The 57671-nt window shown below is 62.7% G+C and carries 50 protein-coding genes (1 of these 50 running past the window's edge); 26 read left to right on the top strand and 24 right to left on the bottom strand.

Features of this window, described 5'->3' with window-relative positions; genetic code table 11:
* On the bottom strand, positions 1 to 144 hold the 5' end (the start) of the coding sequence (locus GTP55_RS26060; RefSeq protein WP_161047705.1) for a pseudouridine synthase. It extends 417 nt beyond the left edge of the window; 144 of the gene's 561 nt are visible here — the first part of the coding sequence; the start codon lies at positions 142 to 144; its stop codon lies off the left edge, out of view.
* Between the two features lie 123 nt (positions 145 to 267).
* On the opposite strand from GTP55_RS26060, the gene icd reads away from it, so the two are divergent.
* Complete coding sequence (icd, locus tag GTP55_RS26055) at positions 268 to 1524, top strand: NADP-dependent isocitrate dehydrogenase (protein ID WP_161047704.1); 1257 nt, start codon at positions 268 to 270, stop codon at positions 1522 to 1524.
* Positions 1525 to 1560: 36 nt separating this feature from the next.
* Here the strand turns inward: icd and rfbD are convergent, their stop codons facing one another.
* The 5 genes from rfbD to cspE all read right to left on the bottom strand — a co-directional run bounded on the left by rfbD (position 1561) and on the right by cspE (position 5359).
* Positions 1561 to 2418: a dTDP-4-dehydrorhamnose reductase gene (gene rfbD, locus GTP55_RS26050; RefSeq protein WP_161047703.1), complete on the bottom strand. Its 858-nt coding sequence runs from the start codon at positions 2416 to 2418 to the stop codon at positions 1561 to 1563.
* Entirely contained in the window at positions 2415 to 2963 is a 549-nt protein-coding gene (gene rfbC, locus GTP55_RS26045; RefSeq protein WP_161047702.1) for a dTDP-4-dehydrorhamnose 3,5-epimerase, read from the bottom strand. Before rfbC ends, rfbD begins: the two co-directional genes overlap by 4 nt.
* Entirely contained in the window at positions 2960 to 3862 is a 903-nt protein-coding gene (gene rfbA, locus GTP55_RS26040; protein WP_161047701.1) for a glucose-1-phosphate thymidylyltransferase RfbA, read from the bottom strand. Before rfbA ends, rfbC begins: the two co-directional genes overlap by 4 nt.
* Entirely contained in the window at positions 3859 to 4929 is a 1071-nt protein-coding gene (rfbB, locus tag GTP55_RS26035; protein WP_161047700.1) for a dTDP-glucose 4,6-dehydratase, read from the bottom strand. The genes rfbA and rfbB overlap by 4 nt, the downstream gene beginning before the upstream one ends.
* Before the next feature lie 226 nt (positions 4930 to 5155).
* Positions 5156 to 5359: a transcription antiterminator/RNA stability regulator CspE gene (gene cspE / locus GTP55_RS26030; protein ID WP_038495037.1), complete on the bottom strand. Its 204-nt coding sequence runs from the start codon at positions 5357 to 5359 to the stop codon at positions 5156 to 5158.
* Positions 5360 to 5684: 325 nt separating this feature from the next.
* Between cspE and clpS the strand changes: the two genes are divergently transcribed.
* The 7 genes from clpS to GTP55_RS25995 all read left to right on the top strand — a co-directional run bounded on the left by clpS (position 5685) and on the right by GTP55_RS25995 (position 18425).
* Positions 5685 to 5987 (top strand): ATP-dependent Clp protease adapter ClpS, encoded by a 303-nt coding sequence (gene clpS / locus GTP55_RS26025; RefSeq protein WP_017876854.1) that lies wholly within the window; start codon positions 5685 to 5687, stop codon positions 5985 to 5987.
* On the top strand, positions 5984 to 8290 hold the full coding sequence (gene clpA / locus GTP55_RS26020; protein WP_110846751.1) for an ATP-dependent Clp protease ATP-binding subunit ClpA: 2307 nt from the start codon (positions 5984 to 5986) through the stop codon (positions 8288 to 8290). The genes clpS and clpA overlap by 4 nt, the downstream gene beginning before the upstream one ends.
* 200 nt (positions 8291 to 8490) lie before the next feature.
* Positions 8491 to 10215, top strand: a complete 1725-nt coding sequence (locus GTP55_RS26015; RefSeq protein WP_161047699.1) for a hypothetical protein — start codon at positions 8491 to 8493, stop codon at positions 10213 to 10215.
* A 9-nt stretch (positions 10216 to 10224) separates the two neighbouring features.
* Positions 10225 to 11136, top strand: coding sequence for a hypothetical protein (locus GTP55_RS26010; protein WP_161047698.1), 912 nt, complete (start codon positions 10225 to 10227; stop codon positions 11134 to 11136).
* 65 nt (positions 11137 to 11201) lie between these two features.
* Positions 11202 to 14546 carry a S41 family peptidase gene (locus GTP55_RS26005; RefSeq protein WP_229258168.1) on the top strand — a complete coding sequence of 1115 codons (3345 nt, stop codon included), beginning with the start codon at positions 11202 to 11204 and terminating at the stop codon, positions 14544 to 14546.
* A 128-nt stretch (positions 14547 to 14674) separates the two neighbouring features.
* The gene (locus GTP55_RS26000; RefSeq protein ID WP_161047697.1) at positions 14675 to 17110 is read left to right on the top strand and encodes an FtsX-like permease family protein; all 2436 of its coding nucleotides are present in this window, start codon (positions 14675 to 14677) and stop codon (positions 17108 to 17110) included.
* A gap of 31 nt (positions 17111 to 17141) precedes the next feature.
* Positions 17142 to 18425: an MFS transporter gene (locus GTP55_RS25995; protein WP_161047696.1), complete on the top strand. Its 1284-nt coding sequence runs from the start codon at positions 17142 to 17144 to the stop codon at positions 18423 to 18425.
* On the opposite strand, the gene GTP55_RS25990 is transcribed toward GTP55_RS25995, so the two are convergent.
* From GTP55_RS25990 to prpR, 5 genes are all read right to left on the bottom strand, one after another.
* Complete coding sequence (locus GTP55_RS25990) at positions 18420 to 19130, bottom strand: LytR/AlgR family response regulator transcription factor (protein WP_161047695.1); 711 nt, start codon at positions 19128 to 19130, stop codon at positions 18420 to 18422. The genes GTP55_RS25995 and GTP55_RS25990 overlap by 6 nt on opposite strands.
* Entirely contained in the window at positions 19130 to 20164 is a 1035-nt protein-coding gene (locus GTP55_RS25985) for a sensor histidine kinase (protein ID WP_161047694.1), read from the bottom strand. Before GTP55_RS25985 ends, GTP55_RS25990 begins: the two co-directional genes overlap by 1 nt.
* A gap of 5 nt (positions 20165 to 20169) precedes the next feature.
* Positions 20170 to 21033: an alpha/beta fold hydrolase gene (locus GTP55_RS25980; protein ID WP_161047693.1), complete on the bottom strand. Its 864-nt coding sequence runs from the start codon at positions 21031 to 21033 to the stop codon at positions 20170 to 20172.
* Between the two features lie 114 nt (positions 21034 to 21147).
* A complete protein-coding gene (locus GTP55_RS25975) occupies positions 21148 to 21615 on the bottom strand; it encodes a DUF6328 family protein (protein ID WP_161047692.1) in 468 nt (155 codons plus the stop codon).
* Between the two features lie 41 nt (positions 21616 to 21656).
* Complete coding sequence (gene prpR, locus GTP55_RS25970; RefSeq protein WP_161047691.1) at positions 21657 to 23309, bottom strand: propionate catabolism operon regulatory protein PrpR; 1653 nt, start codon at positions 23307 to 23309, stop codon at positions 21657 to 21659.
* Positions 23310 to 23454: 145 nt separating this feature from the next.
* Between prpR and prpB the strand changes: the two genes are divergently transcribed.
* From prpB to GTP55_RS25930, 8 genes are all read left to right on the top strand, one after another.
* On the top strand, positions 23455 to 24342 hold the full coding sequence (gene prpB / locus GTP55_RS25965; protein ID WP_161047690.1) for a methylisocitrate lyase: 888 nt from the start codon (positions 23455 to 23457) through the stop codon (positions 24340 to 24342).
* A gap of 86 nt (positions 24343 to 24428) precedes the next feature.
* Positions 24429 to 25577 carry a bifunctional 2-methylcitrate synthase/citrate synthase gene (gene prpC, locus GTP55_RS25960; protein ID WP_161047689.1) on the top strand — a complete coding sequence of 383 codons (1149 nt, stop codon included), beginning with the start codon at positions 24429 to 24431 and terminating at the stop codon, positions 25575 to 25577.
* 2 nt (positions 25578 to 25579) lie between these two features.
* Entirely contained in the window at positions 25580 to 28177 is a 2598-nt protein-coding gene (gene acnD, locus GTP55_RS25955; RefSeq protein WP_161047688.1) for a Fe/S-dependent 2-methylisocitrate dehydratase AcnD, read from the top strand.
* A gap of 82 nt (positions 28178 to 28259) precedes the next feature.
* A complete protein-coding gene (gene prpF, locus GTP55_RS25950) occupies positions 28260 to 29441 on the top strand; it encodes a 2-methylaconitate cis-trans isomerase PrpF (protein WP_161047687.1) in 1182 nt (393 codons plus the stop codon).
* Positions 29442 to 29463: 22 nt separating this feature from the next.
* Positions 29464 to 31335 carry a propionate--CoA ligase gene (locus GTP55_RS25945; protein WP_161047686.1) on the top strand — a complete coding sequence of 624 codons (1872 nt, stop codon included), beginning with the start codon at positions 29464 to 29466 and terminating at the stop codon, positions 31333 to 31335.
* 72 nt (positions 31336 to 31407) lie between these two features.
* The gene (locus GTP55_RS25940; RefSeq protein WP_161047685.1) at positions 31408 to 31716 is read left to right on the top strand and encodes a DUF485 domain-containing protein; all 309 of its coding nucleotides are present in this window, start codon (positions 31408 to 31410) and stop codon (positions 31714 to 31716) included.
* Entirely contained in the window at positions 31713 to 33374 is a 1662-nt protein-coding gene (locus tag GTP55_RS25935; RefSeq protein ID WP_161047684.1) for a cation acetate symporter, read from the top strand. Before GTP55_RS25940 ends, GTP55_RS25935 begins: the two co-directional genes overlap by 4 nt.
* Before the next feature lie 120 nt (positions 33375 to 33494).
* Positions 33495 to 36092 carry an EAL domain-containing protein gene (locus GTP55_RS25930; protein ID WP_229258167.1) on the top strand — a complete coding sequence of 866 codons (2598 nt, stop codon included), beginning with the start codon at positions 33495 to 33497 and terminating at the stop codon, positions 36090 to 36092.
* 6 nt (positions 36093 to 36098) lie between these two features.
* Here GTP55_RS25930 and xth read toward each other — a convergent pair whose 3' ends face one another.
* Positions 36099 to 36863: an exodeoxyribonuclease III gene (gene xth / locus GTP55_RS25925; protein ID WP_161047683.1), complete on the bottom strand. Its 765-nt coding sequence runs from the start codon at positions 36861 to 36863 to the stop codon at positions 36099 to 36101.
* A gap of 399 nt (positions 36864 to 37262) precedes the next feature.
* Between xth and GTP55_RS25920 the strand changes: the two genes are divergently transcribed.
* Both GTP55_RS25920 and GTP55_RS25915 read left to right on the top strand, forming a co-directional pair.
* The gene (locus GTP55_RS25920) at positions 37263 to 37673 is read left to right on the top strand and encodes a phiTE_015 family protein (RefSeq protein WP_161047682.1); all 411 of its coding nucleotides are present in this window, start codon (positions 37263 to 37265) and stop codon (positions 37671 to 37673) included.
* Positions 37674 to 37788: 115 nt separating this feature from the next.
* The gene (locus GTP55_RS25915) at positions 37789 to 38229 is read left to right on the top strand and encodes a hypothetical protein (RefSeq protein WP_202423870.1); all 441 of its coding nucleotides are present in this window, start codon (positions 37789 to 37791) and stop codon (positions 38227 to 38229) included.
* Positions 38230 to 38296: 67 nt separating this feature from the next.
* On the opposite strand, the gene GTP55_RS25910 is transcribed toward GTP55_RS25915, so the two are convergent.
* Entirely contained in the window at positions 38297 to 39790 is a 1494-nt protein-coding gene (locus GTP55_RS25910) for a leucyl aminopeptidase (RefSeq protein WP_161047681.1), read from the bottom strand.
* A gap of 85 nt (positions 39791 to 39875) precedes the next feature.
* Between GTP55_RS25910 and lptF the strand changes: the two genes are divergently transcribed.
* From lptF to GTP55_RS25885, 5 genes are all read left to right on the top strand, one after another.
* Positions 39876 to 40997, top strand: coding sequence for an LPS export ABC transporter permease LptF (gene lptF / locus GTP55_RS25905; protein WP_161047680.1), 1122 nt, complete (start codon positions 39876 to 39878; stop codon positions 40995 to 40997).
* Between the two features lie 4 nt (positions 40998 to 41001).
* Entirely contained in the window at positions 41002 to 42171 is a 1170-nt protein-coding gene (lptG, locus tag GTP55_RS25900; RefSeq protein ID WP_161047679.1) for an LPS export ABC transporter permease LptG, read from the top strand.
* Positions 42171 to 42542: a sirohydrochlorin chelatase gene (locus GTP55_RS25895; RefSeq protein WP_161047678.1), complete on the top strand. Its 372-nt coding sequence runs from the start codon at positions 42171 to 42173 to the stop codon at positions 42540 to 42542. Before lptG ends, GTP55_RS25895 begins: the two co-directional genes overlap by 1 nt.
* A gap of 161 nt (positions 42543 to 42703) precedes the next feature.
* Entirely contained in the window at positions 42704 to 42973 is a 270-nt protein-coding gene (locus GTP55_RS29665) for a hypothetical protein (protein WP_202423869.1), read from the top strand.
* An 82-nt stretch (positions 42974 to 43055) separates the two neighbouring features.
* On the top strand, positions 43056 to 43529 hold the full coding sequence (locus GTP55_RS25885; protein WP_161047677.1) for a hypothetical protein: 474 nt from the start codon (positions 43056 to 43058) through the stop codon (positions 43527 to 43529).
* A gap of 10 nt (positions 43530 to 43539) precedes the next feature.
* Here GTP55_RS25885 and GTP55_RS25880 read toward each other — a convergent pair whose 3' ends face one another.
* The 8 genes from GTP55_RS25880 to GTP55_RS25845 all read right to left on the bottom strand — a co-directional run bounded on the left by GTP55_RS25880 (position 43540) and on the right by GTP55_RS25845 (position 51229).
* Positions 43540 to 44307 (bottom strand): glutaminyl-peptide cyclotransferase, encoded by a 768-nt coding sequence (locus GTP55_RS25880; RefSeq protein WP_161047676.1) that lies wholly within the window; start codon positions 44305 to 44307, stop codon positions 43540 to 43542.
* Positions 44307 to 45029 (bottom strand): hypothetical protein, encoded by a 723-nt coding sequence (locus GTP55_RS25875; RefSeq protein ID WP_161047675.1) that lies wholly within the window; start codon positions 45027 to 45029, stop codon positions 44307 to 44309. The genes GTP55_RS25880 and GTP55_RS25875 overlap by 1 nt, the downstream gene beginning before the upstream one ends.
* 49 nt (positions 45030 to 45078) lie before the next feature.
* Positions 45079 to 45840, bottom strand: coding sequence for a uroporphyrinogen-III C-methyltransferase (cobA, locus tag GTP55_RS25870; protein ID WP_161047674.1), 762 nt, complete (start codon positions 45838 to 45840; stop codon positions 45079 to 45081).
* 79 nt (positions 45841 to 45919) lie between these two features.
* A complete protein-coding gene (locus GTP55_RS25865) occupies positions 45920 to 47212 on the bottom strand; it encodes a sulfate adenylyltransferase subunit 1 (protein WP_161047673.1) in 1293 nt (430 codons plus the stop codon).
* Positions 47212 to 48141 carry a sulfate adenylyltransferase subunit CysD gene (gene cysD / locus GTP55_RS25860; RefSeq protein WP_161047672.1) on the bottom strand — a complete coding sequence of 310 codons (930 nt, stop codon included), beginning with the start codon at positions 48139 to 48141 and terminating at the stop codon, positions 47212 to 47214. Before cysD ends, GTP55_RS25865 begins: the two co-directional genes overlap by 1 nt.
* A 97-nt stretch (positions 48142 to 48238) precedes the next feature.
* A complete protein-coding gene (locus tag GTP55_RS25855; protein ID WP_161047671.1) occupies positions 48239 to 48952 on the bottom strand; it encodes a phosphoadenylyl-sulfate reductase in 714 nt (237 codons plus the stop codon).
* Between the two features lie 11 nt (positions 48953 to 48963).
* A complete protein-coding gene (locus GTP55_RS25850) occupies positions 48964 to 49548 on the bottom strand; it encodes a DUF934 domain-containing protein (protein ID WP_371868444.1) in 585 nt (194 codons plus the stop codon).
* The gene (locus GTP55_RS25845) at positions 49535 to 51229 is read right to left on the bottom strand and encodes a nitrite/sulfite reductase (protein ID WP_161047669.1); all 1695 of its coding nucleotides are present in this window, start codon (positions 51227 to 51229) and stop codon (positions 49535 to 49537) included. The genes GTP55_RS25850 and GTP55_RS25845 overlap by 14 nt, the downstream gene beginning before the upstream one ends.
* A gap of 153 nt (positions 51230 to 51382) precedes the next feature.
* On the opposite strand from GTP55_RS25845, the gene GTP55_RS25840 reads away from it, so the two are divergent.
* The 3 genes from GTP55_RS25840 to GTP55_RS25830 all read left to right on the top strand — a co-directional run bounded on the left by GTP55_RS25840 (position 51383) and on the right by GTP55_RS25830 (position 54236).
* On the top strand, positions 51383 to 52324 hold the full coding sequence (locus GTP55_RS25840) for a CysB family HTH-type transcriptional regulator (RefSeq protein ID WP_161047668.1): 942 nt from the start codon (positions 51383 to 51385) through the stop codon (positions 52322 to 52324).
* A 13-nt stretch (positions 52325 to 52337) separates the two neighbouring features.
* Positions 52338 to 52991, top strand: a complete 654-nt coding sequence (locus tag GTP55_RS25835) for a class I SAM-dependent methyltransferase (protein WP_161047667.1) — start codon at positions 52338 to 52340, stop codon at positions 52989 to 52991.
* Positions 52992 to 53147: 156 nt separating this feature from the next.
* On the top strand, positions 53148 to 54236 hold the full coding sequence (locus GTP55_RS25830; protein WP_443093225.1) for a porin: 1089 nt from the start codon (positions 53148 to 53150) through the stop codon (positions 54234 to 54236).
* Here the strand turns inward: GTP55_RS25830 and GTP55_RS25825 are convergent.
* The 3 genes from GTP55_RS25825 to GTP55_RS25815 all read right to left on the bottom strand — a co-directional run bounded on the left by GTP55_RS25825 (position 54233) and on the right by GTP55_RS25815 (position 57286).
* Positions 54233 to 55024, bottom strand: a complete 792-nt coding sequence (locus GTP55_RS25825; protein WP_308494753.1) for a sensor histidine kinase — start codon at positions 55022 to 55024, stop codon at positions 54233 to 54235. The two genes, GTP55_RS25830 and GTP55_RS25825, sit on opposite strands and share 4 nt — an antisense overlap.
* Positions 55025 to 55093: 69 nt before the next feature.
* Positions 55094 to 55876, bottom strand: coding sequence for a LytR/AlgR family response regulator transcription factor (locus GTP55_RS25820; RefSeq protein ID WP_161047666.1), 783 nt, complete (start codon positions 55874 to 55876; stop codon positions 55094 to 55096).
* Between the two features lie 57 nt (positions 55877 to 55933).
* Positions 55934 to 57286 carry a sensor histidine kinase gene (locus tag GTP55_RS25815; protein WP_161047665.1) on the bottom strand — a complete coding sequence of 451 codons (1353 nt, stop codon included), beginning with the start codon at positions 57284 to 57286 and terminating at the stop codon, positions 55934 to 55936.
* Between the last annotated feature and the right edge of the window lie 385 nt (positions 57287 to 57671).

Below are 57671 nucleotides of genomic sequence, written 5' to 3'. Positions count from 1 at the left end.
CATCAGGCCTTCGCTGTCGTAGTCGAGCCGGCCGGCGGGGTAGATGTTGGGAATGGTCAAATGGTCGGCCAGCGTGGCCTTGCCGTCCTGCGCCGAAAACTGGCACAGCACTTGAAAAGGTTTGTTAAATAGAATCAGGGGCATTATCGAAAACTGAAATTGGTGTAGGCTTTAAAACATTGGCGCCTCATTACGTACTGGGGCATAATGCAAAACAGGCGTCTTATATCTTATAGAAGACTAGTATTTCCCCTCGGAGAACCACGCATGTCCCAACATATCCAAGTACCGGCGGACGGCCAGAAAATTACCGTCAACGCGGATTTTTCCCTGAATGTACCAGATAACCCGATCATTCCCTATATCGTTGGCGACGGCACCGGCCGCGACGTCACGCCGGTGATGCTGAAGGTGGTCAACGCGGCGGTTGCCAAGTCCTACGGCGGCGCGCGCCAGATCAAGTGGATGGAGATTTTCGCCGGCGAAAAATCGACCCAGCTCTACGGCCCGGACGTCTCGCTGCCGGAAGAAACCCTGGCGGCCGTGAAGGATTATGTGGTCTCGATCAAGGGCCCGCTGACCACGCCGGTGGGCGGCGGCATCCGTTCGCTCAACGTGGCGCTGCGTCAGAAACTGGACCTGTACGTCTGCCTGCGTCCGGTGCGCTATTTTACCGGCGTGCCGTCGCCGCTGAAAGAGCCGGAAAAGACCAATATGGTGATCTTCCGCGAGAACTCGGAAGACATCTACGCCGGCATTGAATTCGAGCAGGGTTCGGAAGGCGCCAAGCGCCTGATCGATTTCCTGGTCAAGGAACTGGGCGTCAACAAGATCCGCTTCCCGGCCACTTCCGGCCTGGGTATCAAGCCGGTGTCGGTCGAGGGCACCGAGCGCCTGATGCGCAAGGCGATCCAGTACGCCATCGACCACGACAAGCCATCGGTGACGATCGTCCACAAGGGCAACATCATGAAGTACACCGAAGGCGGCTTCCGCGACTGGGCCTACGCGCTGGCGCAGAAGGAATTCGACGCCGAGCTGATCGACGGCGGCCCATGGTGCAAGGTCAAGAATCCCAAGACCGGCCGCGACATCCTGATCAAGGATTCGATCGCCGACGCCTTCCTGCAGCAGATCCTGCTGCGTCCGGCCGAGTACAGCGTAATCGCCACGCTCAACCTGAACGGCGACTACATGTCGGACGCGCTGGCGGCGCAGGTGGGTGGCATCGGCATTGCGCCGGGCGCCAATATGTCGGACTCGGTGGCGATGTTTGAAGCCACCCACGGCACCTCGCCGAAATACGCCGGCAAGGACTATGTGAATCCGGGCTCGCTGATCCTGTCGGCGGAAATGATGCTGCGCCACATGGGCTGGACCGAAGCGGCCGACCTCATCATCAAGGCCATGGGCAAGGCCATCATCTCCAAGCATGTCACCTACGACTTCGCGCGCTTGATGGAAAACGCGGTACAGGTCTCGTGTTCCGGCTTTGGCGATGTGGTGATCGAGCAGATGGAATAAAAAAAGCGGCCTCGGCCGCTTTTTCTTTTTGCGCGGTTAGCGCATGCAGAGCTGCAACGCCGTCTTCCAGTCCGGCAGATGGCAGAAGCGCGTCATCAGGCGTTCCGACGACATCACCGAGTACTGCGGCCGCTTGGCCGGAGTCGGGTAGTCGGCGGTGGTAATCGGCAGCACATTGCACGACAGGCCCGCCTCTTCGATGATGGCCTGGGTGAATGCGTGCCAGGTGGTCTGGCCCTGCGCGCTCAGGTGGTAGATGCCGCTGTTCTGGTCCCACCACGCATTGCCGCCGGCGTGCGCCTGCGACAGCACCAGCGCCGTGGTATCGGCGATGGTGCGGCTCCAGGTCGGCGCGCCGTGCTGGTCGGCCACCACGCGCAGTTCGTCGCGCTCCTTGGCCAGGCGCAGCATGGTCAGCAGGAAGTTCTTGCCGCGCATGCCGTACACCCAGCTGGTGCGGAAGATCAGGTGCGGAATGCCGGCCGCAGCAATTGCCTGCTCGCCGGCCAGCTTGCTGGCGCCGTAGACGCTCAGCGGGCCCACTGCATCGTCCTCCACCCGCGCGGACGGCTGCGAGCCGTCGAACACGTAGTCGGTCGAATAGTGCACCAGCGCCGCGCCGAGCTTCTTGGCCTCTTCCGCCATCACGCCTGGCGCTTCGGCGTTGATGCGGTACGCCAGCTCCGATTCGCTCTCGGCCTTGTCCACCGCCGTGTAGGCGGCCGGATTGACGATCAGTTGCGGCTTGACACTGCGGATCACTTCGCGCACCTGGTCCAGGTTGGACAGGTCCATGACGTTGCGGTCCACCGCCACCACGTCGCCCACGCCTTGCAGGCTGCGCGCCAGTTCGTAACCGACCTGGCCGGTGCTGCCGGTCAGCAGCACTTTCATGCGAACACCTCGGCGTTGGCCAGCAGCGCGGCCGCCTGGTCCTTGCCGGACAGCAGCGGCGCCGCTTCCAGCGCCGGCCAGTCGATGCCGATCGCCGGGTCGTTCCACAGGATGGCGCGTTCGTGTTCAGGCGCCCAGTAGTCGGTGGTCTTGTACAGGAACTCGGCGGAATCGGAAGTCACCACGAAGCCGTGCGCGAAGCCGGGCGGAATCCACACCTGGCGCTTGTTCTCGGCCGACAGTTCAATCCCGAACCACTGGCCGAAGGTCGGCGAGCTCTTGCGGATATCGACCGCGACGTCGAACACCGAACCGGCGGTGGCGCGCACCAGCTTGCCCTGGGCTTGCTGGATCTGATAGTGCAGGCCGCGCAGCACGCCTTTGGACGAGCGCGAATGGTTGTCCTGCACGAATTCACCGGTGAAGCCGGTCAGTTCGCCGAAACGCCTGGCGTTGAAACTCTCAAAGAAAAAACCACGGTCATCGCCAAATACCTTCGGCTCCAGCACCAGCAGCCCTTCCAGTGGCGTCTTAATCACATTCATCGTTGTATCACCTTATCTTCCAAAATTTGCAGCAGATACTGACCATAATTATTCTTCTTCAGCGGCTCGGCCAGCATGCGCAGCTGGTCGGCGTTGATATAGCCCTTGCGGTAAGCGATCTCTTCCGGGCACGCCACTTTCAGGCCCTGGCGTTTTTCAATCGTGGCGATGAACTGGCCCGCTTCCAGCAGCGAATCATGGGTGCCGGTGTCCAGCCAGGCCATGCCGCGGCCCATCACTTCCACATTCAACTGGCGCTTTTCCAGATACACCTTGTTGACGTCGGTAATTTCCAGCTCGCCGCGCGCCGATGGTTTGATGCTGGCGGCGATGTCGCACACCTGGCTGTCGTAGAAGTACAGGCCGGTGACGGCGTAGTTGGACTTCGGCTGCTTAGGCTTCTCTTCAATCGATACGGCGGTGCTGTTGTCATCGAACTCGACCACGCCGTAGCGCTCCGGGTCTTGGACATGGTAGGCGAATACCGTAGCGCCGTCGGTCTGCTCGGTGGCGTGGCGCAGCAGTGCATCGAGGTCGTTACCGTAGTAGATATTATCGCCCAGGATCAGCGCCGATGGCGCATCGCCGACGAACTCCTTGCCGATGATGAAGGCCTGCGCCAGGCCGTCCGGCGATGGCTGCACGGCGTAGCTGATGTTGATGCCCCATTGGCTGCCGTCGCCCAGCAAATCCTTGAAGCGCGGCGTGTCCTGCGGCGTGGAAATGATCAGCACTTCGCGGATGCCTGTCAGCATCAGCGTGGTCAGCGGATGATAAATCATCGGCTTGTCGTAGATCGGCAGCAGCTGCTTGGAAACGCTCATCGTCACCGGGTACAGCCGGGTGCCGGAACCGCCTGCCAGGATGATGCCCTTGCGATTAGATACTGGTGTGCTCATTGCTGGCCCTCGCGGTTAAAGTAATTGGTTTCCACCCACTTGGCGTAGCTGCCCGACTGCACGTCGGCCACCCACGCCTGATTATCCAGATACCACTGCACCGTCTTGGCGATGCCGCTCTGGAAGGTCTCGGCCGGTTTCCAGCCCAGTTCGCGTTCCAGCTTGCGCGCGTCAATCGCGTAGCGGCGGTCATGGCCGGGACGGTCTTTGACGAAAGTGATCTGGTCGCGGTAGCTGCCTGCCGCTTTCGGCTTCAGCTTGTCCAGCATGTCGCACAAGGTATGGACCACATCCAGATTGGCCATTTCGTTCCAGCCGCCGACGTTATACGTCTCGCCCAGGCGGCCAGCTTCCAGCACGCGGCGAATGGCGGCGGCGTGGTCCGTCACGTACAGCCAGTCACGCACTTGCTGGCCGTCGCCGTAGATCGGCAGCGGCTTGCCGGCTTGCGCGTTGGCGATAATCAGCGGGATCAGCTTTTCCGGGAAGTGGTACGGACCGTAGTTGTTGGAGCAGTTGGTGGTCAGCACCGGCAGGCCGTAGGTATGGAAGTACGAGCGCACCAGGTGGTCCGAGGCGGCTTTCGACGCCGAATATGGGCTGTTCGGCGCAAACGCGGTGGTTTCGCTGAACGGCGCATCGTCCGGGCCCAGCGTGCCATACACCTCGTCGGTGGAGACGTGCAGGAAGCGGAACGCGGTTTTTTCGTCGTCCGGCAGCGCCGACCAGTAGGCGCGCGCGGCTTCCAGCAGGCTGAAAGTGCCGTTGATGTTGGTGTTGATGAATTCACCCGGTCCGACAATGGAGCGGTCGACGTGGCTTTCGGCCGCGAAGTGCACCACCGCGCGCGGTTTGTGTTGCTGGAACAACGCCAGCACCTGCGCCTGATCACAAATGTCGCCGCGCACAAAGGTGTGGCGGGCATCCTGTTTCAGCGACGCCAGATTGTTCAGATTGCCGGCATAGGTCAACTTGTCGAAGTTGAGAACCGGCTCATCGGACTGGGCTAGCCAGTCGAGCACAAAATTGGAACCAATAAACCCTGCGCCACCTGTCACAAAAATCATTTGTTATTCCCGCATGAAAGTTGAATTAGTTATAAGCATGATTTTACGACAAACGCATCTTGCACCGCACAAAATATTAGACTGAACAGAAAATTGAGGTGGGCGCTTATGTGGCCCAAAAAATACAGATGGCCGTAGGCACGGCACAATGAACAACGGCCCGGACGAAATGAATCGACCGGGCCGTAGGGCTGTTCTCCGGAGTGCGGAGTGCAGGAGGCTGAAATTAGCCAGCCTGGATATTGGAAGCTTGCTTGCCTTTAGGGCCTTGCGTGACTTCGAACTGAACTTTTTGACCTTCTTTCAAGGTCTTAAAACCGTTCATGTTGATTGCGGAGAAGTGAGCGAACAAATCTTCACCGCCGTCATCTGGAGTGATGAAGCCAAAGCCTTTGGAATCATTGAACCACTTAACAGTACCAGTTGCCATAAAAAGAACTTTCTAAATTAAAACTAGATCACACGAGCCATAAAAGCAAGAAGCTTCCTGCCCCTCTCCTCACGCCCACTTCTTATCAACGTGTACATTTCTGCACGAAGCCGATAACGCATTGTTAGCGGACCAATTTTGAATGTCAAGCAGATTTGTATGCATTTTGCTACTTTTCCCACGATTGGTGAAAAAGCAACTCTTGATTTCCCGGAATAGGACGCCATCTGCGTCAAGTTCAGAAAGCGCGTAAGATGGAAAACAATTGGATATGTGCAGCGAAATGCACATTGCATCAACCCCGAAAGCATTAGAATATAAGCGTATGGCAACCAAGCATGACACCGAAACCCTCTTGGAGCGGCAAACGCTGAAGCCGCCACCGTTGTACCAGGTGGCGCTGCTCAATGACGACTACACACCGATGGAGTTTGTGGTAGCGGTCATTCAGGAGTATTTCAATAAAGACCGTGAAACAGCCACGCAAATAATGCTCAGTGTTCACCGCTACGGCAAAGGAGTGTGCGGCGTGTTCTCTAAAGATATAGCCTGTACCAAAGTGGAGTTTGTTTTAACGCATGCGCGCAAGGCAGGCCACCCCCTGCAGTGCGTGATGGAGGAAGTATGATTGCGCAGGAATTGGAAGTAAGTTTGCATATGGCGTTTGTCGAAGCCCGACAGGCGCGCCACGAGTTCATCACGGTGGAGCACTTGCTGCTGGCCTTGCTGGACAACCCTTCGGCTGCCGAAGTGTTGCGCGCATGCGCCGTCAACATTGAAGATCTGCGCAAAACGCTGACCAATTTTATTGGTGACAACACCCCGACCGTGCCCGGCACGGGCGAGGTCGATACCCAGCCGACGCTCGGTTTCCAGCGCGTGATCCAGCGCGCCATCATGCACGTGCAGTCGGCGTCCAATGGCAAGAAGGAAGTGACCGGCGCCAACGTGCTGGTCGCCATCTTCGGTGAAAAAGACTCGCACGCGGTGTACTACCTGCACCAGCAGGGCGTGACCCGCCTCGACGTGGTCAATTTCATCTCGCACGGCGTGCGCAAGGATCAGCAGTCCGACACCGCCAAGGCGTCGGAAGGCGTGGAAGAGGGCGCCCCGGCCGGCGAAGGCCAGAGCAAGGAAAGCCCGCTCGACCAGTTCACCCAGAACCTCAACAAATCGGCTGCCGACGGCAAGATCGATCCGCTGATCGGCCGCGAAGACGAAGTCGATCGCGTGATCCAGATCCTGTGCCGCCGCCGCAAGAACAATCCGTTGCTGGTGGGCGAAGCCGGCGTCGGCAAGACTGCCATCGCCGAAGGCCTGGCTTACCGCATCACCCAGGGCGACGTGCCGGAAATCCTGACGAATGCCGTGGTGTATTCGCTGGACATGGGCGCGCTGCTGGCCGGCACCAAGTACCGCGGTGACTTTGAACAGCGCCTGAAGTCGGTCCTCAAGCAGTTGAAGGACAATCCGAACGGCATCCTGTTCATCGACGAGATCCACACCATCATCGGCGCCGGCTCGGCGTCGGGCGGCACGCTGGACGCGTCCAACCTGCTGAAACCGGCCTTGGCCAACGGCCAGCTGAAGTGCATCGGCGCGACCACCTACACGGAATTCCGTGGCGTGTTCGAGAAGGATCATGCACTGAGCCGCCGCTTCCAGAAGGTGGACGTCAATGAACCGACCGTCGAGCAGACCGTGCAGATCCTGCGTGGCCTGAAGTCGCGCTTCGAAGAGCACCATGGCGTGAAATACTCGTCGTCGGCGCTGTCGACCGCGGCGGAACTGGCGGCCCGCTTCATCAACGACCGTCACCTGCCGGACAAGGCCATCGACGTCATCGACGAAGCCGGTGCGGCGCAACGCATCCTGCCGAAATCGAAGCAGAAGAAAACCATCGGCAAGACCGAGATCGAGGACATCATCTCCAAGATCGCCCGTATCCCGCCGCAGACCGTCAATCAGGACGACCGCAGCAAGCTGCAAACCATCGACCGCGATCTGCGCAACGTGGTGTTCGGCCAGGACCCGGCGATCGAAGCGCTGGCGTCGGCGATCAAGATGGCGCGCGCCGGCCTGGGCAAGACCGACAAGCCGATCGGCTCCTTCCTGTTCTCCGGTCCAACCGGCGTCGGCAAGACCGAGGTGGCGAAACAGCTGGCCTTCATCCTCGGCGTCGAGCTGGTGCGTTTCGACATGTCGGAATACATGGAGCGTCACGCCGTGTCGCGCCTGATCGGTGCGCCACCGGGCTACGTTGGTTTCGACCAGGGCGGCCTGCTGACCGAAGCCATCACCAAGAAACCGCACACGGTGCTGCTGCTCGATGAGATTGAAAAAGCCCATCCGGACATCTTCAACATCCTGCTGCAGGTGATGGACCATGGCACGCTGACCGACAACAACGGACGCAAGGCCGACTTCCGCAACGTGATCATCATCATGACCACCAATGCGGGCGCCGAGAGCTTGCAGAAGTCGTCGATCGGTTTCACCAACACCAAGCAGGCTGGCGACGAAATGGGCGACATCAAGCGCATGTTCACGCCGGAGTTCCGCAACCGTCTGGATGCGATCATCAGCTTCCGCGCGTTGGACGAGGAAATCATCCTGCGCGTGGTCGACAAGTTCCTGATGCAGCTGGAAGAGCAGCTGCACGAGAAGAAAGTCGAAGCGATCTTCACCGAGAAGCTGCGCAGTTTCCTGGCGAAGAAAGGGTTCGACCCGCTGATGGGGGCGCGTCCGATGTCGCGCCTGATCCAGGACATGATCCGCAAGGCGCTGGCCGACGAACTGCTGTTCGGTCGCCTGGTCACCGGCGGCAAGGTCACCGTGGATCTGGACGAGAAGGACAACGTCAAGCTGGAGTTCCCGGAACCGCCGGATGCCGCGCCCGCGCCGCCGCCGGAAACCGTCGAAGTCGAGTAAGCAAAAGCCCGCTCCCCAGCGGGCTTTTTTTTCGCCCCGGACAGAAGGGGTCTGACCCCGTACGGGGTCAGACCCCGCGCCGCAGCGCAGTGCGGGTTGCGCAGGTGCCGCATACGTCTGATCCAGATCAAAATCGCTGCACCCGCCAGGCGCAAGATAGCCGGAGTTGGAACGCTATCAATACGCCGGCGGAGGATGCCATGATCGATTATTTCGGCCACCTGGCCGTGCTGGACGCGGTGCGCGCGCAGCTCAAGGCTGCCACCTACAGCGCCGCCGCCGAGCAAAAAGCCCAGGCCCGCGCGCTCGACGCCCTCCATCAAGACAATGACCTGGCCATGCTGGGCGCGCTGACCGACCACCTGCTGGCCCACGCGTCCAGCGACGACAGCGAACTCACCATGCTGCAAGACGCCGCCGACCTGTGGCGCGACGGCCTTGCCATATACAGCGACGTCAGCAGCGCTCGCGCCGGCCTCGAGTCCGCGCTGACCAACCCCGCCGCGCCCGGCGCCGTCGACAAGTTCAACCAGGCCAACGCGCTGCTCAACGGCCTGGAACACCGCACCACCGAACTGATCGCCGCCGCCATGGCCTTGCCGGCCACGATGTCGCCGCCGCGCTACCTGGCGCGCCACCCGCGTCAGGCAGACAGCAAAACGCCGGACTGGAACTGGGGCGACCTGTTCCTCGCGCGCCGCACCGACGCCTTCGTCCGCAACCTGACCGCCGCCGCCGGCAAGGACAGCGGCGCACTGGCCTTCGCCTTCGGCGCGCTGGCCGGCTATGGCGGCAACGTCGCCGGCAGCGCCTGGCAATCGCGCACCGTGGGCGGCCCGCGCCGCGCCCATCCGTACCGTGACCGCCTGGCCAAGTACGCGGGCGGCGCCTGGCTGCGTGACACGCATCCCGGCCTGCCATCGCTGAAGAAGCTGGCGCAGCAGCTGCGCTGGGGCGCGCCGTCGCTGCCGCCGCAACTGCCGCCAGCCATCGCCCAGCTGCTGACCGACACCTTGTCCGCCACCTACGACACGCGCATCACCGCGCCGCTGCCGGACCTGCAGGCCGGCTACCAGCGCCTGCTGCGGCATCTGGAGCTGCTGGCCGTGTTCGAGATGCCGCCGCTGCCGGCGCCGCTCAGCGCGCCGCTGGAAATCCGCAAGGCGAGCAGTCCGGCGGCGTTTCCCGCGCTGGAGACCGGCGTCAAACCAACCGGCGGCGGTGCGCCACCGGGCGGCGGCGCCTCCAAGTCGGACAGCGAAGATACCAAGAGCAAAACCTGCTGGGCGGGCTTGCTGGCACTGTTGATCGTCATCGGCATTGTCTTATTGTGCATCATCACGCTGGGGCAGGCCTGCGGTGGCAGCGCGCCGAAAAAAGACCCCAGCTTCCCCGATCCACAGCCCGGCACCAACGGCCAGGCGCTGACCGCGTTTGCCGCCACCGACCAGGCGGTCCACATCTGCGACGTGCTGGAGCAGCTGCAGCTCTACATGTGGCAGAGCTTTTCCGATGCCGCCGACTACCTCGCCGTGTTCGGCATCATCTACCCGAGCCAGCTGCAACTGCTGCAACCGGTACACGCGCAGTTCACCAGCGCGCCGGCGGCGGCGCCGTTCCCGCACCGCGCCAGCGCCCAGCCCAACGCCGGCTACGAAACCGCCCCCACTACGCCGATCGAGCACGCCGCCGCCGGCGCGCCGCCGTTTATGCCGCCGGCCACGCCCGCCAGCTACGTTACGGCCGCCGTGCGCCTCGCCATGCCGCTGTGGACGCAGATGGCGCGCGGCGACGCCGACAGTCCCAATCTCGACATGGATGCCGACCGCGACAATCACCACCAGTGCTGGGACATCGCCGCCGGCTCCATCAATGACGACCCGGTGCCGGAAGTGGTGCTGGCGTATCCGCAAACCGCCGCCTGAGGAGCCGCCATGGACCATGACGACATCGACACTTCCCATCCGTGGCTGGTGATCCCGTATTTCAACGGCGACGAAGGCCGCAGTTCGCAGCGGCCGCTCAGCAAGATCACACCGCCGGTGACCAGCTGGCTGTGTCCATTCATCCACGTGCAGGGCGTCAACTACAGCACGCCGCCGGGCACATACTTGCCGGACGAACCGCTGGAAATCACCATCCAGGTCGACAATCGCGGCGTGCCGAATGCGTTGGTCAAGCTGCAGGTTTACTGGGCTGATCCGGCCACCGGCTTCGTCAACCCGCAACTGATCTTCACCACCACGTGGCCGGTCGCGGGGCGCGACGTCACCGGCCCCACGCTTTTTCCTAAGATGATCTGGACGCCGCAGCAGGCCAGCATCCCACCGCATTTCTGCCTGCTGGCGCGCGTCAGCTGCACGCCGCCGGAGCTTGATCCCGGTCCGCTGGCGCCGTCGCCGATGACCGACCGTCACTGGGCGCAATACAACCTGCAATCGGCCATGCTCAGCACGGCGGGCAATCACCGCTTCGTGTTCTGGGCCGGCAATCCGGCGCTGGAGGCGGGCGCGTACGCGGTGAACGCGCGGCCGCTGGCGGAAGACGCGCTGCGCCAGCTGGCCCGCGTGATGCGCGCCGAGCCGGTGCCAGCCAGGCCGCAGCAGCTGGCGCTGCGCCGCGCCACGGACGAAGGCAGCCGGCAAGCGGCCAGCCTGGTGCTGGAACTGGAGCGCGGCGAACGCAAGGCGCTGGTGCTCAGCGCGCAGGAGCTCAAGCTGGCGCCGCACCAGTTCACGGCGGTGGAAGTGGTGCAGACGCGCGTGGGCCACGAGCGCGAGGACGAGGCCACCGGCAGCCTCGGTGTGGTGCTGTTCGGCTATTCCGATAAAAGACGCTGCCGATAATCTTCCCTGGAGAAACAAGCTGTGCCAGAATGGCCGATCCGTATCGACCACTCCGACACCGCGCCATGAACCTGTCCCGTCCACTTGCCCAGATGTTGTTGTCCGCCGGCCTGCTGTCCGCCGCCGCTGTTGCCACCGCCGCCGACGCCTACTACCGCTATCCCGCCATCCGTGGCGACGCCGTCATCTTCACCGCCGAGGGAGACCTGTGGAAGACTTCGTCCCATGGCGGCCAGGCCCAGCGCCTGACGACGCACCCGTCGGCCGAGACCAACGCCGCCATCTCGCGTGACGGCCAGTGGGTGGCTTTCTCGGCCTCGTACGAGGGCGCGCAGGAAGCCTATGTGATGCCGCTGGCGGGCGGCCTGCCCAAGCGCCTCACCTTCGAAAATGGCGCCGTCACGGTGCTGGGCTGGACCGCGCAGGGCGAGGTGCTGGTCAGCATGGCGGGCGGCACCGGGCCGAGCCGCAACTTCGTCATCGCCGCCGTCAAACCAAATAACCTGGAACGCCGCATCTTCCCGCTGGCCGACGCCAACGACGCCGTGCTGGCCGACGACGGCCAGACGCTGTACTTCACCCGCAACGGCCTGGCGCTGACCAACGACAACGTCAAGCTGTATCGCGGCGGCGCCTACGCCCAGCTGTGGCGCTACGACGTCAGCGGCAGCAGCGAGGCGGTGCAGCTGCTGGCCTCGGACAGCGGCAACAACAAGCGGCCGATGTGGTGGCAAGGCCGCGTCTACTTCATCAGCGACCGTGGCGGCTCGGACAATCTGTGGAGCATGGCCGCCGACGGCAGCGATCCGCGTGCGCTGACCCAGTACACCGACTGGGACGTGCGCAACGCCGCCATGGGCGACGGCCGCATCGTCTACCAGCTGGGCGCCGACCTGCACGTGCTGGATCTGAGCGCCAGCAAGGATGAAAAATTGGCGATCGACCTGGTATCGGACTTCGACCAGCAGCGCACCCGCCAGATCCGCTCGCCGCTGGAAACCCTGACCAGCGTGCAAATCGCCGGCAAGTACGAGCGCATCGTGCTGACCGCGCGCGGCCGCGTCAGCGTGGCCGGTACCGGCGCCCAGCGCCGCGTGGAGATCGCGATCCCGGAAGGCGCGCGCGCCCGCGACGCCGTCTTCAGCCACGACGACAAAGCCGTCTACGCCATCGTCGACACCACCGGCGAAAACGAAATCTGGAAATTCGCCGCCGACGGTTCCGGCAAGGGCGAGCAACTGACCCGCGACGGCACCAACCACCGCTGGAAGCTGTACCCGTCGCCGGACGGCCGCTGGCTGGGCCACACCGACAAGAAGGGCCGCTTCTGGGTGCTGGACCTGGCCACCAAAACCAACACCATCATCGACGATGCCGGCAAGACCGGCGCCGGTGATTATGAAGAGATCCTGTGGTCGCCGGACAGCAAGAACCTGGCGCTGGTACGCGCCGGCAGCACCGAGCAGCGCGACCAGATCGGCCTGTACAACCTGGAGGCGAAGACGCTCAATTTCGTCACCAGCGACCGCTACACCTCGCGTTCGCCGGTGTTCTCGCCGGATGGTAAGTGGCTGTACTTCCTGTCGGCGCGTAACTTCACGCTGGCCAACGGCTCGCCCTGGGGCGACCGCAATATGGGCCCGGTGTTCGACAAGCGCACCGGCATCTACGCGCTGGCGCTGCAACCGGACAACCGCTTCCCATTCAAGCCGGACGATGAACTGAGCAAGCCGGCCGACAAGCCGGCCGAAGGCGCGACCGAGCAGGCGGCCGAGAAAGCTGCTGAAAAAGCCGCCGAAAAAGTGGTCTCCAAAACCGCTGTCGCCAAGCCGTCCGGCAAAGCGCTGCCGGCCATCGTCTACGCCGGCCTGGCCGAGCGCCTGTACGAAGTGCCGCTGGCAGCAGGGAATTATCGCGGCCTGCAAGTCGACGACAAGCGGCTATACTTCATCGACGCCGACGGCGCCGACAACAAGGCCGCGCTCAAAACGCTGGCCATCGCCAGCAACGAGCCGAAGCCGGAAGTGTTTGCGGCGGGCGTGCGCGAGTTCGATCTGTCGACCGACAAGAAGCACGTCTACTACCGCACGCTGGCCGCTACCAGCCCTGGCGACATGCTGGTGGTGGAAGCGGGCGCCAAGGCGCCGGCCGATGTCAGCAAAGCCAAGGTCAAGGTGGATGACTGGACCTTCGTCTCCAATCCGCGCCTGGAATGGAAGCAGATGTTCAACGACGCCTGGCGCATGCACCGCGACTTCCTGTACGACGTCAAGATGCGCGGCGCCGACTGGCCGGCAGTGCGCGCCAAGTATGCGCCGCTGGTGGACCGCGTGACCGACCGCGCGGAACTCAACGACGTGCTGGGCATGATGATCAGCGAAGTCGGCGCGCTGCACTCGCAGATCGCGCCGGGCGACATCCGCCGCTCGACCCCGGAAGGCACGCCGGCCGGCCTGGGTGCGCTGCTGACGCGCACTGCGGACGGCTACCGCGTCGATCATATCTACGCCAGCGAGCCGGAACTGCCGATGCAACGCGGCCCGCTGGCGCAATCCGGCGTTGACGTGAAGGAGGGCGACATCATCACCGCCGTCAACGGCAAGCCGGTGCTGGAAGCGCGTGACATCGCCGACCTGCTGCTCAACCAGGCCGACAAGCAGGTACTGTTGCAGGTGAAACGCAAGAACGATACACGCCAGGTGATCGTGCTGCCGGTGAATATGACCAAACAGTTCGCGCTGCGCTACAGCGACTGGGAACAGTCGCGCGCGCGCCAGGTGGAGGCCGCTTCCAAGGGCCGCATCGGCTACCTGCATCTGCGCGCCATGGGCGCCAATGACATCGCCGCCTTTGCGCGCGACTTCTACGCCAATGTGAATCGCGAAGGTCTGATTATCGACGTCCGCCGCAACAATGGCGGCAATATCGACAGCTGGATCATCGAGAAGCTGTTGCGCAAGGCGTGGGCCTTCTGGGCGCCGCCGGGCGTGGCGCCGTCGCCGAATATGCAGAACACCTTCCGCGGCCACCTGGTGGTGCTGGTGGATGAATACACCTACTCGGACGGCGAGACCTTCGCGGCCGGCATCAAGGCGCTGGGACTGGGGCCGCTGGTCGGCAAGCGTACCGCCGGCGCCGGCGTGTGGCTGAGCGATAACAATCGCCTCAGCGACAACGGCATGGCGCGCGTGGCTGAAATGGGGCAGTTTAATTCGCAGGACGGCCAGTGGCTGATCGAAGGCGTGGGCGTGACGCCGGACGTGGTGGTGGACAATCCGCCGCACGCCACCTATCAGGGCCAGGACCGCCAGCTGGAAGTGGCGCTGCAACTGCTGGATAAAAAGCTCAAAGAGCAGCCGCTCAAGCCCTACAACCCGCAGGTGATACCGGGGCGGACTGTCCAGAAGTGAACAGTGGCTTGGCCGGTGTGCCGGCGACAGCGTTCATTTCCGCACACCGCGGCCGCCGCAAGCGCATGAATCCATGTGGCATGGAGTTTGCAATCTGAATGCGCAAACTCACAATAAACGGGACACACATGGACTTTCGCATCGGCTGGCGCACACTGGTCCAGCAACCGGCTTATACCTTCACGGTGATCCTGAGCCTGAGCATCGGCCTGGCGGCGAGCTTGCTGCTGCTGGGCTTTGTGCGCTACTCGCTGGAGTACGACACGCATGTGCCGGCGGTCGATCAGGTCTACGTCGTCAAGCACCACTTCAATGTCGAACCGGCGTCGCCGCTGTATGACATTGCGCCGATGTTCCTGCGCCAAGCGGCGCTGAAGACGCCGGGCGTGGCCGACGTCACCAGCTACATCCCGGCGAGGCCGGAGATCACGCCGCTGACGATACGCGCCGGCCGCAATCTGATGACGGTGCGCAGCCTGATTGTGATGCCGGGTTTTCCCGCGCTGCTGGGCATGCGCGCGTTGCAGGGCGACCTGGCGTCGGCGCTGGAGCGGCCGGACCGCTTCATCATCACCGACGCCGCCGCGTTGCGCCTGTTCGGCACCCGCACAGCGCTCGGCCGCAGCATCACATCGGAAGGGCATGTGATGCAGGTCGGCGCCGTGGTGCAGGCGCCGCCGGCCAATACCACGATACCGTTTGAACTGCTGTTTGGCGTGAACGGCGCCGTGGTGGAGCCCGAGATCCGCCACGAGATGCTGACCGGCGAACATGGCTGGATGACCAAGATGCTGTTGCGCCTGACGCCGGGCGCCTCGCTGCCGGCGATCCTGCAATGCCTGCAGCAGGCGGTCGACAGCGCGCCAAGTCTTAACCAGTTCCCGCCCGAAGTGCGCGAACGTCTGGGTAAGCGCAAGGCGGTCGAGCTTTCGATCTCGCCGCTGCGCGACGCCTATTTCGATGACAAGGTGGAGAACAGTTTTATCGCCTTGCCGGGCGACCGCGCCAGCCCGCGCCTGGTGTTTGGACTGGCCCTGCTGGCGGCATTGATCCTCCTGCTGGCCGCCATCAACTACGTCAACCTGACCACCGTGCGCGTGCTGCGCCGTCAGCGCGAAATGGCGATGCGCAAAGTGCTGGGCGCCGGCGTGCCGCAGATTATGCTGCAATTCCTGCTGGAGTCGGTGCTGGTGGCGCTGGTGGCCACCGCGCTTGGCCTGTTGCTGGCGTGGCTGGCGCTGCCGGTCTTTTCGCAGTTGGTCAATCGCCAGCTGGATGGTTTGTTCGCGTCGTCAAATATCGTCGCGGCCTTCGGCATCGGCGCGCTGCTGGGCGCTGTCACGGCGGGCTATCCGGCGTGGATCGCGCTGCGCGTGCATCCGACGCAGGTGCTGGCCGGGCGGCCGGAAACCGAAACGCGCGGCAGCCTGCAATGGCGGCGCGCGCTCACCGTGCTGCAAATCGGCGCCGCGATGGGATTGGCCGGCGTGACCATCGCCGTGGCGTGGCAGACCGACTACGCCAACAGCGCCGCGCCGGGCTTCGATCCCGCGCCAATCGTCGTGGTCGACATGCCGGGTCACGTGCGGGCTACCGATAAGGCCAGGCAATTTTTCTCCGCCTTGCAATCGCAGCCCGGTGTCGCCGGCGTGGCGATTTCCGAAGACCCGGTCGGACGGCTGGACTGGTCGTGGACGCGCATGCTCAAACGGCCGGGCGGCGAGAGCGCGTCGATGGAGATGAAGGCCGTCAGCGCCAACTTCTTTGAACTGTATGGCATTGCACCGGCTGCCGGGCGCCTGTTCCAGGCCGGCGTGGATAAGGAGAACGATGCCGGCAGCATGGTGCTGAATGCGGTCGCCGCCCGCGCGCTGGGTTTTGCCAGCGCCGAACAGGCAGTGGGGCAGATTGTCTCCTTCACGGGATTCGACAATGCGGTGATTTCAGCACGCGTAGTCGGCATCGCGCCGGAGTTGCGCTTCCACTCGCTGCGCGACCAGCCGCGCGCGACCGCCTATGCGCTTGGGACGGCGGGCATGGTGCTGAGCGCGCGCGCCACCGGTGCACCGGCCGACGTCGAACGCGCCGCGCAAGCGCTGTGGCCCAGCTACTTCCCGGACGCCATCCCCAAGATCTACCGCGCCGGCGAGGTGCTGAAGCAGCACTATGCCGAGGACGCGCGCATGGCCAGACTGCTGGCGGTGGCGACCGGCATCGCGCTGGCCATCGCCGCCTTCGGCACCTACGCCTTGTCCGCCAATACCGTGCAGCGGCGCGCCCGCGAAATCATCCTGCGCAAGCTGCACGGCGCGCAGCGCGCCGATGTCGGCCTGCTGATGCTGCGAGAAATCGGCACGCTGATACTGGCGGCCGGCGTTATCGGCTTGCCGATCGCCGCAGTGGCGGTGCAGCGCTACCTGTCCGGTTATGTCGATCACGCGCCGATCGGCTACTGGACGCTGTTGGTCGCGCTGGCGCTGACCATGTTCATCGCCGTCGGCGCCATCAGCCGCCACACCTGGCTGGCCATGCGCCTGTCGCCGGCCGAAGCGTTGCGCAGTTAGTGCGTTTGGCGGTGTCGTACAATGGCGCCAAATGATAAATATAACGACAAGCCTAAAACCTTCTTCCCGGATCCGCCGCCGCCAAGAACTGGCCCTTGTATTGCTGGTGGTGTGCGGCGTCATCAACTACCTGGACCGCGCCACGCTGGCCGTGGCCAACGAATATATCCGCGCCGACCTGGGCCTGTCGCTGGGGCAAATGGGTTTGCTGCTGTCGGCCTTCTCGTGGAGCTACGCCCTGTGCCAGCTGCCGGTGGGCGCCCTGGTGGACCGGATCGGGCCGCGCTGGCTGCTCGGCATCGGGCTGGTGGTGTGGTCGGTGGCGCAGGCGGCAGGCGGACTGGCGTCCACCTTCGGCTGGTTCGTCATCGCACGCATTGCGCTGGGCGTCGGCGAGGCGCCGCAATTTCCGTCGGCGGCGCGGGTGGTCAGCAACTGGTTTCCGGTACGCGCACGCGGCACGCCGACGGGCATCTTCAATTCCGCATCGCCGCTGGGCGTGGCCCTGGCGCCTTTGTGCCTGCCGCCGCTGATCGCCGCGACCAGCTGGCACTGGGCTTTCTTCGTGACCGGTGCGATGGGACTCATGGCGGCAGTGATCTGGCTGACGTTATACCGCGATCCCGTACACCAGCAAATGAGCGCGGAGGAATGCGCCTATCTTGAAGTGGCGGCGGCGCGCGTCGCGGCGCCGAAAACCGGTGCGACTTCCTGGCTGGCGCTGTTCCGCTATCGCACCACGTGGGGCATGATGCTGGGCTTCTTTGGTTCGGTCTATCTGAATTGGGTCTACCTGACCTGGCTGCCCGGCTACCTGCGCACCGAGCGGCACATGGCGTTTGCTCATGTGGGCATTGCCGCCGCCATTCCGTTCATGTGCGGCTTTGCCGGCGCGCTGGTCGCCGGCTGGGCTTCCGATCGTGTGGCCCAGCGCGCGGCATCGCCGCTGCTCGGTCGCCGCAACGCCGTGGTGTTCTCCACGCTGGGCATGGTGGCGTTCACGATTCCGGCGGCGCTGGTGGAGAGCAATGTGGTGGCGGTGGCGTGCATCTCCATCGTCATTTTCCTGGCCAACGCTTCATCGGCTTGCGCCTGGTCGCTGGCGACGGTGGCAGCGCCGCCGAGCCGCATTGCGTCACTGGGGGCGTTGCAGAATTTCGGCGGCTTTCTCGGCGGTGCATTGGCGCCGGTGTTGACCGGCTATATCGCGCAGTCCTGGTCCTTCGTGCCGGCCCTGCTGACCGGCGCCGGTATCGCCTTCCTCGGCGCCATGTCGTACCGCTACCTGGTGGTGCGGGCGATTCCGGAACTATAGGCTGGTCAACGCCTTGAACTGCGCGGCGCGGCGGCGCGAGACTTCCACCTGCAACTGGTCACGCAGCGTCAGATCCAGTCCGCCCGCTTCGTTAGGCTCGACCTGTTCGATAAAGTCGAGATTGACGATGTGGCGGCGGCTGGCGCGGAAGAAGCGTTCGGGATCGAGCTTTTCTTCCAGCTGATTGAGTGAGCGCAGCATCAGCGGCCGCTGGTGCTCGAAATATACGCGGGTGTAGTTGCCGTCCGATTCAAACAGGCGGATGTCCTGCACCGGCACGAACCAGCATCGCTCGCCGTCCTTGATGAACAGCTTGCGGGCCGTCGACGGCGCCATCGCGGCGGCGGCGATGCGTTGATGGCGCAGCGCGCAGCGCTGCAAGGCTGCCGCCATGCGCGCCGCCTGGATCGGCTTCTGCAGATAATCCAGCGCGTTCACCTCAAACGCCTGCAGGGCATACTGGTCGAACGCGGTGGTGAAGATCACTTCGGGCGTTTCTTCCAGCGCCGCCAGCATGTCAAAGCCGGAGCCGCCGGGCATCTGCACGTCGAGGAAAATCAGGTCCGGTTTGAGCGCGGCGATCTGCTGCAAGCCATCGGCCGCGTTGACCGCTTCGCCCACAATTTCCACATCGGGATGCGCCGCCAGCAGGCGCCGCAGTTCGGCGCGCGCCAGGCGCTCGTCGTCAATCAGCAATGCCCGCATCAGGCAGCCTCCGGTAAAGTCATGGTGGCGCGCACCCAGCCACTGTTTTCCGATAAATCCAGTTGTGCGTTGTCGCCCAGGGCCAGCAACAGGCGCTTGCGCGTATTGACCAGGCCTACCTTGGTGGAATTTGCAAACGGTATAATCGCGCCGAGGTTGGCGATTTCGATATGCACCGCGCCGTTGTCCATGCGCTGCGCGCGGATGCGGATCTCGCTGCCGGTGGGGCTGGCCTCCACGCCGTACTTGACCGCGTTCTCCACCAGCGTTTGCAGCGCCATCGGCGGAATGCGCACCTGATCGAGTCCGATGCCGATGTCCACGCTGACGCGCATGCGTTCTTCAAAGCGGATCTTCTCAATGGCAAGGTAAGCCTGCACCGCCTCCATTTCCGCCGCCAGCGGCACGGTTTCGTAATGGCCCGATTGCAGCGCGTAGCGCATCACGCTGGCCAGCTGGTCGATCATCTGCGCCGCCGCATCCGGCTCTTCGTAAATCAGCGCCCGTACGCTGTTCATGCTGTTGAAGAAGAAGTGCGGATTGACCTGCGCCTGCAAGGCGCGCAGCTCGGCGTCCTTGGCCGCCACTTCCAGCCGCAACGCTTCCGACTCCGCGCGGTTGGCACGGCGCAGCGAGATCACCGCCATGTAGAAGATGTTCCACACGAGGTAAATCGCCCACCATGACAGCAGCGCCCCCGGCACCCACGCAAAACCGCGCGCCACGACGTCGGACTGGAACACCAGGTAGCCGACGTACTGCACGCACGTATGGATGGTGCCGAGCACCAGCACCGCGACGCCCACCCGTTTCCAGCTGGTGTGCTGGCCGTTGCGCATGCGCAGCTTTAGCAGCCGGTGCCACAAATCGGTAATCAGCACGCCGCTGACAGCGCCCCAGGCCATGACCCACATCAGGCCCGGCACCCGCCACGCGCCGAGCGTGAAAGACATCAGCGGCAGGAAGCCCCAGCCGGCCAGCTGGAAGAGCCAATACCAGTTCAGGCGCGCGATCAGCGGACGTGTGTCGTTCATGGTGCTTAGTTCAAGAAGTTATCGATGCGATCATACATCCAAGCCGGATCGTCGACCATGATGAAATGGCGGGCGTTGTCCGCCATCTCCACCCGCACGCCGGGCAGCTTGGCGTATTGCGCGGTGTAGATCGCGGTGATGGCTTCCTTCGGCGCGTAATTCTTATAGGCGACCCAGGTGCCCAGTACCAGCGTCGGCGCCTTGATGCGGCTGACGTCGTCGCGCAGGTCGGCCGCCATCAGTTCCGCCATGCTGTCGATGACGGTATCCTTGTCCGACTGCTTGCTGGTGGCCAGCACGCGGTCGATGTCCTCCTGTTTGGTGATCATGCTGCTCAGTGAGCGCAGTTGGCCGGCCTTGAAGGTTTCGGCGTCCTGCGACTTCATGTTGGCGCGCAGGCCGTCCGCCTGCTGCTTCAGTTGTTCGCGAGTGATGGTCGGCACTTGGGTTGCGCCCAGCGCCGGCAGCGAATCGACGATGACCAGCCGGCCCACCTGGTCCGGATGATCCGCCGCCAGCTTCATGCCGACATAACCGCCCAGGCTATGGCCGATGACGACCGGGCGATTGAACTTGTTGTCCTTGATGTAGGCGCTCAGCTGTTGCTCGACGGCCGGCAGCAGCGGTTCCTTGATGGCAGGCAGGCCGGCGAAACCGGCCAGCGTCAGCACGTGGCATTGATGCTTGCCGCTGCCGCAGTAGTGCGCCACCGTGCCGTCCCACACGCTGCCGGGTGAGGCCAGGCCAGGAATCAGGATGATCGGCGCGCCGGTGCCGGTGACGTCGACTTTAAACGCCGGATGGTCGGCGGCGGCGGCCTGGCCAAGGATCATGGTGGTGGCGACGGCGGCGATAGTCTTGAGCAGCATGGTGTTCTCCGTTGGTGAATAAGGGAAGTCAGTGGAACCATGCTATCGGCCGGTCACGGCGACGGCGACCATTACTTGATGAACGGTTTTTCCAGCAGGATGAACGGTAGCGGGCTAATAGCGGCGACGCCTGGTGCGCAGCCGCAATCGCAGGGGCAGGGCAAACCACAGTGCGCCGAGCAGGGCCAGGGAAGCTGCGGCGGCCAAGGCTGCGGCTGGCATGGAGCCGGTGACCATGTAGATTACCACAAACATATCCAGCGCCAGGCCGAGCATCAGCGGCGCCAGCGCGGCGAAGATGAGCCGCGAGCACAAACGCACGATGGACTCGGACACCTCGTGCGGCGACGCCACCCGGTGGCATGCGGCCGGTGCCATTATCAGGGCGATCGCCGCCACTACCGACCCCAGCGCCAGCAGGTGGAGGATTTGTACGCCCGCCGGGAGCTGGTCGAAACGCTGGTTGAAGACGGCAACGGTCTGAAAGCCGAACAGCGCCTGTATGCCGGGCAGCACCATGCGCGCCTCCTCGATGATGTTGCGCAGCTGTTCCTTGAGCGTGTTGTATTCCGTTGGCTTCATGGGGAAATTGTAGCCAGCGGGCGCGCCGTCCGGCGCACGGATCACGCGCCGCCTTCCGCCTTCAGCTTGCGCCAGAGGGTGGTGCGGCTGATGCCGAGATATTCCGCCGCCGCGTCGCGCCGGCCGCCGAAACGGGCCAGCACTGCGCTGGCGCTGTCAGCTGCGGGCCGGCCGGCCGGCGCGGCGGCCGAGGCGCTGTCGACCAGGGCCGCCGGCGGCGCACCAGCATGTCGGCCCGCCAGCTCGGGGGCGACGCTGAAGATGAAGGAGGGCGTCAACGCCTGCAGCGGCTCGGCGGCGAGGAACAGCGCCAGGCGCTCGGTCAGGTTGCGCAACTCGCGCACGTTGCCGGGCCAGTCGTAGCGCTGCAGCAGCGGTGCGCAAGCCGTCATCTCCGCGTGCAGGTTGGGATGCGGCCGCGCACCCAGCGTCGCCAGCGCGTTCTTCAGCGACCACTCGGCCAGCGGCATCACATCCTCCGGCCGCGCGCGCAGCGGCGGCAGCGCCAATCGCAGCACCGCCAGCCGGTAAAACAGATCGGCGCGGAAGCGACCTTCGCGCACGCGCTGCTCTAGGTCGCAATGGGTGGCGCTGATAATGCGCACTTGGACCGGTATCGGCCGCGTGCCGCCGACCCGTACCACCTCGCGTTCTTCCAGCACGCGCAGCAAACGCGTTTGCAGCGTCAATGGCATCTCGCCAATCTCGTCGAGGAACAACGTGCCGCGATTGGCCGCTTCAAACAAGCCCGCATGGCCGCCGCGCCGCGCGCCGGTGAACGCGCCTTCCTCGTGGCCGAACAGCTCGGACTCCAGCAGCGACTCCGCAATCGCGCCGCAGTTCACTGCCACGAACGGCCGGTTCTGTCCCAGCGTGCGCGGCGCCTCGCGATGCATGGCTTGCGCCACCAGCTCCTTGCCGCAGCCGGTTTCGCCCTGTATCAGCACCGTGGCCGGCGACTTCGCATACAGCACCACCGACTGCCGTACCGCCTCCATCGCCGCCGAATCGCCGCGCAGATCGTTGATGCCATGCCTGGCGCGCAGCGTGTCCGTCACCACGGCGCTGCGCGCACGGTTGCGGTTGGACTCCAGCTGCGTCAGGCGCGCCATCTCCAGCGCGTCGTCGAAGGCGTGGCGGATTGAGGCGGCGGAGTAGACGAACACGCCGGTCAGTCCTGCTTCCTCAGCCAGGTCGGTGATGCGTCCCGCGCCGACAATCGCCTTGATGCCGGCGGCCTTCAGGTCATTGACCTGCGCGCGCGCGTCTTCTTCGGTCACGTAGGTGCGCTGCGCCACGTCGAAACCGAAGGTGGCGGAAAACTCGGCCAGCTCCGCCAGCCGCTCCTGGTAGGTGATGATGCCGATGCGGTCCGACACGCGCCGCGCACGCGCCAGCGCCTGCATCACGTCGAAGCCGCTGAATTTGGCGACCACCACCGGTACCGACATCCGGCCTTTCAGGTACGCTGCGTTGGAGCCGGCGGAGATGATGGCATCGCAGCGCTCCGTCGCCAGCCGCTCGCGGATATGTTTGGCGGCCTCCTCAAAGCCCAGGTTGATCGGCTCGATCGTCGCCAGGTTGTCGTATTCCAGCGTGATGTCGCGGAACAGGTCGGAAAGGCGTGAAACCGAAACCGTCCAGATAACCGGCTTGTCGTTGGCGTCAAAGGGTATGGGAGTGGAATGTCGCATGTTTCAATTATAGTTCAAACTTGTTTCGGTGTTTCATTTTGAAACAAATGGTGGCGTGTAAGTGATTGATTTATATAGGTTGATGCTCTGGCACGTCCTTTGCAATAGGGAGTGCAACTTCAACGCAATATCGAAAGGTCACAACATGAGTCACTACTCCGCAGGCGCCGCGTTCCGCCAGGCCGTCCAGGAAGAATCCCCATTGCAGGTGGTCGGCGCCATCAACGCCAACCATGCATTGCTGGCCAAGCGCGCCGGCTTCAAGGCGATTTACCTGTCCGGTGGCGGCGTGGCTGCGGGTTCGCTCGGCCTGCCGGACCTGGGCATCTCCAATCTGGACGACGTGCTGACCGACGTGCGCCGTATCACCGACGTGTGCGACCTGCCGCTGCTGGTCGATGTGGACACCGGCTTTGGCGCCTCCGCCTTTAATGTCGCCCGCACCGTCAAGTCGATGATCAAGTTCGGCGCCGCCGCCATGCACATCGAAGACCAGGTTGGCGCCAAGCGCTGCGGCCATCGTCCTGGCAAGGAGATCGTCAGCAAGCAGGAGATGGTGGACCGCATCAAGGCCGCCGTCGATGCGCGCACCGACGACCAATTCGTCATCATGGCCCGCACCGATGCGCTGGCGGTGGAAGGACTGGACGCCGCCATCGAACGCGCGGTCGCCTGCGTGGAAGCCGGCGCTGACATGATCTTCCCCGAAGCGATGATTTCGCTCGATATGTACAAGCAGTTCGCGGCCGCCGTCAAAGTGCCGGTGCTGGCCAACATCACGGAATTCGGCTCGACGCCGCTGTTCACTGTCGATGAACTGCGCAGCGCCGATGTGGGCCTGGTGCTGTATCCGCTGTCAGCCTTCCGCGCCATGAACAAGGCGGCGGAAAACGTCTACGGCGCGATCCGCCGCGACGGCACGCAGCAAAATGTGCTGGACACCATGCAGACCCGCGCCGAACTGTATGACCGCATCAACTATCACGAATTCGAACAGAAGCTGGACGCGCTGTTCGCCGCACAGAAGAAATAACCCCCGTCATTCCCGCGCAGGCGGGAATCCATGCTGAGTATGGGCTTCCGCCTGCGCGGGAGCGACGCAATACTGGAGATATCGCAATGACCGAAGCCACTACCTTCAAACCGAAAAAATCCGTCGCCCTGTCCGGCGTCGCCGCCGGTAATACCGCGCTGTGCTCCGTCGGCAAAACCGGCAATGACCTGCACTACCGCGGCTACGACATCCTGGACGTCGCCACCACCTGCGAGTTTGAAGAAATCGCCTACCTGCTGGTGCACGGCAAGCTGCCGGCCGAGTCGGAACTGCGCGGCTACAAGGCCAAACTGCGCTCGCTGCGTGGCCTGCCGCAAGCGGTGAAGTCGGCGCTGGAAGCCCTGCCGGCATCGGCGCACCCGATGGACGTGATGCGCACCGGCGTCTCGGTGCTGGGCTGCACGCTGCCGGAAAAAGATGACCACAACGTGCCGGGCGCGCGCGACATCGCCGACCGCCTGATGGCGTCCTTCGGCTCCATGCTGCTGTACTGGTACCACTACAGCCATAACGGCAAGCGCATCGAAGTGGAAACCGACGACGACTCGATCGGCGGCCATTTCCTGCACCTGCTGCACGGCCACAAGCCGCCGGAATCGTGGGTGCGCGCGATGCATACCTCGCTGATCCTGTACGCTGAACATGAATTCAACGCCTCTACCTTCACCAGCCGCGTGATCGCCGGCACCGGGTCGGACATCCACTCGGCCATTACCGGCGCGATCGGCGCGCTGCGCGGTCCCAAGCACGGCGGCGCCAACGAAGTCGCATTCGAAATCCAGAAGCGCTACGAGAATCCGGATGAAGCGGAAGCCGACATCCGTAACCGGGTCGCCAACAAAGAAGTGGTGATCGGCTTCGGCCACCCGGTGTACACCGTCTCCGATCCGCGCAATGTGGTGATCAAGGACGTGGCGCGCCAGCTGTCCGAGGAAGCCGGCTCCACCAAAATGTTCGACATCGCCGAGCGCCTGGAATCGGTGATGTGGGAAATCAAAAAGATGTTCCCGAACCTGGACTGGTTCTCGGCCGTGTCGTACCACATGATGGGCGTGCCGACCGCGATGTTCACGCCGCTGTTCGTCATCTCGCGCACTTCCGGCTGGTCGGCGCACATCATCGAGCAGCGCATCGACAACAAGATCATCCGCCCGAGCGCCAATTACGTTGGCCCTGAAGACCTGAAATTCGTCCCGATCAAGGACCGCAAATAATCATGAATACCGCATTCCGCAAGCCCTTGCCGGGCACCCAGCTAGACTACTTCGACGCGCGCGCCGCGGTCGATGCGATCCAGCCAGGCGCCTGGGCCAAACTGCCATACACCTCGCGCGTACTGGCTGAAAATCTGGTGCGCCGCTGTGATCCGGCCACGCTCAATGCTTCGCTGTCGCAGCTGATCGAACGCAAGCGCGACCTCGACTTCCCATGGTTCCCGGCGCGCGTGGTCTGCCACGACATCCTGGGCCAGACCGCGCTGGTCGACCTGGCCGGCCTGCGCGACGCGATCGCGCTGCAAGGCGGCGACCCGGCGCTGGTCAATCCGGTGGTGCCGACCCAGCTGGTGGTCGACCACTCGCTGGCGGTGGAATGCGGCGGCTTTGATCCGGACGCGTTCAACAAGAACCGCGCCATTGAAGACCGCCGCAATGAAGACCGCTTCGATTTCATCAACTGGACCAAGAAGGCGTTCAAGAACGTCGACGTGATCCCGCCCGGGAACGGCATCCTGCACCAGATTAACCTGGAGCGCATGTCGCCGGTGATCCAGTCGGTGGACGGCGTGGCCTTCCCGGATACGCTGGTGGGCACGGACTCGCATACGCCGATGGTCGATGCGCTGGGCGTGATCGCCATCGGCGTCGGCGGCCTGGAAGCGGAAAGCGTGATGCTGGGCCGCGCCTCGTGGATGCGCCTTCCGGACATCATCGGCGTTGAGCTGAGCGGCAAGCCGCAGGAAGGCATCACCGCCACCGACATCGTGCTGGCGCTGACCGAATTCCTGCGCAAGCAGAAGGTGGTGTCGTCGTATCTGGAGTTCTACGGCGAAGGCGCCGCGCACCTCACGCTGGGCGACCGCGCCACCATCTCCAACATGGCGCCGGAATACGGCTCGACCGCCGCGATGTTCTACATCGACGAGCAAACCATCAAGTATCTCAAACTGACCGGACGCGATGACGAAACGGTCAAGCTGGTGGAGACCTATGCCAAAGAGACCGGCCTGTGGGGTGATGCGCTGGTCGGCGCGGAATATGAACGCGTGCTGAAGTTCGATTTGTCGAGCGTGGTGCGCAATATCGCCGGCCCGTCGAATCCGCACAGCCGTGTGCCGACGTCCGAGCTGGCCGCGCGCGGCATCAGCGGTGTGGTGGAAAATGAACCGGGACTGATGCCGGATGGCGCCTGCATCATCGCCGCCATCACCAGCTGCACCAACACCAACAACCCGCGCAATATGATCGCAGCCGGTCTGCTGGCGCGCAACGCCAACGCGCGCGGCCTGACGCGCAAGCCGTGGGTCAAATCCTCGCTGGCGCCAGGCTCCAAGACCGTTACGCTGTACCTGGAAGAAGCCGGCCTGCTGCCGGAGCTGGAGCAGCTGGGTTTTGGCGTGGTGGCCTATGCCTGCACCTCGTGCAATGGCATGTCCGGCGCGCTCGATCCGGTGATCCAGCAGGAAGTGGTGGAGCGCGACCTGTACGCCACCGCCGTCCTGTCGGGCAACCGCAACTTCGACGGCCGCATTCACCCCTACGCCAAGCAGGCCTTCCTGGCCTCGCCGCCGCTGGTGGTGGCGTACGCCATCGCCGGCACCATCCGCTTCGATATCGAAAAGGATGTGCTGGGCCATGACGCCAATGGCCAGCCGGTCACGCTGAAAGACATCTGGCCGTCGGATGAAGAGATCGACGCCATCGTCGCCAGCGCGGTCAAGCCGGAGCAGTTCCGCAAGGTCTACATCCCGATGTTTGCCAAACAGGCGGACGACGGTATTTCGGTCAGCCCGCTGTACGACTGGCGTCCGCAGACCACCTACATCCGCCGTCCGCCGTACTGGGAAGGCGCGCTGGCTGGCGAGCGCTCGCTGAGCGGCATGCGTCCGCTGGCGGTTCTGGGCGATAACATCACCACCGATCACCTGTCGCCGTCCAACGCGATCATGATTGATTCGGCCGCTGGCGAATACCTGCACAAAATGGGCCTGCCGGAGGAAGACTTCAACTCCTACGCCACCCACCGCGGCGATCACCTGACCGCGCAACGCGCCACCTTCGCCAATCCGACGCTTAAGAACGAGATGGTGCGCGACGCCGATGGCAAGGTCAAAGCCGGTTCGCTGGCGCGCGTGGAGCCGGAAGGGCAGTTAATGCGCATGTGGGAAGCAATTGAGACTTACATGGAACGCAAGCAGCCGCTGATCATCATCGCCGGCGCCGACTACGGCCAGGGTTCGTCGCGCGACTGGGCTGCCAAGGGCGTGCGTCTGGCTGGCGTGGAAGCGATTGTGGCGGAAGGCTTCGAGCGCATTCACCGCACCAATCTGGTCGGCATGGGCGTGCTGCCGCTGGAGTTCCAGCAAGGCGTGAACCGCATTACGCTGGGCCTTGATGGCACGGAGACCTATGACGTGATCGGCGAACGCAAGCCGCGCGCGACACTGACGCTGGTGATCCATCGCCGCAGCGGCGAACGCGTGGACGTGCCGGTGACCTGTCGACTCGATACGGCGGAAGAGGTATCGATCTACGAGGCCGGCGGCGTGCTGCAACGCTTTGCACAGGACTTTTTGGAATCGGCCAAAGCAGCTTAACCCTCGTCGTCCTCGCGAAAGCGGGGTCCCATACTCAGCATGGATTCCCGCCTGCGCGGGAATGACGGTGATGGAAAATGTTATGACTCACAAACCTCAGATCAAAATCGCCGCCACTTATATGCGCGGCGGTACCAGCAAGGGCATGTTCTTTCGCTTGCAGGATCTGCCGGAAGCGGCGCGGCAGCCGGGTGCCGCGCGCGACCAGCTACTGCTGCGCGTGATCGGCAGCCCTGACCCGTACGGCAAGCAGATCGACGGCATGGGCGGCGCCACCTCCAGCACCAGCAAGACGGTGATTTTGTCGCAGAGCGCGCGACCGGAGCATGATGTCGATTATCTGTTCGGGCAGGTCTCGATCGACAAGGCCTTTGTGGACTGGAGCGGCAACTGCGGCAACCTGTCAGCGGCGGTCGGCGCCTTCGCCATTAGCGGCGGGCTGGTTGATCCTGCCCGCGTGCCGCGCGACGGCGTTGCGGTGGTACGCGTATGGCAGGCCAACATCGGCAAGACCATCATCGCCCACATCCCGATGACCAACGGCGAGGTGCAGGAAACCGGCGACTTCGAGCTGGATGGCGTGACCTTTCCGGCCGCCGAAGTGCAGCTGGAATTCATGGACCCGGCGGCGGAAGAGGAGGGGGCGGGCGGTTCGATGTTCCCGACCGGCCAACTGGTGGACGATCTGGAAGTCCCCGGCGTCGGCACGCTGAAGGCGACCATGATCAACGCCGGCATCCCGACCATCTTCATCAACGCCGATGCGGTGGGCTATACCGGCACCGAACTGCAGGACGCCATCAACGGCGACACAAAAGCGCTGGCGATGTTTGAAACCATCCGCGCATACGGCGCGCTGCGCATGGGGCTCATCAAGGACCTGGGCGAAGCAGCCGCGCGCCAGCACACGCCGAAGGTGGCGTTTGTGGCGCCGCCTGCCGCTTACGTTTCGTCCAGCGGCAAAGCCGTGGCGGCGGACGATATCGACCTGCTGGTGCGCGCGCTCTCGATGGGTAAGCTGCATCACGCCATGATGGGCACCGCCGCCGTGGCCATCGGCACGGCGGCGGCGATTCCCGGCACGCTGGTCAACCTGGCGGCGGGCGGCGGCGCACGCCAGGCGGTGCGCTTCGGCCACCCGTCCGGCACCTTGCGGGTCGGCGCGGAGGCCGTGCAGCAGAACGGAGAATGGAGCGTGAAAAAAGCGGTAATGAGCCGCAGCGCGCGCGTACTGATGGAAGGCTGGGTACGCGTACCCGCTTAAGCAGTCACACCTTGGAGGAGACATGAAGTACGCTGATTTTTATCAGCGCTCTATCGCCACGCCTGAAGCGTTCTGGCATGACGAAGCTGCGCTCATCGACTGGAATACGCCGTTTTCGCAAGTGCTGGATTATTCGCAGCCACCGTTCGCCCGCTGGTTCGTCGGCGGCAAGACCAACCTGTGTTACAACGCGGTGGACCGCTGGTGCGTGCCGGGCGGGCAAGGCGACCAGCCGGCGCTGATCGCCATCTCCACCGAAACCAATACGGAGCGCAGCTACTCCTTCAACCAGCTGCACGTCGAAGTCCAGCGCTGGGCGGCGATGATGCAATCGCTCGGCGTGGGCAAGGGCGACCGCGTGCTGATCTACATGCCGATGATCGCCGAGGCGGCGTTTGCGATGCTGGCCTGTGCCCGCATCGGCGCGGTGCACTCGGTAGTATTCGGCGGGTTTGCCGCCAACAGCCTGGCCAGCCGCATCGATGACGCCAGGCCGGTGCTGATCGTCTCTGCCGATGCCGGCTCGCGTAACGGCAAGCCGATTCCCTACAAGCTGCTGCTGGATGAGGCGATTGCGCTGTCGGCCGCCAAGCCGGCGCGCGTGCTGCTGGTGGATCGCGGCCTGGCGCTGATGCATCGCGTGGAAGGCCGCGATGTCGATTACGCCGCGCTGTGCGCTTCGCATTTGTCCGCGCAGGTGCCGGTGACGTGGCTGGAGTCGAACGAGCCCTCATACATCCTCTATACCTCCGGCACCACCGGCAAGCCGAAAGGCGTGCAGCGCGACGTCGGCGGCTACGCGGTGGCGCTGGCGGCGTCGATGAAGTACAACTTCTGCGGCAAGGCCGGCGAGACCTTCTTTGCCACTTCGGACATCGGCTGGGTGGTGGGCCACTCGTACATCGTCTACGGGCCGCTGATCGCCGGCATGGCGACCATCATGTACGAAGGGCTGCCGGTTTGTCCCGATCCCGGTATCTGGTGGAGCATCGTCGAGAAGTACAAGGTGACGCGCATGTTCTCGGCGCCAACCGCGGTGCGGGTGCTGCGCAAGCAGCCGCCCGAGTTCATGCGCAAGTACGACCTGTCGTCGTTGAAGGCGCTGTACCTGGCCGGGGAGCCGCTGGATGAAACCACCTCCAGCTGGATCGCCACCGAACTTGGTGTGCCGATCATCGATAACTATTGGCAGACCGAAACCGGCTGGCCTATCCTGTCGATCGCCAAGGGGATAGAGGATATGCCGACGCGCCTGGGAAGTCCCGGTGTCGCCATGTACGGTTATCAGGTCCGCCTGATCAACGAGACCACCGGCACCGAATGCAGCGCCGGCGAAAAAGGCGTGGTGATGATCGAAGGCCCGCTGCCGCCGGGCTGCATGCAGACCGTGTACGGCGACGACCAGCGCTTTGTCGATACCTACTGGTCCGAGGTCGATGGCCGCATGATGTACTCCACCTTCGACTGGGGCCTGCGCGATGCGGACGGCTACTACTTCATCCTGGGCCGCACCGATGATGTGATCAACGTTGCAGGCCATCGCCTCGGCACGCGCGAGATCGAGGAATCGATCAGCAGCCATCCGAATGTCTCAGAAGTGGCGGTGGTTGGAGTGGCCGATAAGATAAAAGGGCAGGTGGCGGTCGCCTTCGCGATTTTGAAGGACGCAAGTGCAGCAACCACGGAGCAGGATGTGATGTCGGTGGTGGACCGCCAGCTTGGCGCGGTGGCGCGGCCGGCGCATGTTTACTTCGTTACGCAACTGCCCAAGACGCGCTCGGGCAAATTGCTGCGCCGCTCCATACAGGCCATTTGCGAAGGCCGCAATCCCGGCGACCTGACTTCGATCGAAGATCCATCGTCACTTCAGCAGATTCAACGCGCGTTGTTGTAAGCACCCGGTAAGGCTGCTCTTCTATTCTGTGTGTAAGCTCGAATAGAAGAGCACCAATAACGGAGACACACAATGCAAGACGATTTGGTTCAACAGCTTAAACGCGACCCCAATTATCACGAGTTGGTCAAGACGCGTTCCCGCTTCGGCTGGTGGCTCACCGCCGCCATGATGGTGGTCTACTACGGCTACATCCTGCTGATCGCGTTCGACAAAGAATTCCTGGCTGCGAAAACCGGCGACGGCGTCATGACCTGGGGCATGCCGATTGGCCTGTTCGTCATCGTCTTCACGGTACTGATCACCGGCGTCTACGTCCGCCGCGCCAACAACAAATACGACCAGCTGACCCAAGCCATCCACGCAAAGGTGAAAGCATGAGCACCTTGAAACGTCTGATGGCGCCAGCCCTGCTGGCGACCTGCGGCATCGCCTTGGCCGCCGGTGGAGACCTGGGCCAGGCCGAGCGCCAGCCGACCAACTGGACCGCGATCATCATGTTCGCCGCGTTCGTGCTGTTCACGCTGTTCATCACCAAATGGGCGGCGAAGAAAACCCGTTCGGCGTCCGACTTCTACACTGCCGGCGGCGGCATCACCGGCTTCCAGAACGGTCTGGCGATTGCCGGCGACTTCATGTCGGCGGCGTCCTTCCTCGGCATTTCCGCATCGGTATTCCTGAACGGTTACGATGGCCTGATCTACGCCATCGGCTTCCTGGTCGGCTGGCCGGTCATCACCTTCCTGATGGCGGAGCGCCTGCGTAACCTGGGCCGCTTCACCTTTGCCGACGTCGCCGCCTACCGCTTCAAGCAGGCGCCGATCCGCATCTTCTCCGCTTCCGGCACGCTGGTGGTGGTGGCCTTCTACCTGATCGCGCAGATGGTCGGTGCCGGCCAGCTGATTAAACTGCTGTTCGGTCTCGAATACTGGATCGCCGTGGTGCTGGTTGGTACGTTGATGATGATTTACGTGCTGTTCGGCGGTATGACCGCCACCACCTGGGTGCAGATCATCAAAGCGGTGATGCTGCTGGGCGGCGCCAGCTTCATGGCGTTTGCCGTGCTGGCGCAGTTTAGTTTTAGCCCAGAGGCGCTGTTCGCCAAAGCGGTGGAAGTCCACTCCAAGAAGGACGCCATCATGGGTCCCGGCACCTTCATCAAGGACCCGGTCTCGGCGATCTCGTTCGGCATGGCGCTGATGTTCGGCACCGCCGGCCTGCCGCACATCCTGATGCGCTTCTTCACCGTGCCGAGCGCGAAGGAAGCACGCAAGTCGGTGTTCTGGGCCACCACCTGGATCGCTTACTTCTACATCCTGACCTTCATCATCGGTTTCGGCGCCATCGTCCTGGTCAGCACCAATCCGGAATTCAAGGACGCAGCGGGCAAGCTCCTGGGCGGTAACAACATGGCTGCGGTGCATCTGGCCAAAGCAGTAGGCGGCAACGTCTTCCTGGGCTTCATCTCGGCCGTGGCCTTCGCCACCATCCTGGCTGTGGTGGCAGGCCTGACGCTGTCCGGCGCATCGGCTGTGTCGCATGACCTGTATGCCACCGTCATCAAAAAGGGCCAGGCCAGCGGCGCCAGCGAACTGAAAGTGTCGAAGATCACCACCATCGCACTGGGCATCATCGCCGTGGTGCTGGGTATCGCGTTCGAGAAGCAAAACATCGCCTTCATGGTATCGCTGGCGTTTGCGATTGCGGCATCGGCCAACTTCCCGGTGTTGTTCATGTCCGTGTTGTGGAAGAACTGCACCACGCGCGGCGCCACCATCGGCGGCTTTATCGGCCTGACGCTGGCGCTGGTGATGACCGTGCTGTCCAAATCCGTGTGGGTCGATGTGCTGGGCCACGCCGACGCGCTGTTCCCGTACGCGTCGCCGGCCATCTTCTCGATGCCGGCCGGCTTCCTGGGCATCTGGCTGTTCTCGGTGCTGGACAAGAGTGACCGCGCGCGCATCGACCGTGCCGGCTACGAGGCACAGCAAATGCGCTCCGAAACCGGTATCGGTGCGGCCGGCGCCAGCGCGCATTGATATAGACACCACTTTGCAGTAAAGACAACGCCCGGCGCCGCCGGGCGTTGTCGTTTTTAGAGGCACGGCACAAGTACATTCATGGCGATCGCCAGTAATGTAGTTTACTATCTGGCGACGATGCTTTCCGATACCACCGATGCCACCGATGCTAGCGATGACCAGCGCGTCCTGCGTGAAGAACAGCTGCGCCGCATGCTGCTGGAGCAGAAGGCCATCTTCGACAACGCCTCGATAGGTATCCTGTTCAGCAAATCGCAGGTCATGATGCGTTGTAACGCCCGTATGACGGAAATGTTCGGCTACGCGCCGGGCGAGCTGGAAGGGCAGCACTCGTCGGTGGTGTTCCCGTCGCCCGAAGCGTACGATGCTTTCGGCCGCGAGGCGACGCCGTTGCTGAGCAGCGGCCTGCCGTTCGAGAAATCGCCCTGGCAGTTCAAGCGCAAGGACGGCAGCTTGTTCTGGTGCCGCGTGCGCGCCAACGCGGTCGACTTTGAACATCGCGGCAGCGGCACCATCTGGATCCTGGAAGACGTAACGAACTCGCTGCAAACGCAGATGGAGGTCGAGGCCATCATGACCAATGCCTCGATGAGCATCCTGTTTACCAAAAACCGCGTGGTCACCCGCTACAACCGCGGCTTCGCCGAGATGTTTGGCTACGACGAGCATTCCGGCCTTGGCCTGCCTGGCCGCGCGCTGTACCCGTCGCAGGAAGCCTACGACAAGCTGGGCGCCGAAGCCTATCCCTTCCTCTCCATCGGCAAGCCGTTCCAGACCGAAATTGAAATGCGCCGCTCCGACGACAGCACCCTGTGGGCGCAGCTGATCGGCTACGTGGTCAACCCGCACGATCCGTCGCAAGGCACGATCTGGGTGATCGAAGACCGCACCGAGCAAAAACGCGCGGAGGAAGCGCTGCGCAACGCGCTGCTGGAAAACCAGGCCATCCTGGACAGCGCGGTGCTGGGCATCTCGGTGGTGGAGGGCGGCTTCAACCTGCGCTGCAACCGCAAGATGGAAGAATTGTTCGGCTACGCTCCGGGCGAGATGAATCATCTGAGCGTGCAGGCCTTCTACGCCGACAAGGACGCGTGGGAGCAGGCGCGCGCGGCGACGGTGCGCGATTTCCGTGCCGGCCAGGTCAATGTCTCGGAATATGAACTGGTACGCAAGGACGGCAGTACCTTCTGGGCGCGCCTGTCCGGCCGCCCGTTCGATCTGGCGGAGAACAGCGGCCGCTCGGTGTGGCTGGTGGACGATATCACCGCGCGGCGCGAGGCGGCGGAAGCGGTGGCGCGCGCGCGCGACGAGCTGGAACTGCGGGTGCAGGAACGCACCGCCGAACTGGCCGGCGCCAATGCGCAGCTGCAGGGCGAGATTGTCGAGCGCCGCCAGGCCGAGGCGCGCGTGCATCACATGGCCTACCACGACAGCTTGACCGGCCTGCCCAATCGCGCCTTGCTATCGGACCGCCTGGACCGCGCCATGCTGGCTGCGGAGCGCTTCGACCGCAAGCTGGCGGTGATGTTCATCGACCTTGACCGCTTCAAGACCATCAACGATTCGCTGGGACACATGACCGGCGACCAGCTGCTGAAGGAAGTGGCTAGCCGCTTGTGCCGCGCGGTACGCGCCAGCGATACCGTGGCGCGCCTGGGCGGCGATGAATTCGTGGTGCTGGTGCCGGGCATCCGCACCTCCGACGAAGCGGGGCAGGTGGCCGAGAAGATTATCGAGGCGCTGGCCGAAAGCTTCCCGCTGGAGGGCCGCAACCTGCACATCACGCCATCGATCGGCATCAGCGTGTATCCGGACGACGGCGGCGATGTGGAGACGCTGATGCGCAGCGCCGACGGCGCCATGTACCACGCCAAGGCCAGCGGCCGTAACAACTACCAGTTCTTCAAGGAGTCGATGAACCTGACGGCGGCGCGTCACTTCGAGCTGGAGACCAGCCTGCGCGGCGCCCTGGCGGCCCACGAATTCGAGCTGTACTTCCAGCCGATCATGGACATCGGCACGCGCCGCCTGCATGCGATGGAAGTGCTGCTGCGCTGGCGACGGGGCGGCAAGGATGGCAAGGGTGGTGAATTGGTGATGCCGGACCAGTTCATTCCCATCATCGAGGAAAACGGCATGATCGTGCCGATCGGGGAATGGGTGATCCGCCAGGCCTGCAAGCAAAGCATGCTGTGGCACAGCCAGGGCATGATGCCGGTGCCGCTGGCGGTCAACCTGTCGGCGCGCCAGTTCATGCATCGCGGCCTGGTGGAGTCGATCCGCGCCATTCTCGACGACACCGGCATCGACCCGGCGCTGATCGAGTTTGAAATCACCGAAACGGCGCTGATGCAGCATGGCGAGCAGACGCTGGAAATCCTCGGCCACATCAACGCCATGGGCATCCGCCTGTCGATCGACGATTTCGGCACCGGCTATTCGTCGCTGGCTTACCTGAAGCGCTTCCCGGTCAAGAAGATCAAGATTGACCGTGCCTTCATCAAGGATCTGGAGCAGAGCGCGGAAGACCGCGCCATCGTGGCGGCGATCATCGCGCTGTCGCACAGCTTGCAGCTGTCGGTGGTGGCGGAGGGCGTGGAGACCGAAGGGCAGTATGCGCTGCTGCAGCGGCACGGCTGTCAGTTCGCGCAGGGCTATCTGTTCTCGCAGCCGGTGCCGCACGCCACGGCCCAGCTGCTGCTGCCGCGCTGCTAGCCTGGATCAGGCGAAGGTGGCGATCACCGGCGTGTGGTCCGACGGCTGGTCCCATTTGCGCGGCACGCGGTCGATCACGCAGGCGGTGCAGCGCTGCTTCAATGCGTCCGACAGCAGCAGGTGGTCGATGCGCAGTCCTTTGTTGAGGCGGAAGCCGAGGCCGCGATAGTCCCACCAGCTGTACGATTTTTCCGCTTGCTCGAACAGGCGGAAGGCGTCGGTCAGGCCGAGGTCCAGCAGGCGCTGGAGCTGCGCGCGTTCTTGCGGCGACACATGCACCATGCCTTCCCACGCGGCCGGGTCGTGCACGTCGCGGTCTTCCGGCGCGATGTTGTAGTCGCCCACCACCGCCAGTTGCGGATGCTGCGCCGCTTCTTCCTTGATCCAGTCGTGGAAGGCATTCAGCCAGGCCATCTTGTATTCGAACTTGTCCGAGCCGACCGCCTGGCCGTTGGGCACATAGGCGCATACCACGCGCACGCCGTCGATGGTGCCGGCGATGATGCGCTGCTGGGGGTCGTCGAATTTGGGGTTGTTCTTGACGATATCGTGGATCGGCAACCTGGAGATGATGGCCACGCCGTTATAGGTCTTTTGGCCCGTATAAGCCACGTGGTAGCCGGCCGCTTCGAGCGCCGCCAGCGGAAACTTGTCGTCTGTCAACTTTGTTTCTTGGATGGCTAGCACATCAGTAGGGTTTTCCTCTAGCCATTTCATAACGTGCGGCAGTCTTACGTTCAAAGAGTTAACATTCCAAGTAGCTAATTTCATGTAGTTGTACTTTCTTGCAGTTCATGTGGCTTGCATCTTACAGCATCGAGATTTAACACATCGGTTATCACTTTGAAAACTTGTATGAAAAAACATGAAAAACCCTTCCTTTAATCATGTGGCAGGGCCTAAAATGTTGCAAAATATGTGAAATCAAAAAAAAATTGCCAATACTGTCTCGTCGTTGTCAAAATAGAACTGGAAACCAAGACAAAATAAGCAAAATAGAAATATACTAGTACAAATTGAGTGGAAAACTTGTGTTTCCGTTTAGCAACTAAAACAGCGTAATTTGTGTATCTTTTTGTGTTGAGGTGACGCAATAAATGATACTATACGGAAATTACTTGTGGTTTTTATAGTGAATGGCGCGTGGCGCATTTACAAAGGGATGAAAAAATGCGAACTGCATTTGAGGCATGGGCACAGCGCGATGGCCATATTGTACGCCGTCGTGAAGACAAGCCAGAAGAGTACCTGGTCTTCGAAACACAACGCCGCTGGGTAATCTGGCAAGCGGCGCTGGAACATGGCAAACCGCCAGGCGGCCGCAAGACCGCTGCGCAGAAGGAAGCTGCCGCCGCTGAGAAGCGCGCCGCGGTTGCCCTGCAACGTCCACCGGAAATCAACCCTGACGAAGCGGCCGTGCGCAATCAGGTGCTGAACGAGGTGCTGGATGCCTTCTCGACGCTGGGCGGCGAGCGCGGCATGGATGACATCCTGAAAGTGGTGCAGGGCCTGAAGAAGAAGCAGCAGGAGCAGGCCGACGCGCCGGTGGCGTCCAAGGTTATGGACCGCCACAACGCCTGAAGCAAGGGCCAGAGCTGGAAGGCGTAAAGTGCAAGGCTTTACGCCGTTTGATCAAGCGACCGAAACCGCCAGCGGGCTGCTACACTGGTCTGTATCGATATTCCTGAGACAGACCATGTATCTCCGCCCCGCTGCAGCGGTCGCGTTGTTCGCCTCGTTGGCGGGCTGTGCTTCCCTGACCGAATCAACCGACCAAAACGTGCTGGTGCAGACCGTGCTCGATCACCGCGAGATCGCCGGTGTCGGCTGCGTGCTGTACAACGACATGGGCAAATGGTTTGTCACCACGCCGGCGCGCGTGACGCTGCGCAAGAGCGCGGGACCGCTGCGCATCGACTGCGAGAAGACGGGCAAGGGCTGGGCTTACGAGAAAGTGGACTCCCGGGCCGACGGCAATATCTGGGGCAACCTGGTGTTGACGGCGGGCGTGGGCCTGTATGTGGACCGCAATACGGGCGCGGGCTACGACTACCCGTCGATACTGACGGTGGTCATGCGCCCGGCCCAGGACAAGGAAGACGGGCCAGCGCCGGCAGCCGGCGTGACCCTGTTCTAGTGCATGGATCCCCGCTTTCGCGGGGAGGACGTCACTCCCGCGCAGGCGGGAGTCCATGCCGCGCCGGCTATGCGCGGCTAATCAGGAAGTTCGACAGCAGCGGCACTGGACGGCCGGTGGCGCCTTTCGCGCCGCCTGATTTCCATGCGGTGCCGGCGATGTCCAGATGCGCCCAGGTGTACTTGCGGGTGAAGTTCTCCAGGAACGCGGCCGCAGTGCACGACGCGCCGCCCGGCGTGCCGATGTTGGCCAGATCGGCGAAGTTGGACTTCAGCTGCTCGTTGTACTCTTCACCGATCGGCAGGCGCCATGCGGTGTCGCCGGCGTTTTTACCGGCGGCCATGAGCTCATCGGCCAGCGCGTTGTGGACCTCGTCGTCGCGGGTGAACAGGCCGCTCTTGTGGTGGCCCAGCGCGACGATGCAGGCGCCAGTCAGCGTGGCGATGTCGATCACGGCGGCCGGGTTGAAGCGCTCGGCGTAGGTCAGCGCATCGCACAGCACCAGCCGGCCTTCGGCGTCGGTGTTCAGGATTTCGATGGTCAGACCGTTCATCGAAGTGACGATGTCGCCCGGCTTGGTGGCGCGGCCCGACGGCATGTTCTCGCACGAAGCGATCACGCCGATCACGTTCAGCTTCAGGTTCATTTCACCGATGGCGCGGAAGGTGCCCAGTACCGAAGCGGCGCCGCCCATGTCGTACTTCATCTCGTCCATGCCGGGACCGGCCTTCAGCGAAATGCCGCCGGTGTCGAAGGTGATGCCTTTACCGACCAGCACCACCGGGGCATCCTTCGGCTTGCCGCCCATGTGCTTGATGATGATGAACTTCGGCGGCTGCTCGCTGCCGTTAGTCACCGACAGGAAGCTGTTCATCTTCAGCGCTTCCAGCTGTTTGCGGTCCAGCACTTCGACGTCGAACTTGTAGTCCTTGCCCAGTTTCTTGGCGGTGTTGGCCAGGTAGGTCGGGGTGCAGACGTTGGCCGACAGGTTGCCCAGTTCCTTGGTCAGGTCCATGCCGTTGGCGATGGCCACGGCTTGCGCCAGCGCGACCTTGGTGGCGGCGGTGCTCGGCACGGCCAGGGCGATTTTCTTGACGCCGGCCGGTGCCGGATCCTTCTTGCTCTTCTGGCCATCGGTGCGGAAGATCGACTCGTGGGCGCTCTGCACCACGCAGCGGATCGCCCAATTGACGTCACGCTCTTTCACTTCAGTGGCTGGCAGTGCGATAATAGCGTCGCTCGTGCCCAGGGTGGAGAATACCTTCAGTGCCGCAACCACGCCGCCGGCAAAGCTTTTCTCGCTGACGGTTTCGTCGCTGCCCAGGCCCACCAGCAGCACGCGTTCGGCGCTGGCGCCTTTGACGCCGCGCAGCAGCAGGGTGGTGCCGGCTTTGCCGGTAATGTCGCCGGACTTGAGCGCGGCCGTGATTTCACCGGCGCCGTCCAGCGCCTTGGCAGCTTGCGACAGCTTTTTGTTCTCGAAGACCGCGACGGCGATGACGCCGGCTTTGGCCGTAGCGATGGTGTTTTTTGTGTCGAATGCTTTTATGCTAAAGTCCATTTGATTCTCCGTGTCGTGTACGTACTTAAAACTTGTGGTCCCGTATAGCGTATATATGGGCCAAACTACCGAATTATAATCTTCAATGATCTTTCAACGCGCCCTACGACGAGAAATGGCCAGTGCTGCCGGGGCTACCTTCACTGTGCTGTTCAGTATCAGCGTCACCTGGACCCTGATCGGGGTGCTCGGCAAAGCCGCCGGCGGCAAAGCCGCTTCGGGTGACGTCATCGCGTTGATCGCTTTCGCCGTGCTGAATTATCTGCCAACTCTCGTGATCCTCACCAGCTTTATTTCGGTGCTGATGGTGGTCACGCGGACCTACCGCGATTCCGAAATGGTGGTGTGGTTTGCCTCCGGTATGAGCCTGCTGCGCTGGATACGGCCGGTGCTCACTTTCGGCCTGCCGCTGGTGCTGATCACCGCCGGCCTGAGTTTCGTCGCCACGCCGTGGGCCAAGCAGAAAAGCATGGAGTACGTGGAGCGCTTTGAAAAGCGCGAGGATCTGCAAAAAGTCTCGCCGGGCCAGTTCAAGGAATCCGCCGCCGCCAACCGCATCTTCTTCGTCGAAGGCGTGGCCGGCAAATCGGCCGTGGTGCAGAACGTCTTTGTGAATACGACCGACGCCCGCGGTGACGCCGTCATCGTCGCGCGCGAGGGCGTGATCAACACCGGTTCGAAAGGCGAGCGCTATCTGGTGCTGAAGAACGGCCGCCGTTATCAGGGCACGCCGGGCCAGGCTGACTTCCAGACCATGGAGTTCGACAGCTACAGCATGCGCGTTACGCAGCAGACGCAGGAACTGGAGTCCGATCACGAAGCAGTCGCCTTGCCGACCATGGATTTGCTCAAGCAAACCGGCAGCGTGGCGCGCGCGGAGCTGTTGTGGCGTATCGCCCAGCCGCTCACGTGCCTGGTGCTGATTCTGCTGGCGGTGCCGCTGGGCTTCGTCAATCCGCGCGCGGGTAGCTCGGCCAATCTGATTATCGCGATGCTGGTGTTTTTCAGCTATAGCAACTTCGTCAAACTGGTCGAGGCCAGCGTCAAGCAGGGCCAGTTCGGCTTCGGGCTGTCGTGGTGGCCGCTGCACGTGGCGGCGCTGCTGGTGGTGTGTGGCCTGTTCGCCTGGCGACTGAATCTGAACCACCGCTATCATCCGCTGGCGCTGTTGGCCGCGTACAAGCGTTCGCGTAACAAGAAAGACTGATCGCATGAAAATCCTGCAACGCTATTTCGCGGTCTCGATACTGCAAGCGGTGGCCTTTGTGCTGGTGGCGTTTTTGGCGCTGCAAGCGTTCATGGACCTCACCGGCGAATTGCCTTCGGTGGGCAAGAACGGCTATGCGATCCAGTACGCCTTTTTGTATGTGCTGGCCCAGCTGCCCAGCCATGTGTATGAAGTGATGCCGCTGGCGGCGCTGATCGGCACCATCTACACCATGGCGCAGTTTGCGGCGACGTCGGAATTTACCATCATGCGCGCGTCCAGCATGTCGACCGGCATGGTGGCGTGGATGCTGGTCAAAATTGGTTTTGTGCTGGTGATTATCACCTTCATCTTCGGCGAGTTGATTACGCCGCGTACTGCGCCGATCGCCGAGAAGATCCGCCTGAGCGCGCGCGGCGCCGCCATCTCGACCGAATTCCGCTCCGGCCTGTGGACCAAGGATATCGTCAAGGCCGACGGCATGACCGGCGCGGTCATTGGCTCGCGCTTCTTCAACGTGCGCCAGGTAAAACCGGACGGCACGCTGATCGGCGTCAAACTGTACGAATTCGACACCAACTTCCGCCTGCGTTCCATCACGCTGGCCAAGACCGGCACCTTCCAGGGCAATAACAAGTGGCTGCTGAGCGATGTGACGGAAAACCTGTTCACCAATCCGCAGCTGCTCAAGCCGGGCGCGGAGGCCAACCTGGAGAACAACTTCGCGCAGGAGTCGGGCATGATCGAAACCCGTCACAGCGCGACCAAGGATCTGCTGTCGGAAATTACCCCGAAGATCCTGGCGGTGGCCGGCTCCGATCCGGACCGCATGTCGGCCTCCGAACTGGCCGTGTACACTCGTCACCTGCAGGAGAACAAGCAGGAGACCGAGCGCTTCAAGATCGCGTTCTGGAAAAAGCTGTTCGACCCGCTGACCATCTTCGTGCTGATGGCGCTGGCCCTGCCGTTCGGCTACCTGCACACCCGTAGCGGTGGCGTGAGCCTGAAAATCTTCGTCGGCATCATGATCGGCGTCAGCTTCCAGCTGGTGAATGCGCTGTTCTCGCACCTGGGTGTGCTCAGTACCTGGCCGGCGATTGTGACGGCGCTTGCGCCGAGTATATTATTCCTGCTGCTGGCGCTGGGCGCCTTGTGGTGGGTGGAGAGACATTGATGACCCAACGCGCACTAATTTTATTTGCCCATGGCGCCCGCGCCGAATCGTGGGCGGCACCGTTCGAGCGCCTGCGCGACCTGACCCAGGCGCGCGAGCCTGGTGTTCGCGTGCAGCTGGCCTATCTGGAACTGATGTCGCCGCGTCTGCCTGATGTGGTGGCGGCGCTGGTTGCCGATGGCATTGTCGACATCACCGTGGTGCCGGTATTCCTGGGGCAGGGCGGCCATGTGCTGCGCGACCTGCCGCTGATGATCGACGAACTGCGCATCGCCTATCCGCAAGCCGTCCTCAAGGTGGTGGAGGCGGCAGGCGAAAATGCGGCGGTGCTCAATGCGCTGTCGGATTACTGCGTCGGCGCGTTGCGCTAATTCGCGCGTAGCCAAACTGACAGCGGAATCTGTCCGTCCGGGCGCGCCGGTAAGCGGTAGCTCAATTCCTCTCCTATCCATTCATAGCGGCGCTCCTGCCGCGTGCCCTCCCGGTTTGAAAATGCCGCGCTCTCGATGACGAAGGCCGGCGTGCGGCTGAATTGAGCGGCAAGGCGCGGGTCTCGACGCCGCCGGCGGTGACGCCGTGGGCGCCGGGGCTGCGACAGGCGCTGCATCGCTTGCCCTGTATCGAACTGGATCTGCGCGCTGATTCGAGGGTAACGGATCTGATGCATGACGCGGGCGTTGGGCAGCGCAACGGCTACGTGCCGACGCTGGCGGTGGAGTTTGGCCGCAAACTCATCTCCGCCGTGCAGCGGCCTTCGTTCGCCAAAATGGAGAGCCATTTCAAGCAGCAGAAAGCCAGGTAGCGCCACGCTATATGCTTTACCTAACAGAGGGAATGCGAAATAGCTCCTAGACTGTGGTTTCACAGACATAGGAGCTAGCCAGATGACTATTCGCAGCCTTCTTTCTTCCGCGCTGATTGGCGCCGTTGCCAGCGCGCGCTCCATGACGCCGATGGCGACCCTTGCCGCGGCGCGTCTCGCGCACCGCAAGACCAGCGGTGAACTGTTCCTGCTGGATCGTCCGCTGTTCAAATACGGCGCGCTGGCGATGGGTGCCGGCGAACTCTTTGGCGACAAGATGAAGACCGCGCCTGATCGCACGGTGTTGCTCGGCCTGACGGCGCGCGTGGCGAGTGCCGGCATCGCCGGTTCTGCGCTGGCGCCAAAGGGCAGGGAGGCTGCTGGCGCTGCGGTGGCAGTGGCAACTGCGGTGCCGCTGGCTTACCTGACGCTGGCCGCCCGCAAGCGCGCCATTGCCAATATCGGTCAGACCCGCAGCGGCTTGATTGAGGATGCGTTGATTGTGGCAGCCGGCATCGCAGTCGTCGCGTGGGCGACGCGTTCCAAGTCGAATTGACGCTGCGCGCTTATTTGCGTGGGACGATTTTGACTTCGTAAATCTTCGGCCACAGTTTGCCGGTCACGAACAGGCGCTTTTTGTCGGCATCGTAGGCGATGCCGTTCATGACGTTTTCGGCATTCGGGCCTTTGCCGGCATCGGGATACAGTTTGCTGAAATCGATCCAGCCGGTGATCTTGCCGGTGTTCTGGTCGATGCGGGCAATGGTGTTGGTGTGCCAGATGTTGGCGAAGATTTCGCCGTCCACCACTTCCAGTTCGTTCAGCTGGTTGACGGCGATGCCGTCCGCCGTCACCTTCACGCGCCGCACTTCAAGGAAGGTCTTGGGATCGAGGAAGCGCAGCGTGGCGCTGCCGTCGCTCATCACCAGTTCCTTATCGTTGTGCGCCAGGCCCCAGCCTTCGCCGGGATAGGCGAACTGGCTTTTCAGTTCAAACGTCTTCAGGTCGAACACGAAGCCGGTCTGTGTCTGCCAGGTCAGGCCGACCAGCGTCTCGCCCCATACCGTCAGGCCTTCGCCGAAATACTGCGGCGGGATGTCCTTGCTCTGCAAGACCTTGCCGCTGGCCAGATCCACTTTACGGATCGACGATTTGCCGTTCAGGCCCGTGCTCTCGTACAGGAAGCCATCGCGATACAGCAGGCCTTCGGTGAAGGCCTGGGTATCGTGCGGGTAGCTGCGCACCACCTTGAAGTCGTAGGTGGGGACGGCCGCATGGACGGCGGCAGGCAGCAGGGAGGCGAGAAGGAGGGCTTGAGCGTAAATCTTTTTCACTATGCAGTCACCGAATTTTGTAGTTCAACCATGGCGTCCAGCGTGGTGCCCGGAGCATCCAGCTCCGCTTGCACGCAGGCGCGCGCTTCGGGCGCCTGCACCAGGTTGACAGCCTGCTGGCGCGCGCGCTCCGCCGCAGCAGTATCGCCGCAGCCGGTCAGCAAGTCCAGTACCAGTGCTACTTCGGTGATGTAGTTGAACACATCGGCCAGCAGTTCGGCCATGCCTTCGTGCGTCAGCACGTTGATGTGGCTCTTTTGCTCATTCAGATGGGCGGCGGCTGCGGCCAGGTGCTGCTCCGGGTCCGGCAGGTAGCGGCGCGCCAGCGCGTAATCGCCGCACACCATCAGCGCCGGCAGCGCGATGTGGGCGGTTTGCTGCGCCAGCGCTGCCGGCAGCTGCTGGAACAGGTGATAAGTGTTTTGCAAGTCGCCCAGCTTGTCGTTGATGACGCTGATGTCGTTGAACGGGGCGGCGTCGGTGGGGGCGGCTAGCAGTTGCGCAGTCAGACGGTCGCGTTCCGCCACCAGCGCCTGGCGCGCGGGCAGGTATTCTTCCGCAAGCCTGGCCCACGCGGCCAGCACGTAGGACAGCCGCAGCGAAGCGGTTTCCGCATCGTTGGCGGTGGCGTCGAACAGCCAGGTGTAGTCCTGCAGGGCGGCGTCAAACTGGCCGGTGTCGTGGGCGTTCCAGGCGCGTTCCAGTCGTTGAACAATGTCCATTACTACCTCTTGTGGGGTGAGTGGACATTTTAATACCGAACGCGGGAAGTCAGGCGCGGAGTTGGGCGGCTATTAGGGCGCTACTCTCTGCATTGAGCGACTGATTCGGGCGCGGGCGCATCGCTTCGCCAATCATCACCAGCACCGGGCCGTGCGGCGTGCCGAGACCTTGCGTTAGCTGGGCGATATCGATGCGATGGATCTGCTGGTCGGCGCGGCTGACGTTTTCGATCACCACCACCGGCTTGTCCGGCGCGTGGCCGTGGGCCAGCAGGCGCTCGGCGGTGGCGATGGCTTCGCGGCCGCCCATGTATTGCACCAGCGTGTCGGTTTCCGGAATGGCGTCGTGGTCCGCGTGTTCCGGCGCGGTGGAGGAGGTGAAAAAGGCCACGCTACGCGCCACGCCGCGTTTGGTCAGTGGCTGCCGGGTGGCTGCGGCTGCGGCCAGCGCAGTGGTGATGCCGGGGACGATGTCGGCTTCAATGCCGGCTTCCTCCAGCGCGCGCAGCTCCTCGTCGGCGCGGCCGAACAGCATCGGGTCGCCGCCTTTGAGACGCACCACCAGCCCGGCGCGCCGGGCGGCATCCACCAGTTGCTGGTTGATGACTTGCTGCGCCATCGAGCGCTGGCCGCTGCGTTTGCCGACCGCGATCTTCTCCGCTTGCGGGCACAGTTCCAGCATCTCGGAGGTCACCAGCGCGTCGTGCAGTACGATGTCGGCTTGCGCCAGCAGGCGCGCGCCGCGCACGGTGATCAGGTCCTGGGCGCCTGGACCGGCGCCGATCAAATACACTTTTCCGGGAGTTGGCATCTTCGCTTCTTTGGCGCGTCGCTCCCGCGCAGGCGGGAGTCTCTGCTCAGCATGGGTTCCCGCTTGCGCGGGAACGACGTTACAGGCGGATCATGCCGGCGGCGACGGTCTGGTGCGTCACTTCATCGATCAGGATGAAGGCGCCGGTGGCGCGGATGTCGCTGTAGGCGTCGGCCGCCAACGGCTGCTGCACCGCCAGTTCGATGGTGGCGATATCGTTCAGCTTCAGGCCATCGGCGGGGTGGCGCTGCTGGGTGTTGATGTCCAACAGCGATTCAATCGCCTTGACCTTGGCCGAGGTCTGCTTGGTGCCGTGCTTGATCCAGTATTTGCGGCGCATGTCCAGCGGCTCGTCGGACATCCAGCATACATCTGCCTTCAGCTGCTTCAACTGCGTGGCCGGGCGGTCGGCGCTGGCCAGCAGGTCGCCGCGCGAAATGTCCAGGTACTCGTCCAGCAGCAGCGTGACCGACTGGCCCACCACCGCCGATTGATGCGAGCCCTCCAGCGTGACGATGTCCTTGACGGTCGCACTCTGGCCGGACGGCTGCACCACCAGCTTGTCGCCCACCGACACCTTGCCGGCTTCGATGCGGCCCATGTAGCCGCGGAAGTCGTTGGCTTCGTGGCCGTTGTGGCGCGCCACCAGTTGCACCGGGAAGCGGAACGGCGCCTCGTGCGATTCGTCGTACACCGACAACGATTCCAGCAGCTCGATCAGGGTCGGCCCCTGATACCAGGCCAGCTTCTCGGTCTTCTCGACCACATTCTCGCCGCTCAGCGCGGACAGCGGAATCGGCGTGATGTCCTTCAGGCCGAGCGACGCGGCAAACTCGCCGTAGGCCTTGACGATGCGGTTGTAGATATCCTGGTCGTAGTTCACCAGGTCCATCTTGTTGACGGCGACGATCACGTGCTCGATTTGCAGCAGGTGCGCAATGGTCGAGTGGCGCTTGGTCTGGATCAGCAGATCGACGCCGCCGTCTTCGCGCAGCTTCACTTTGGAGACGTCCACCAGGATGATCACAGCATCGGCGGTCGAAGCGCCGGTGACCATGTTGCGGGTGTACTGCTCGTGGCCTGGCGTGTCGGCGATGATGAATTTGCGTTTCGGCGTGGCGAAGTAGCGGTAGGCTACGTCGATGGTGATGCCTTGTTCGCGTTCGGCTTCCAGGCCGTCGGTCAGCAGCGACAGGTCCACGGCGTCGCCGACGGTGCGTTTGTGCTTGGAGCGCGACATGGCGTCCAGCTGGTCGGCGAAGATGCCCTTGCTGTCGAACAGCAGGCGGCCGATCAGCGTGGATTTGCCGTCATCGACGGAACCGGCGGTGATAAAACGCAGCAGGCTTTGTTCGTTGGTATTGGTGGTCATTAGAAGTATCCTGCTTTTTTACGGATTTCCATCGAAGCTTCGGACGTCTGGTCGTCCATGCGGGTGGCGCCGCGTTCGGTCACCTGCGTGATCGCGGTTTCAGCGATGATCTGCTCCAGCGTCACCGCGTCCGAGGACACCGGGCAGGTGCAGGAGATGTCGCCGACGGTACGGAAACGCACCACTTGCTTTTCGACGGTCTCGCCTTCGCGTGGCGGCGTCAGGTCGGTCAGCGGCACCAGCAGGCCGTTGCGCGGAATGACTTCACGCTCGTGGGCGAAGTAGATCGGCGGCAGTTCAAGCTTTTCGCGGGCGATGTACTGCCACACATCCAGTTCGGTCCAATTCGAGATCGGGAACACGCGCATGTTTTCGCCTGGATGGACGCGGGTGTTATACAGGTCCCACAGTTCCGGGCGTTGCGATTTCGGGTCCCACTGGCCGAATTCATCGCGGAAGGAGAAGATGCGCTCCTTGGCGCGGGCCTTCTCTTCGTCGCGGCGGGCGCCGCCGATGCAGGCGTCGAAGCCATGTTCGGCGATGGTTTCCAGCAGCGTCACGGCCTGCGCGGCGTTGCGCGAGTCGGTCTGCGGATTACGCAGGCGCACGGTGCCCTTGCGGATCGATTCCTCGACCGAACCGACGATCAGGCGTTCGCCCAGTTCGGCCACACGCTTGTCGCGGAAGGTGATCACTTCCGGGAAGTTGTGGCCGGTGTCGACGTGCACCAGCGGGAACGGGAATTTGCCGGGACGGAAGGCCTTCTCGGCGATGCGCAGCAGTACCACCGAGTCTTTGCCGCCCGAGAACAGCAGGGCAGGGTTGCTGCATTCGGCCGCGACTTCGCGCATGATGTGGATCGCTTCGGATTCCAGAGCATCGAGGTGGCGCGCGTTCACGTGCGCGTTATTTTCAACTAAAGCGTTCATTGGACTAGCTTTCTGCACGTCGTTCCTGCGAAAGCAGGAACCCATGCTGAGTAACTTCGGATGCGGCGTATGGATTCCCGCGTTCGCGGGAATGACGCTACGCCACGGATTTAATGCGTATCAGTTTGCCGTCGACGACGTGCAGGCCGCATTCTTTCGACTCGGGGTTTTCCCACCACCAGCGGCCGGCGCGCACATCTTCGCCTGGCTCAATGGCGCGCGTGCAGGGCTCGCAGCCGATCGACGGGAAGCCTTGATCGTGCAGTGCATTATACGGTACGCCGTTTTCGCGAATATAGTGCCAAACGTCTTCCTCGGACCAATCGGCCAGCGGATTAAACTTGGTCATGAAGTGGCCCGGATCGTCCTCTTCCACCATCAGCGAACCACGGGTGGCGGCTTGCGCGCGGCGCTGGCCGGTGACCCAGGCCTTCTTGCCCATCAGGGCGCGGCCCAGCGGCTCCACCTTGCGAATGCGGCAGCACTCCTTGCGTAGTTCGATGCTGTCGTAGAAGGCGTTCAGGCCATTCAGCGTCACGTAGGCGTTCACCGCTGCCGGCTGCGGCTTGTACAGTGTGATGTCGTAGCCGTAGTGTTCTTTTACCTTGTCCAGCATGGCCAGCGTTTCCTTGTGCAGGCGGCCGGTCTCCAGCGAGAAGATGCCGATGTCGTAGCCGCCCTTAAGGATCAAATCGGTCAGCACCATGTCTTCAGCCGCCAGCGACGAGGCGAAAACGGCCGGGGAAAAATCGCTGGCGATGCGCGACAGCGTGGCGCGCGTGTCCGTAATAAGCTTGCTCAGGTCACTCATTTCAATTCCAATCAAATGCCGGCGCCGTCATTGTTGATTTCTGCCGGCACAGGACGCGCGTGGCGGCGGAACAGCGGCACCTTCTGGTCCACCGATGCCTGGTAGGTCTCGGAGAAGTCGGACAGGCCTTTCAGCGCATCGTGGACGTCGCGGTCCGAGCGCACCGAGTAGGCGTCAAAGCCGACCCGCTGCATCGAGAACAACTGATCGCGCAGCACGTCGCCGACGGCGCGCAGTTCGCCGGTCCAGCCCAGGCGGGTGCGCAGGTTGTAGGCGATCGAGTAGCCGCGGCCATCGGTGAATTTCGGGAAGTCGACAGCGATCAGCGGGAACTGGTCGAGCAGGCCTTTCAGCGTTTCCGGACGTTCGTCGGAGGCGATCCAGACGGCGATCTCGCCGGCGGCGGTGCGCGCCGCCAGCACCTCGCGCTGCACCAGCCACAGGCTCAGTGGCACGATGAATTTGCCAGCAGGGACGCTGACCGTGGCCGGATCGTGCACCGGTGCGCCGTCCACCGGTTCGGCCAGGCGCAGCACCTGCCAGTCGTCTTCGACCACTTCACGGCCCTTGATAATCAAATGCTTAGACATATTCATCCTCTCCTACCAGGCGGCCGCCTTTTTCAGCGATCGGGGTGGCATACACAAATTCCTTGAACGGCGCCACGCCCAGGCGCTGCGCACAGTCGGCAAACGATTCATCTTCAAAGCGCTCGCGCAGATAGACTTTCAGCAGGCGATCGATCACTTCCGGCATTTGCAGCGCGGAGAACGACGGGCCGATGATCTTGCCGATGGCGGCGTTGTTGCCCTGCGCGCCGCCGATCGACACCTGATACCATTCGCTGCCGTCCTTATCCACCCCCAGCACGCCGATGCTGCCGACGTGATGGTGGCCGCAGGCGTTGATGCAGCCGGAGATATTCAGTTCGATCTCGCCGATGTCGTGCTGGAAGTCGAGGTTCTCGAAGCGCTCCGAAATGGCGGCGGCGATCGGCAGCGACTTGGCGTTGGCCAGCGAGCAGAAGTCGCCGCCCGGGCAGCAGATCATGTCAGTCAGCAGGCCGATATTCGGCGTCGCCAGGCCGTGCGCCTTGGCTTCCTGCCACAGCGCGAACAACTGCGACTGCTCAACGTCGGCCAGCACCACGTTCTGTTCGTGGGTGACGCGCAGTTCGCCAAAGCTGTAGCGGTCCGCCAGGTCGGCCATGAAGTCCATCTGCTCGGCGGTGGCGTCGCCTGGCGGCACGCCGGTCTTCTTCAGCGACAGCACCACGGTGGCGTAGCCCGGCTGCTTGTGCGGCTTGACGTTGCGGTTGACCCAGTTGGCGAAGGCCTTGTTGCCGGCCTGCGCGGCGACGACGTCGCTGTCGTTCAGCTGCTTGTAGGCCGGCGGCTGGAAGTAGTCGATCACGCGCTGCATCTCTTCCACGGTCAGCGTTTCCGGACCGTCTTTGAGGTCGGCCCATTCGGCTTCCACCTGGCGCGAGAATTCTTCCACGCCGATGGCTTTCAGCAGGATCTTGATGCGGGCTTTGTACTTGTTGTCGCGGCGGCCGTACTGGTTATATACGCGCATCACCGCTTCGGTGTAGGTCAGCAGGTGCTGCCATGGCAGGAAGTCGCGGATCACGCTGCCGATGATCGGCGTGCGGCCCATGCCGCCGCCGGCCATGAATTTGAAGCCGATCTCGCCGGCCTCGTTGCGCACCACGGTCAGGCCGATGTCGTGGATGGCGATCGCGGCGCGGTCTTCGACGGCGCCGTTGATCGCGACCTTGAATTTGCGCGGCAGGGCGATGAATTCCGGGTGGAAGGTCGACCACTGGCGCAGCACTTCGGCGTACGGACGCGGATCGATGATCTCGTCAGCGGCTACGCCGGCGTACGGATCGGAGGTGGTGTTGCGGATGCAGTTGCCCGAGGTCTGGATGGCGTGCATCTCCACCGAGGCCAGGTCGGTCAGGATATCCGGGGTCTGTTCCAGCTCGACCCAGTTAAACTGGATGTTCTGGCGGGTGGTGAAGTGACCATAGCCGCGGTCGTACTTGCGGGCGATGTGGGCAAACATGCGCATCTGCTTCGATGCCAGCAGGCCGTAGGGCACGGCGATCCGCAGCATGTAGGCGTGGCGTTGCATGTACAGGCCGTTTTGCAGGCGCAGGGGCACGAATTCTGCCTCGGTCAGCTCATCGGCCAGGCGACGGCGTACCTGGTCGCGGTACTGGGCGATGCGCTCGCGGACGATGAGATGGTCGTATTGATCGTATTGATACATGAATATTCTTCCTGGATAGTCGCTGATTCCCCAAACTAACGCTAATAGTAATAAACTTCGTCTTTATTCCATACGACTTAGTCTTTATTTGCTTATATAAGGATAGAGCATAAGCATGGACGCTAATAATTTTAAGATGGGCCAGGACCTGCAATGAACCTTCATCAATTGCGCTTTGTGCGCGAAGCGGTACGCCAGAACTACAATTTGACCGATGCCGCCAAGGCGCTGTTCACCTCGCAGCCGGGGGTGTCGAAAGCGATCATCGAGCTGGAAGAGGAGTTGGGGGTCGACATCTTTACCCGGCATGGCAAGCGCATCCGCGGCCTCACCGAGCCCGGCCGGCTGGTGTTGCAGTCGGTGGAACTGATCATGCAGGAAATTGACAGCCTCAAGCGCATCGGCAAGGAATACGCGGCGCAGGACAGCGGCAGCTTCACCATCGCCACCACCCACACCCAGGCGCGCTATACGCTGCCGAAGGTGGTGCAGGCTTTTATGGTGAAGTTCCCCAAGGTGCGCTTGTCTTTGTTGCAAGGAAATCCACAGCAGATCGCCGAGATGGTGCAGCGCGACCAGGCCGACCTCTGCATCGCCACCGAATCGATCGCCGGCGTGACCGGGCTGGTGACCTTGCCATGCTATCAATGGGAGCACGTGGTGGTGGTGGCGCCCGACCATCCGCTGCTGCGCACCAGGCAGCCGACGCTGGAAGAGATCGCGGCTTTCCCGATCATCACGTATGATGGCGCCTTTGCCGGCCGCAGCAAGATCGACCACGCGTTTGCCCTGCGCGGCCTGAAGCTCGACGTGCTGCTGGAGGCCATCGACGCCGACGTCATCAAGACTTATGTGGAGTTGGGCATGGGGATTGGTATCATAGCGGGCATGGCGTTTGACGCCGAGCGCGACAAGAACCTGCGCGCCATCCCGGTCGGCCACCTGTTCGGCATGAACGTGTCGCGGGTGGCGGTCAAGCAGGGCGCTTACCTGCGCAGCTATATTTACACCTTTATTGAACTGCTGGCCCCCACGCTCAACCGCAAGTTGATCGAACAGGCCATGAGCGGTGAAAAAGAGAACTACGAACTATAAAGAAAGCATCAACATGATTACCAACCAGTTGACACAATATTACGCCGTCAACGCGGACAACTACGATCAGGTCTACGCTCAGGAAGAGCGCTTTGATGACCTGGATGATCTGCAAGAGATGGTGGCCGAGCTGTTTACCGGCCACAAGGTGCTGGAACTGGCCTGCGGCACCGCGTACTGGACCGACCTGATCGCGGAAACCGCCGAGTCGGTCTACGCCACCGATATTTCGCAGGAAATGCTGGACCTGGCGGAAACCCGCGGCCTGGACGAGGACGTCGTCACTTTCGGCCAGATGGACGCCTTTAATCTTCCGGATGGGCTGGAAGGTCAGTACACCGCCGTGTTCGCCGCCGGCCTGTGGGCCCATTTGCCGCGCGAAAACTACGAGCAGTTCCTGAAGATGCTGCGCGCCAAGCTGGGCAAGGACGTGCTGCTGGTGCTGCTGGACGAATCGTATGTCGACGGCAATTCGATGGTGATCGCCCGCACCGATGCGGAAGGCAACACCTACCAGATCCTGACCGCCGACGACGGCCAGCGCTACGAGATCCTGAAGAACTACCTGACCGACAGCACGCTGCGCAAACGCTTCACCAACCATGCGAAGCAATTTCGCATTGAGCGCCTGCAATACTACTATTTGCTCAGTTGCCGCCTGAAATGATCCGGAAGCCGCCTTGCGCGGCTTTTTTTTCGTCTACTGATGTTGAATTACAACAAATTAGCGTTGTCATATTGTTGAAGTAATAGACAGGCATGATTGCCGCCGTGGATTCAACAGCGCAGTCTTTTTTCTTCAACCTTAAGTAGAGAACATCAAGTGAAAAAACTTACTCTGGCAGCAATGATCATCGGCGGCTTCGCAGCGCAGGCCCAAGCTCAATCGAACGTGACGATCTACGGCCTGGTGGACGCCGGTATCGTGAGCGAGCGCGGTGGCGCAGCTGGCAACGTGACCAAAGTTACCAGCGGCATCGGCGGCCAGTCCCGTCTGGGCTTCCGCGGTACCGAGGACCTAGGCAACGGCCTGTCGGCCATCTTCCAACTGGAAACCGGCTTCAAAGCCGATGACGGCACGCTGGACAGCACCAACACCATCTTCAACCGTCAAGCCTTCGTTGGCCTGAAAAGCAAGGAAGCCGGCCAGCTGACCATCGGTCGCCAGTACACCCCGCTGTACCTGGCGCAAAGCCAGGTCGCCGACCCGTTCGGCGCGGGCTATGCCGGCACCATCAAGAACCTGTTCCCATCGGCCGGCGCCAACACCCGCGTCAGCAACGCGCTGGTGTACTCGACCCCAACCACCGGCGGCTTCAGCGCCGACGCCCTGTACTCGCTGGGCGAGCAACAAGGCAGCGCCACCGCCGGCCGTCAGTTCGGCCTGGGCCTGAACTACGCCCAGGGTCCGCTGAACGCGCGCCTGGTGTACAACAACAAGAACAACGATACCGCCGCCACCCTGACCACCGCCGCCAAGCAGCAGGACACCGGCCGCAACACGATGTTCGCCGCCAACTACGACTTCCAGGTGGTGAAGGCCTTCTTCGCCTACGGCGCCGACAAAGGCGTCAACAGCGCGGTGCTGCCTAACAGCGCCAATCCGTACAACTACACCGTGGCGCCGAAGAACAGCACCGACAGCAACGAAGTGCTGGTCGGCGCGCAGGTTCCAGTGGGTTCGGGCAGCATCATGGCATCGTACATCCGCAAGAACGACAAGACCGCGTTCAACCAGGACGCCGATCAATGGGCGCTGGGCTACCTGTACAATCTGTCGAAACGTACCGGTGCCTACATCGCCTACGCCAAGATCAAGAACAAGAACGGCGCCGGCTACACCGTGGGTAACAACAACGAAGCGGGTAGCGGCGACAAAGCCTTCAACCTGGGCATCCGTCACGCCTTCTAAGCCGGTTCGGGCGGCAGCGGCAAGCGGATCATGATCCGGGTGCCGCCGTCGCTGGCGATGGCGATATCGCCATGCAGTGCCCAGACGCGTTCGCGCATCCCGATCAGGCCGAAAGACGTGGCCTTGTCCATGTCCTGTTCGGCGATGCCGCGGCCGTCGTCATGAATCATCACATGCAGCGTCCCATCGTTGCGATACAGTGACAGCAGCACCTCGCTGGCCTCGGCATGGCGGGCGATATTGGTCAGCGCTTCCTGCACGATGCGGAAGATGGCTGTGCTGTAGTCGTCATCGAGTATCAAATCCTCTTCCGACGCGTCCAGCATGCAGGCGATGTTGTTGCGCTCGACGAATTCCTGGCGCAGGCTTTCCAGCGCAAAATACAATCCACCCTCATCGAGCGCGCGTGGCCGCAAATTGCCGGCGATGCGGCGCAGCGACGCGATCGCCGACATCAGCAACTCATCCATGCCGGCCTGGAGTTTGCGGGCGGCCGGATTGTGGCCGCTGTGCTTTTGCAGCAGCGCCAGGTCGCCGCGCAGCGTCGCCAGCAACTGGCCGAGATCGTCATGCAGTTCGCGCGCGATGTGCTTGCGCTCTTCTTCACGGATGGTCTGGAGCGCGGCCGACAGTTCGCGCAGCTGCGAATAGGATTGTTCCAGCTGCTGCTGCACCTGGCCGCGCGCGGCCTGCAGCGGCGTTTCGGCGGTCTGGCCAAGGCGCCAGCTCAGGCGCGCGCCGAGGGCCAGCGCGGACAGGATCAACAGGGACTTGGCGGCTCGGTGCATGGATGACTCCCTGCGGCCACAGGACCGCGTGGAGTCACGCTAAAGCATAAACCGAAGAGGGGACTTGATTTACATCTGTTTGAACAGATGCAGGAAGCTGCGGCTGACTTCCAGCTTGTCGGACCGGCCCTTGATCATCACCAGGTGACGGCCGCGGATGTCGCGCGTGACGCCTTCGATGGCGTTGACGTTGACCAGCGTGGCGCGGTGGATCTGCCAGAACAGCGCCGGGTCGAGCTCGTCGGCCAGGTCGCGCACCGGTTTGCGGATCAGCGCTTCGTACTTCTCGGTCTGCACGCAGGTGTATTTTTCGTCCGAGCGGAAGAACAGGATTTCCTCGACCGGGATCATGCGCAAGTCCTGGCCGATGCTGGCCTGGATCCATTGCAGGTGGGCCGGTTTCGGTGCGGCGATCTTCTCGGTCAGCTGGGCCAGCATGGCGGTGACGCTGGCGTTGATGTCGGCGCCGGCCACCGCGCCGCTCGCCGCCTGTTTGCTCAGGCGGCCCTTGAGGCGGTCGACCGTCACCTGCAGGCGTTCCGGCTCAGGCGGTTTCAGCACGTAATCGATGGCGCCGCGCTCGAAGGCTTCCACGGCGTAGGCGTCGTAGGCGGTGACGAAGACGATGTTGCTCTTGTTGCCGATCACGGCCGCCGCTTCCATGCCGGTCTTGCCCGGCATGCGGATGTCGAGGAAGGTGAAGTCCGGCTTGAGCTGGTCGACCAGTTCGATCGCCTCGTCGCCGTTCTTGGCTTCGCCGATAATATCGAGCTCCGGCCAGACCTGGCCCAGGCGCATGCGCAACTGGTCGCGCATTAAACGTTCGTCATCTGCAATAATTGCTGTAGGCATGGTGCGGGTATGGGTGGTTAGTTAAATTATTATTCAACGAATTGCGTTAATAAGCAATCATGCTGTTTTTTTAGCCAACTGATAAGGCACTTCGATGGTAACGATCACACCGCTGGGGCTGTTGGCGGCGATCAGCAGCTGGCCTTGCTCGCCGTGCAGCAGTTTCAGGCGTTCGCGGATATTCGACAGGCCGAGGCCGGTGCCGTCGCTGGGCTTGGCGCCGAAGCCGAGACCGTCGTCGGCGACGATCACGCGCAGCTTGTTGTGGGCGACATCGGCGCGGACCTTCAGCGTGCCGCCTTCCGGCTTGCCTTCGAGGCCGTGCTTGATGGCGTTTTCCACCATCGACTGCAACATCATCGGCGGGAAGGCAGCGGTGCGCAGGCCGTCGGGGATGTCGAAGTCGACCGTCAAACGCTCTTCCATGCGCATTTTCAGCAGATTGAGGTAAGCCTCGACCATGTCGGCTTCGCGGCCCAGGTTGGTAATCAGCGCGCTGTCGCGGATCTGCGGCAGCACCGCGCGCAGGTATTTGATCAGGCTACGCTGCATGGCCGAGGCGCGCGGCGGATCGGTCTCGATCAGGTACTCGACCGAGGCTAGCGTATTAAACAGGAAGTGCGGCTCGACCTGGGCCTGCATCATTTGCATCTTCGCCTCGCTCAGCTGGCGCTGCATGGATTCGCGCTCGGCGGCGGCGTTGGCCGACTGGCTTTCCTGCTCGGCGCGCTTTTTGCTGCCCATCAGCGCCTTGGTACCGAACAGGGCCAGCACCAGCAAGGTAATAAAGCTCTTGAACCAGGTGGAGGCCTGACCGTGGTAGCGCGCCACTTTTTGCTCGGCGGCGTCGTCCACGGCTTCTTCAATCGCGTTGGACAATTCCTCGCCGATTTGCGGCGGCAGGTCGATGTGGACTTCTTCGCCCGGCAGCGACGGCAGGGCGGGGACGGAGGCGGCGCCGTTCTTGCCGCCTTTCGATGGTTTGGCCGGGGTAGCTGGCGCGGCTGGTGTTTCGGGCGTCTCTGCCGTCTCAGGCGTGGCTGGCGCGGCTGGCGTTTCCGGGGTTTCTGCCGCTTCCGGTGCGGCGGCCGGCGTATGTTCGCTGCTGTCGTCGGTATTCTTGTTGCGGATCTTGCCGCGGGGGTTGAAGTGAATGCCGTTGTCGTCGATCAGGATATTGGTATCGCTGCCTTTGCGTTTGGTGCTGCGGGCATGTTCTTCCTCCTGAATCGGGTTCGACGAAAACAGTTCATCCTGCAGAATCGAGCCGGCAATCAGCATCAGGATGGCAAACACCAGGAACTTCCACCACGACAGCTGGGTGACCCAGGTCGCGGTGGCGTCGAAGCCGCGGTGCAGCCAGGTGCCGGCGGTCTTCAGGGTGTCTTGCACTTTAGGCGTAGGAAACATGAACGGCTTTCACTCTTAACATGATGCAAGTGTAACCAGCCGTGCCCAGACGCGCCATGCGATTGCGACAGTCTGCAAAAAATGGCGACTGGACGGTATATGCAGAGCAGGCACTTGCCAAAGTGAATCCGGCTTGCTATAGTTCTCCTCCTCGCAAAACGGCGCATGTAAATGCAGCGTGTAGCGAGAAAAGAAGAGAAGAAGTAGAGCTTGACGAAATATTCGAAACGCTTCATAATCTTGCCTCTTCGCTGACAAACAAAACGCTTTGTCAGCATGCAGTACAGAATGATCTTTAAAAATTTACAGTCGATAAATGTGGGCGTTTGATGCTGCAACAAAAAGCATTAAATGCTCAACAAAGAAATATTCAGTAGAAATACTG

Source organism: Duganella margarita (assembly GCF_009857535.1).
In the GTDB taxonomy this organism is placed as follows: Bacteria; Pseudomonadota; Gammaproteobacteria; order Burkholderiales; family Burkholderiaceae_D; genus Rugamonas; species Rugamonas margarita.
This window is presented reverse-complemented; position numbering and strand designations above follow the sequence as displayed.

Bases quoted from the DNA above. Each gene is read 5' to 3' on its own strand.
- icd (WP_161047704.1), top strand. From the start codon at position 268: ATGTCCCAACATATCCAAGTACCGGCGGACGGCCAGAAAATTACCGTC.
- rfbD (WP_161047703.1), bottom strand. From the start codon at position 2,418: ATGAAAGTGCTGCTGACCGGCAGCACCGGCCAGGTCGGTTACGAACTG.
- rfbC (WP_161047702.1), bottom strand. From the start codon at position 2,963: ATGAATGTGATTAAGACGCCACTGGAAGGGCTGCTGGTGCTGGAGCCG.
- rfbA (WP_161047701.1), bottom strand. From the start codon at position 3,862: ATGAGCACACCAGTATCTAATCGCAAGGGCATCATCCTGGCAGGCGGT.
- rfbB (WP_161047700.1), bottom strand. From the start codon at position 4,929: ATGATTTTTGTGACAGGTGGCGCAGGGTTTATTGGTTCCAATTTTGTG.
- cspE (WP_038495037.1), bottom strand. From the start codon at position 5,359: ATGGCAACTGGTACTGTTAAGTGGTTCAATGATTCCAAAGGCTTTGGC.
- clpS (WP_017876854.1), top strand. From the start codon at position 5,685: ATGGCAACCAAGCATGACACCGAAACCCTCTTGGAGCGGCAAACGCTG.
- clpA (WP_110846751.1), top strand. From the start codon at position 5,984: ATGATTGCGCAGGAATTGGAAGTAAGTTTGCATATGGCGTTTGTCGAA.
- GTP55_RS26015 (WP_161047699.1), top strand. From the start codon at position 8,491: ATGATCGATTATTTCGGCCACCTGGCCGTGCTGGACGCGGTGCGCGCG.
- GTP55_RS26010 (WP_161047698.1), top strand. From the start codon at position 10,225: ATGGACCATGACGACATCGACACTTCCCATCCGTGGCTGGTGATCCCG.
- GTP55_RS26005 (WP_229258168.1), top strand. From the start codon at position 11,202: ATGAACCTGTCCCGTCCACTTGCCCAGATGTTGTTGTCCGCCGGCCTG.
- GTP55_RS26000 (WP_161047697.1), top strand. From the start codon at position 14,675: ATGGACTTTCGCATCGGCTGGCGCACACTGGTCCAGCAACCGGCTTAT.
- GTP55_RS25995 (WP_161047696.1), top strand. From the start codon at position 17,142: ATGATAAATATAACGACAAGCCTAAAACCTTCTTCCCGGATCCGCCGC.
- GTP55_RS25990 (WP_161047695.1), bottom strand. From the start codon at position 19,130: ATGCGGGCATTGCTGATTGACGACGAGCGCCTGGCGCGCGCCGAACTG.
- GTP55_RS25985 (WP_161047694.1), bottom strand. From the start codon at position 20,164: ATGAACGACACACGTCCGCTGATCGCGCGCCTGAACTGGTATTGGCTC.
- GTP55_RS25980 (WP_161047693.1), bottom strand. From the start codon at position 21,033: ATGCTGCTCAAGACTATCGCCGCCGTCGCCACCACCATGATCCTTGGC.
- GTP55_RS25975 (WP_161047692.1), bottom strand. From the start codon at position 21,615: ATGAAGCCAACGGAATACAACACGCTCAAGGAACAGCTGCGCAACATC.
- prpR (WP_161047691.1), bottom strand. From the start codon at position 23,309: ATGCGACATTCCACTCCCATACCCTTTGACGCCAACGACAAGCCGGTT.
- prpB (WP_161047690.1), top strand. From the start codon at position 23,455: ATGAGTCACTACTCCGCAGGCGCCGCGTTCCGCCAGGCCGTCCAGGAA.
- prpC (WP_161047689.1), top strand. From the start codon at position 24,429: ATGACCGAAGCCACTACCTTCAAACCGAAAAAATCCGTCGCCCTGTCC.
- acnD (WP_161047688.1), top strand. From the start codon at position 25,580: ATGAATACCGCATTCCGCAAGCCCTTGCCGGGCACCCAGCTAGACTAC.
- prpF (WP_161047687.1), top strand. From the start codon at position 28,260: ATGACTCACAAACCTCAGATCAAAATCGCCGCCACTTATATGCGCGGC.
- GTP55_RS25945 (WP_161047686.1), top strand. From the start codon at position 29,464: ATGAAGTACGCTGATTTTTATCAGCGCTCTATCGCCACGCCTGAAGCG.
- GTP55_RS25940 (WP_161047685.1), top strand. From the start codon at position 31,408: ATGCAAGACGATTTGGTTCAACAGCTTAAACGCGACCCCAATTATCAC.
- GTP55_RS25935 (WP_161047684.1), top strand. From the start codon at position 31,713: ATGAGCACCTTGAAACGTCTGATGGCGCCAGCCCTGCTGGCGACCTGC.
- GTP55_RS25930 (WP_229258167.1), top strand. From the start codon at position 33,495: ATGCTTTCCGATACCACCGATGCCACCGATGCTAGCGATGACCAGCGC.
- xth (WP_161047683.1), bottom strand. From the start codon at position 36,863: ATGAAATTAGCTACTTGGAATGTTAACTCTTTGAACGTAAGACTGCCG.
- GTP55_RS25920 (WP_161047682.1), top strand. From the start codon at position 37,263: ATGCGAACTGCATTTGAGGCATGGGCACAGCGCGATGGCCATATTGTA.
- GTP55_RS25915 (WP_202423870.1), top strand. From the start codon at position 37,789: ATGTATCTCCGCCCCGCTGCAGCGGTCGCGTTGTTCGCCTCGTTGGCG.
- GTP55_RS25910 (WP_161047681.1), bottom strand. From the start codon at position 39,790: ATGGACTTTAGCATAAAAGCATTCGACACAAAAAACACCATCGCTACG.
- lptF (WP_161047680.1), top strand. From the start codon at position 39,876: ATGATCTTTCAACGCGCCCTACGACGAGAAATGGCCAGTGCTGCCGGG.
- lptG (WP_161047679.1), top strand. From the start codon at position 41,002: ATGAAAATCCTGCAACGCTATTTCGCGGTCTCGATACTGCAAGCGGTG.
- GTP55_RS25895 (WP_161047678.1), top strand. From the start codon at position 42,171: ATGACCCAACGCGCACTAATTTTATTTGCCCATGGCGCCCGCGCCGAA.
- GTP55_RS25885 (WP_161047677.1), top strand. From the start codon at position 43,056: ATGACTATTCGCAGCCTTCTTTCTTCCGCGCTGATTGGCGCCGTTGCC.
- GTP55_RS25875 (WP_161047675.1), bottom strand. From the start codon at position 45,029: ATGGACATTGTTCAACGACTGGAACGCGCCTGGAACGCCCACGACACC.
- cobA (WP_161047674.1), bottom strand. From the start codon at position 45,840: ATGCCAACTCCCGGAAAAGTGTATTTGATCGGCGCCGGTCCAGGCGCC.
- GTP55_RS25865 (WP_161047673.1), bottom strand. From the start codon at position 47,212: ATGACCACCAATACCAACGAACAAAGCCTGCTGCGTTTTATCACCGCC.
- cysD (WP_161047672.1), bottom strand. From the start codon at position 48,141: ATGAACGCTTTAGTTGAAAATAACGCGCACGTGAACGCGCGCCACCTC.
- GTP55_RS25855 (WP_161047671.1), bottom strand. From the start codon at position 48,952: ATGAGTGACCTGAGCAAGCTTATTACGGACACGCGCGCCACGCTGTCG.
- GTP55_RS25850 (WP_371868444.1), bottom strand. From the start codon at position 49,548: ATGAATATGTCTAAGCATTTGATTATCAAGGGCCGTGAAGTGGTCGAA.
- GTP55_RS25845 (WP_161047669.1), bottom strand. From the start codon at position 51,229: ATGTATCAATACGATCAATACGACCATCTCATCGTCCGCGAGCGCATC.
- GTP55_RS25840 (WP_161047668.1), top strand. From the start codon at position 51,383: ATGAACCTTCATCAATTGCGCTTTGTGCGCGAAGCGGTACGCCAGAAC.
- GTP55_RS25835 (WP_161047667.1), top strand. From the start codon at position 52,338: ATGATTACCAACCAGTTGACACAATATTACGCCGTCAACGCGGACAAC.
- GTP55_RS25825 (WP_308494753.1), bottom strand. From the start codon at position 55,024: ATGCACCGAGCCGCCAAGTCCCTGTTGATCCTGTCCGCGCTGGCCCTC.
- GTP55_RS25820 (WP_161047666.1), bottom strand. From the start codon at position 55,876: ATGCCTACAGCAATTATTGCAGATGACGAACGTTTAATGCGCGACCAG.
- GTP55_RS25815 (WP_161047665.1), bottom strand. From the start codon at position 57,286: ATGTTTCCTACGCCTAAAGTGCAAGACACCCTGAAGACCGCCGGCACC.